Raw genomic sequence first — 57671 nt, 5'->3', positions numbered from 1 at the left:
TTCAATTACCTGACAAAACGCCATCCTGAAGGCATGAACCAGCGCCTGATCGTCGTGCCCAATGTGGGCCACAACGGCAACGGCATCTTCACCTCACCTGAAGGCCAGGCGGTATTGTTCAAGCCACTTTGAGGCCAGGTTCTTCTTACCCGTGGGACCGGCTTCAGCCGGGAAGGCGCCGTTTCTGCCGAGGTTGAGGCATTGGCTGTACTGGCCTCTTCCCGGCTAAAGCCGGTCCCACGGTGATGGTTTCTTCAGAGGCAAAGCAGCCCCAGATTCAATGACCCAACAGCGCCCGCAGTTCGTTGCAATCCTGCGCGTGCCAGTCGGTCAGCTCTGGCCATGGGTTTTCCGGAACATTAACCAGAATGGTCCGGGTCCCGGCGGCGCGGCCGCAGTCCAGGTCAAAACGGTAGTCCCCGACCATGACCATCTGCGAAGGCTCCACCTGCCACGCTTGAGCCAGATGCAGCAAGCCCGCAGGATCAGGTTTGTGGGCGGCTTCATCCCGACCCAAAATATCGTCCAACGCAAAACAATCGGCCAACCCGATGGCCTGGAGCGTGACATGCGCCAGCTCGCGGGCGTTGCGGGTCAGGATGCCCAGGCGATAACCGCGAGCAGCCAGATCACGTACCAACTCCACCGCGCCCGGCGCCGCTTGGGACGCCAGGGCCAGTTCGCGCTCGTGTTCCAGCAGCCAGGCGTGCTTGGCGGCGGCGACATCGGCGGGTAATTGCGCCAGATGCCCGAGAATGTCGTGGTCCTGCGGGATATCCAGCGCACGCTTGATCGCCGGGAAATCATGCACCGCCATGGTCAGGGTGCCGTCCATATCAAACACCCAGTAATGAATACCGCTGAGGTTCATACCCAGTCCTTGCGATGGCGAATCAAACCTTCCTGGCTGACGGAGGCCACCAGCTGCCCGGCGCGGTTGTATACGCTGCCACGGGAAAAGCCACGGGAGTTGCCTGCCCACGGACTGTCCATCGCATAAAGCAGCCAGTCATCGGCACGCAGGTCGCCATGAAACCAGAGGGAATGATCAAGGCTGGCCACTTGCATGTCCTTCTGCCAGACCGTTTTGCCGTGGGGCAGCAGCGACGTGGTCAACAGGTTGAAGTCTGACGCATAGGCCATCAGGTATTTATGCAAGGCCGGAATCTCGGCCAGCGCGCCATCGGCGCGGAACCAGACATACTTCACCGGCTCCGCAGGCTGCGGATTGTAGGGATCAGACGCGGTCACAGGTCGAAATTCGATGGGCTTGGGGCAGAGCATTTTCTCGCGCATCGACTCCGGGATCAAATGCGCACGCAGCTGCATGAGCTCAAGCTCCGACGGCAGATTGTCCGGGCCGACAACGTCAGGCATGGACGTCTGATGTTCAAAGCCCTTTTCGTCGTACTGGAACGACGCGCTGCAGGTAAAGATGGGCTGGCCTTTCTGAATGGCCGTCACCCGTCGAGTGCTGAAGCTGCCGCCATCGCGCACCCGATCCACTTGATAGACCACCGGCAAACCGGCATCACCGGGGCGCAGGAAATAGCCATGCAACGAGTGAACGTGGCGCTCATCCTCCACGGTCTGGCTGGCCGCCGACAGCGATTGCCCCAGGACTTGCCCACCAAACAACTGACGAAAGCCAAGGTCCTGGCTGCGGCCGCGAAACAGGTTTTCCTCAATCGGTTCCAGAGTCAGCAGCTCGACCAGATCATCCAACACTTGGCTCATATATCGTTCCTCACACAAAACCTGATCGCCCGTTCGGCGCGAAAAAATTGAAATGATACAGCGTTTAACGCCGCTCTCTCGGTCAAGCTTGCAGGGTTTTCAGCCATTGTTGGCGATTGATCCGATACAGCACGTGGGGCTTGAGCGGGTGCCCGTCTGGCAATTTCGGGTGTTCGAAGTTATCCGCAGGATCGTTCTGCATGCCGATGGCCTGCATGACTTTCTGCGAAGGCTGATTGCTGACCGATGTGAACGACACAATCTGTTCCAGCCCCAACCGTTCGAACCCGCAACCCAGCGCGGTCCAGGCCGCTTCACTGGCGTAACCGTAACCCCAATGCTCACGGGCCAGCCGCCAGCCGATCTCTACCGCCGGGGAAAATGGCGCCTCGAAGTCCACCACGCCGAGGCCGGTATAACCAATGAACTGACCATCGACCTTGCGCTCCAGCGCCCACAGCCCAAAACCCAGTTCGGCAAAATGCCCACGCAGGCGCCCGATCAGCGCGGCGCTTTCCAGCCGGCTCAGCGTCGCCGGGAAGTAGCGCTGGACCTGAGGGTCGGCGCACATGGCGGCAAACGCCGGCAAATCGTCATCTCGCCACTGACGCATCAACAATCGCGCGCTCTCGAGTTTGAGTATCGGTTCCATCGTTTACTCCTGAACAACCTGTCAGACCCGCCAGTGGATCAGTCATCCCGTGTTGCGCGATTGAGTCGCAAGGCTGGGCGGACCCGGGCAATGCTGGCACTATCGGCCTTCGACCCCACAACGGACGCGAAATGTCCCTGCCGCTCATCTATCACGAGGATTACAGCCCGGCGTTTCCGGCTGACCATCGTTTTCCCATGGACAAGTTCCGCCTGCTGCGCGACCACCTCATCGACAGTGGACTGACCACCGATGCGCAACTGCTGCGCCCGGACCTGTGTCCGACCGAGATTCTGGCACTGGCTCATGACCCTGCCTACATCCGTCGGTACATGGACGGCGATCTGTCCCGGGAAGATCAGCGCCGCCTGGGCTTGCCCTGGAGCGAAGCCCTCGCCCGCCGCACCGTACGCGCGGTCGGGGGCTCGCTGCTCACTGCCGAAAAGGCACTTGAACACGGTCTGGCCTGTCATCTGGCGGGCGGTACCCATCACGCACACTACGACCACCCTGCCGGGTTCTGCATCTTCAACGATCTGGCTGTGATCAGCCATTACCTGCTGCAAAGCGGCCGTGTCAGCAAGGTCCTGATTTTCGATTGCGACGTGCACCAGGGCGACGGCACCGCGCGGATTCTGGCCGACACCGAAGACGCCATCACCGTTTCACTGCATTGCGAAAAGAACTTCCCGGCCCGCAAGGCCCATAGTGATTGGGACATCCCGCTGCCCATGGGCATGGGCGACGAGGATTACCTGAAGGTCGTCGATGACCTGCTCAATTACCTGTTGCCGATCTATCAACCGGACCTGGTGCTGTATGACGCGGGCGTCGATGTTCATCAGGACGACGCCCTCGGCTACCTGAAACTGACCGATGCTGGCGTAGCGGCCCGCGACGAGGCGGTATTGCGCCATTGCCTGGGGCGGGACATCCCGGTCATGGGCGTGATCGGCGGCGGGTACAGCAAGGACCGTGAAGCCTTGGCGCGACGCCACGGGATTTTGCATCACAGTGCCCAGCGGGTTTGGGTTTCAGAGGGGTTGTGAGGTGAAGAAGGACGCTCCAACAGAATCAGGCACCGCAGCGCCAAGGCTGAAGTAGAATGACCGGCTCACTCGCACAGACTCAAAACGCCATGACCCGTCCCGACGCCAAACCCCATCCTTCAGTTGCCATCATCGGCGGCGGCCCCGCCGGGCTGATGGCGGCCGAGGTGTTGAGCCAGGCGGGCATCAAAGTCGATTTGTACGACGCCATGCCGTCGGTGGGCCGCAAGTTTTTGCTGGCCGGTGTGGGCGGCATGAACATCACCCATTCAGAGCCCTACCCGGCGTTTCTGTCCCGCTATGCCGAACGTGCGCCGCACATTGCCCCCCTGCTGCGCAGCTTCGGTGCCGATCAGTTGTGCGAGTGGATTCATGGCCTGGGGATTGAGACGTTCATTGGCAGCTCAGGCCGGGTTTTTCCCTCGGACATGAAAGCGGCGCCCTTGCTGCGGGCGTGGCTCAAACGCTTGCGCGAAGCCGGCGTGGCGATTCACACCCGACACCGTTGGCTGGGCTGGGACGCTGAGGGTCAGTTGCGTATCGCCCACGCTGACGGGGAAACCGCCCTTCAGCCCGATGCCGTGTTGCTGGCGCTGGGCGGTGCCAGTTGGGCACGGCTGGGCTCCGATGGCGCGTGGCTGCCTTGGCTGGAACAGCGAGGAATCGACATTGCCCCGTTACAGCCCGCCAATTGCGGCTTTGAAACCACCGGCTGGAGCGACCTGCTGCGCGGCAAGTTCGCCGGTGCCCCACTGAAAAACATCGCCATGGGCCTGCCCGGCCAGGCGGCGCGCCTGGGTGAGTGCGTGCTCACTGAGACCGGCGTCGAGGGCAGTCTGGTCTATGCCCTGTCGGCGCAGATTCGCGAGTTGATCAATCAGCGCGGGGCGGCAACGGTTTATATCGACCTGCTCCCCGGCAAGACCGTCTCGACCATCGAAAAAGCCCTGGCCAAGCCTCGTGGCTCACGCTCGATGTCCAAGCATCTGCACAGTCAATTGGGGATCGATGGGGTCAAGGCTGCGTTGCTGCGGGAACTGGCGTCAAAAGAGGCATTCAACGATACCGCCACATTGAGCAAGGCGCTCAAAGCGCTGCCGTTGAAGCTGGTCAAGGCGCGCCCGCTGGACGAAGCCATCAGCACCGCAGGCGGCGTGCCCTTTGAAGCGATGGACGAACGCCTGATGCTCAAGCCGTTGCCCGGTGTGTTCTGCGCCGGCGAAATGCTCGACTGGGAAGCCCCCACCGGCGGCTACCTGCTGACCGCCTGTTTTGCCAGCGGTCGTGCGGCGGGGTTGGGGATGGTGGAGTGGTTGCGGCGATAACCTAATGAGCCGCTGGAGCGCCACACGCTCCAACGGGGTCGTCTTAAGGCTTCTTCTTGCGCGGGCCGGTGTTGAATACCGGCACTTTGCGCACCGGCTTGACCGCCACCGGCTCGGGTGCGGTGTCGCCACTGTCGACCCATTTGCCCAGATTGCGTTTGCCGCCACCGGAAACCTTCGGTTTTTTCGGCTTCTTGGGTTTCTTCAGAATCTGGCCGGTGGCGTCGGTGGTGGGCACCCGGTGCTCAGGGGTGAAATCCGGTTCTTCTTCGCGGCGTAACGTCTGGCGCGTCAGGGTTTCAATGGCGGACAGCAGCTCGACTTCGTCTGCGCACACCAGGGAAATCGCTTCGCCGGTCAGGCCCGCACGCCCGGTTCGGCCAATGCGGTGGATGTAATCCTCAGCCACGATGGGCAGATCGAAGTTGACCACCGTGGGCAGGTCGTCGATGTCCAGACCACGGGCCGCAACGTCAGTGGCCACAAGGATCTGCACTTCGCTGGCCTTGAAACGATCCAGCGCACGCTGCCGGGTCGCCTGAGGTTTGTCCCCGTGAATGCCATCGGCGTTGATGCCAAGGCCTTGCAAGCGCTCGACCAGTTGATCGACCCCCACTCGAGTCTTGGCGAACACCAGCACCTGGGACCAACGCAGTTTTTTCAGCAAATGGATAAACAGCTCGGGCTTGCGCTTCTTGTCGACAGTCACGACCCATTGCTTGACCGAACTGGCCGCGACATTGCGCGGGCTGACTTCAATGCTCAGCGGGTCGTCGAGCATCTGCTCAGCCAATTGGCGGATGGCATCGGAGAAGGTGGCCGAGAACAGCAACGTCTGACGGCGTTTAGGCAGTGCGGCATAAATACTGCGCAGTTCTTCCGAGAAGCCCAGATCCAGCATGCGGTCGGCTTCGTCGAGGATCAGGGTTTGCAGTTGCGAAAACTTCAAGGCGTTCTGGCGATGCAGATCCAGCAGACGCCCCGGCGTGGCGACGAGTATGTCCACGCCTTTGCGCAGCTTCATCATCTGCGGGTTGATACTCACGCCACCGTAGACCGCGTAAGTACTCAGCGGCAGGTGTTCAGCGTACTGACGAATGCTCTCGTGAACCTGTTCGGCCAGCTCGCGGGTGGGCACCAGAACCAGGGCGCGGATCGAGTTGGCGGCCACTTTCGGGCCTTCAAGGGTCAATCGTTGCAGCAGAGGCAAGGCAAAACCTGCGGTCTTGCCGGTGCCGGTCTGGGCCGCGGCCATCAAGTCACGCCCGGCCAGAACCGGTGGAATCGCCTGTGCCTGCACAGGTGTCGGCGTCTGGTAACCGAGCGTTTCAAGAGCGCGCAGCAGGGGTTCGATCAGGCCAAGAGTGGCGAATGTCATTGGGGTACCGTAAATAGAGTTCAGCGCAAGACGCGCAGTTTACCCTGTCCGCACCGATCCGGCCTGTTCCGGCTGCGGCTTTCGCCATTGGGGCAGGCCGATCAGTACCACGGCACTGATAATCACCGCCATTGCCAGGCATTCTTCCGGCCCGATGGTTTCCCCGGCAAACAGGATGCCCAGCAATACCGCGACAGCGGGATTGACGTAGGCATAGCTGGTGGCCGCAGCGGGCCGGACATTTTTCAGCAAATACATGTAGGCGCTGAAGGCCACGATAGAGCCGAACACGATCAGGTACGCCAGCGCACCCCAGCCTGCGGCGGTGGGCATAGTGTCCAGATGCTCGCCGCTCAGGGTACTGGCGATCAGCAGCATGACCCCGGCGGTGATCATCTCGGCGCCGCTGGCCATGGGGCCTTCGGGCAACGGCAGATGCTTGCTCCACACCGAACCGAACGCCCAGGCGGCTGCCGCGAAGATCACCAGCGCCGCGCCATAAGGGCTGGCCTGCAGGTTCGAACCCAGGTTCAACAGCCCGATGCCGATCAGCCCCATCATGATCCCCGCCCATTCAAGACGCGTGGTGCGGTTGCCCCAGAACAGGCCAAACAACAGGGTAAACAGCGGCATGGTTGCAATCGCCAGCGCCGCAATGCCCGACGCAACACCCGCATGCTCAGCCAACGTAACCCCGCCATTGCCGCACGCCAGCAGCAAGAAGCCGACGGCGGCCGCCGCTTTCCATTGTGCAAAAGTAGGTGCCGGGGCGCCGCGAAATCGCAGAAAAGCGTACATCAGGCAACCGGCAATCAGAAAACGAATCCCGGCCATCATCAGCGGCGGCCAGGATTCAACGCCGATGCGGATGACCAGATAGGTCGATCCCCACACCAGGTACAACGCGGCAAAGGCACCCATCAGCAACAAAGGAAAGCGACGAGAACGTGGCATGTCAGGCTCGATAATTGATTGTTATGGGCCAGCTATTGTATGAAGGCCAATGCTGGAAAATAAGCAGCGAACCCTTTTTAAACGCCCTGCTTACCTTGGAAAACCCGGTTCTTGCTTTCAAACGCCTTTTTATCGAAAGTGGCGAAAACGGGAGGAGGAGAACGCCATGACGCTGGACAGATACGATCGAATGTTGCTCGATGCCTTGCTGGAAAACGGGAGGGCATCGTTCGCGCAGTTGGCGCGTCTGGTCAACTTGTCCGCCCCGGCGGTGGCCGAGCGGGTTGCCAAACTGGAGGCCAGCGGCGTGATCACCGGCTATCAGGCCAAGGTCGACATGGCCAAGGTCGGGCTGCCGATTCAGTGCGTCATCGAGCTACGCCTGGCCAGCCACGGCAACCAGCAAACCTATGACGAGCTATGGAAAATTCCCGAGCTGATCCACTGTCATCGGGTGACCGGCGACCCGTGCGTGATCATGCAAGCGGCAGAGGCTTCGATGCCCGAACTGGAAAACCTGATCAACCGCGTGGCGCAATTCGGTTTCAGCAAGACGTCGATCATTCTTTCAACCGCCGTGGACAGGCCGCTGCCGTTCAATCACCTGGACACTCACGCCAGACCGGAAAAACCCGCGATCAAAATCCGCGCTGACGCTTAAGGGCTTCGCTGATTTTGGCGGCAGGGACTTTCTGCAATGTGCAGAGCCATTGATGGGAAATCCCGGCAACGCCGTGGGTGTGGCGCAATTCACTGGCCAGGTGCGCGGTGAGGTTGGCCGCCATTTCCGCATCGGCCATGGCCCGGTGAGCCTTGCCGGTGTCGGGTAAACGGGCGTAGCGGGTCAACGTGCCGAGCTTGTGATTCGGCGCACCCGGCATCAGGCGGCGAGCCAACAGCATCGAGCAGGCGAAGCTTTGCTCGCGGTTGCGTTGAATGCGCGACAGCTCGTAATCCCAGAATTTCTGGTCGAACGAGGCGTTATGGGCCACCAGAGGCGTCACGCCGACAAAGTCCGCCACGTCGTTCATGACCCGCTCCGCCGAAGGCGCAGTCCGAATCATGCTGTTGCTGATGCCTGTCAGCGACTCGATGAACGAAGGAATTCGCACGCCCGCGTTCATCAAACTTTGATAGCGCTCGACGATACGGCCCTGCTCCATGATCACCACGGCGATTTCCGTCGCCCGGCAGCCATGGCCAGGGGAAATACCGGTGGTTTCAAAGTCGATGACTGCGATGCGTTCCAACACGTGCCTGAATCCTTTGAAAAATGAACAGCCCGGTGGCGGACTCAGTTGCGTAACAGCAGCGAACCTTCGATCGGCACATAACGCGTGGCAGCGCGGATCAGCGAGTTGGCGGTCAGGCCCGGCACGCCGTAGGCCACCGCCTCGACACCGTGCTTGTTGATGATGTGTTCGAGCAGCAGATCGAAGTCCCCATCACCGGAAGCCAGCACCACCTCATCGACTTGCGAGGCGATGTCCATGATGTCGATGGTGATGCCCACGTCCCAGTCGCCCTTGGCCGAACCGTCGCTACGCTGGATGTACGGCTTGAGCTTTACGACAAACCCCAGGTTGCGCAGGATTTGCTGAAATTGCTGCTGCTTGCTGTCGCCACGGTCGATGGCATAGGCATACGCCTGCACGATCTCCCCGTGCTGACTGATGTCAGCCCACAGGGCGGCGTAACTGAAATGACAGCCATGGGCCTGACGGACGGTGTAATAGAGGTTCTGTACATCGGCGAACACCGCGATCTTTTTCACCGGAAATCCTCATGACGCAACAGACGCGTCAACTGGCGACGCCGACCCGGAAGTGGATCGGCGCCCAGTATGCCAGTTTCACGTCATCCGCAGGACCGGCTTTAGCCGGGAAGGCGTCAATCCTGCAGGTAAAGATCTCAAGCCTCTGCGCCGCCCGCTTCAGGGCTAAACCGCCTCCTGCCGATCTTCGCTCAATCAGACAAACGAATCATCATCGCCAAAGTCATCCCCACCATCGTCATAGCCGTTGTCGTAACCACTGTCGGCAAAGTTGTCCTGATTACCGTTGACGTCGTTATCGCTGACGCGCTGCTCGTCGTTGCCCCAGCCATTGCCGTTGTCGTTATTGCCGTGATCGGCAACCTGGGCCGGTTCTTCCTTGATCACTTCAACCACTTCCTGAGGCTGACTGTTGTGGCCGAACAGGCTGCTGATGCCTTGAGCCAGCATTACGCCACCCGCGACCCCAGCCGCCGTTTTCAGCGCGCCACCGAGGAAGCCGCTGCCCATCGGTGCGGCTGGCGCCTGTTGTTGCGGCGCGGCGTAGTTGCCCTGCTGAGGGTTGCCCTGCTGAGGGTTGCCCTGCTGGGGGTTGCCTTGCTGGGAATAAGACGGCGCGGGGCTGGAAGGGCCATCCCGCCAACCGCCCGAGGAGGACGGGGTGTTGCTGCGCGGCGGTTGTTGCGGCGGCTGAGCACTGCCACCGCCAAACAGGCTCGACAAAAAGCCGCCGCTGCTCGATGCCGGTGCGGCTGAAGACTGAGCCTTGGCCTGCTCCAGTTGCGCCTGAAGCTGCTGGATCTGCTCGTCGCGTTGCTTGACCTGCTGGTTCAACTGATTGACCGCTGCTTCCTGCACCAGAATGGCCTGCGCCATGTAATAAGGCGCGCCTGGCTGCTGGGTCAGATGCTCCTTGATCCTTGCCTCAGCCTCAACATCACGGGGGGCAGAAGCGGTTTCGGCACTTTTCAGTTTGGTGAAAAGCCCGTCGATCAGGGTTTGCTCTTCGCTGTTCATGGCGACCTCGTTAGATTGCCGTTAACTGTCTTCGCCCAATCAAATGAAGAGGCGTACGCAACGTAATGGGGCTGATCCAGAGCGTTTCAATGGCTTAAAAGAAATGTTAAGAAGCCCTGCAGGGCTCTGGCCCGCGCTTGGTTCACTGAGGTGCATGGGCTAAAGTGATGACCTGCTTTCACTTTACGACCGGAACCCATGAACCCGCTGACCGTTCTGCAAGATTCGCTGTATTTCTTCCGGCACAATTTGACGAGTATTCTGATGCTCTGCCTGCCGCTGGTGATCCTTGAAGCGCTGGGCAAACAGGCATTGGGCAATGCCCTGGCGGCAGACGCTTCACCGGCCTACGAAGTGTTGGTCGGGTTGCTGTTCTATCCGTTGTACACCGGCGCCTTGATTCTGTTTCTTGACGCTCGCAGCCGTGGCGAAGAACCGCACACACGCGACTTGCTGGCCATGGCCCTGGGCCTTTGGCCCACCTTTGCCGTCTTGTCGGCATTGAGCACGCTGCTGATCATGTTCGGCCTTTCGATGTTCATCATTCCCGGCGTCTACATCATGGTCAAACTGGCGTTTTCCGAATATCTGCTGGTGCTGCGCGGCCTGTCGCCGCTGGCGGCGATGCGCGAAAGCCTGGTGATGACCCAGGGGCATTTCGTGCGGATCCTGGGCTGCGCGCTGGGTGTCTATTTGCCCCTATCGGTTCTGCAGGGCGTCGGCATGTTCCTGCTTCCGGAGCCACAAATCGCGCCGATTTCACTGGCCATCGACAGCCTCACCAGCTTCCTGCAACTGTTCACCAGCGTGGTGATGTTCCGCCTTTTCATGCTGATCAACGAACCAGGACAACCGGCTTGATCGCCCGCGCCCTCTTCATCATCGCGCTGATCACCAGCCTGCTTGTCGGGTTTGTCTACAGCACCACCTGGCACCCCGCCGCTCGCGAGCAGGCGCCCTTGGCCTGCAACCCCAAGACCCGGGCACCGACGCTGGTGCCGGGTCAGGCGTTGAAGGTCATGACCTGGAACATTCAATACCTGGCGGGCAAACGCTACGTGTTCTGGAACGACATGGAAGATGGCAGCGGCCCGGATGAGCGCCCAACGCCCGAGGATCTGGCCTACAACCTGGATGAAGTTGCCCGGGTTATTCGTGACGAGCAACCGGACATTGTCCTGCTTCAGGAAGTGAGCGACGGCGCGAAGAACACGGATTACGCCGATCAACTGGCCCTGCTTCAGGCACGGGTGACCGATCTGTATCCGTGCAGCGCCCAGGCGTTTGACTGGAAAGCCGACTTTGTCCCACTGCCGCACATTTTCGGCAGTGTCGGCACCAAACTGGTGACGTTGAGCCGTTTTCAACTCGACCGCGCCGAGCGTATCCAGTTGCCTACCCACACTGGCAACATCATCGCCCGGCAGTTCCAGCCCAGGCGCGCGCTGCTGGTGAGTTACCTGCCGTTGCGGGACGGAGGGCATATGGCCGTGATCAACACTCAACTGGACAACGTCAGCCCCGACACAGAACCGCTTCAGATACAGGCGACGAGCCGGCTACTGGATAAATTCGAAAGCAGTGGCACGCCATGGTTGATCGGCGGTGATTTCAGCTTGCTGCCTCTCGGGCAGTACCGGCGGCTGGCGCCCGAACAGCGCTCCCGCTACCAGCCCGACAGCCCGCTGCACCTGCTGTGGGACAAGTACCCGATGATTCCCGACAACGCGGAGGTCAGCGGCATCGATCGTAATCAATGGCTGACCCACTTCCCCAATGACCCACGACTCAGCGGCCCGGACCGGACAGTGGATTACCTGTTCTACAGCCCGCACCTCAAACGCGTCGGTGCCCGTGTTCGTCGGGACGATACGTTGCTGATCTCGGATCATTTACCGGTGATCGGACGGTTTTTATTGCCGGTGGTGCCGTAGAGCGCAGGTCACTTGTGCTGCTACAGACCGTGGCGGCATCAAGGACGCGAAGCGACTTCATCCAGATGATTCAGCAAATCCAGCGGGTCTTCGTAGACCCTCAAAGCCCCGGCTCTTTCCAGCTCGCCAATGTCGTAACCACCGGATAACAAGCCAATACCTGTCGCCTTGCACCGTCTGGCGGCAAGCATGTCCCAGATGGCATCGCCAATGACGAGGCATTCTTCAATGGGCACATCCAGCTTGCGGGCGCCCGTCAGAAACAAATCCGGATCGGGTTTACCGTAACTCACGTCATCCCGGGTGATGAGGTTGATGTCTTTGATCTCCAGCCCCAACGCCTTGAGGTTGATCGTCGCGGTAGACAGGCCGCCGCTGGTGGCGATACACCACTTGAGCTTTTCCTTGTCCAGGGTTTCCAGCAGTTCTACCGCCCCTGGCAGCGCGATAATCTGGCTCTGAAGCTCTTCGTAGACCTCCGCATGCCTGGCGCTCAACCGTTCGGCTTGCGCTTCAGTGATCTGCAGGCCCGTTTCGCGGGACAGTGTTTTAAGCATGAGCCCGCCACTCATGCCGATCTTGCGATGGATGCGCCACATCGCCAGCGGAATTTTCTCTGAGTCGAGGGCTACTTTCCAGGCGGCGACGTTTTGATAGACGCTGTCAGTCAGCGTGCCGTCCAGGTCGAATATGAATGACGTTTGCGGTCGCATAAATCTTGCTCCTTGAATGCGGCATGGAATGGATGCACTGTTTTTTCGAAACCTGACACTGCCGGGCGTTCAGTCTTTCGCTCGGCGGTGTGGGTCAGCGGACAGTCATGCAAGGAAGGCGAAGGCGTTGGAGCGACTGCTCAGGGCTTTCGTGGCTTGATCCGCGCAGTCGGTTCCGCGATGAGTGGATCGTCGGGCCAGTAATGCTTCGGATAACGCCCTTTCAGATCCTTCTTCACCTCGGCGTAGGTACTGCGCCAGAAGTTGGCCAGGTCCTGGGTGACTTGCACCGGGCGGCGCGCGGGTGACAAGAGGTGCAACTTGACGATTTGCCGACCGTTGGCGATACGCGGCGTGTCTGCCAGGCCGAACAGCTCTTGCAGTCGTACCGCAAGAATGGGCGGGTGTTCGCTGTAATCAAGCCGCACCGAGGAGCCGGACGGTACGCTCAGGTGATGCGGCGCCAGCTCATCAAGCCGCTGGGGCAGCGGCCAGGGCAGCAAGTTGTGCAGGATGGACGACAGGTCCAGGTTGCTGAAATGACTGAGCCGCTGCACCTTGCCCAGATACGGCAAGAGCCAGGTTTCCAGAGTCTCCAGCAAGCCTGCGTTGCTCACATCCGGCCAATCGCTGCTGTCCTGACGGGCCAGATCCAGTTGCCGCAGTAAAGCGACCCGCGCCTGCCACTGGCGCAGTTCCGGCGTCCAGGGCAACATTTCCAGCCCCTTGCGACGCACCAGCGCCAGCAAGGCCAGACCTTTGGCTGACTCATCCAGCCCGGTCAGCGGTTCACGACTGAGGATCAGCTCGCCCACCTTGCGCTGGCGTTCGGCGCGAAATACACCTTCGCGCTCGTCCCAGTCAAGTTGATCAAGCGCCACCACCTGTTCCGCCAACACCGTATCGAACAAGGCGGGGTCGAACTCGGCAGCGAGGTAGATGCGCTCTTCACGCTGGCCCTGTCGACTGCCCAGATCAGCCACCACCAGCCAAGGCTCTTTCATCAATGCATCGGGCTCGGCGAACAGCGCCGCCCGACCATTGGCCAGTCGATACTCGGCACCACCGGCCCGACGCTGCTGCGCCACTCGATCCGGATACGCCAACGCCAACAACGCCCCCAGCCAGCGCGGATGATCGGGATCGCTGACCGGCGCAGTCGCTGGGCCACGCAAGTAGCCGCGGTATTGCCGGGCCAGTTGCCTGGCGCGCTGCACCCCGCCCTGCCCGCCTCGCGTCCGCTCGCTACCGGACAGCAGATGCAGGCGACTGTGCAGGTCCGCGCCAGCGCCGCGCAAAATGTCGCGTTCCCCCAACAGCGCCGCAACGTCACACGCCAGCGCGCCAAGGCCCAATGCTTGCCCTCGCAACAGCAAATGGGCGATACGCGGATGCGCGGGCAGCTCGGCCATTGCCTGCCCATGGGGCGTGAGCGCGCGCTCCTCGCCTGCCTTGCAGGTCAAGGCGCCGAGACGACCGAGCAAATCCTGCGCCTGGGCGAACGCGGCCGCCGGAGGTACATCAAGCCAGACCAGTTGCGGGGGTGTGACGCCCCACCGCGCCAGTTGCAGCGCCAACCCGGCAAGGTCAGCCTGAAGAATTTCCGCCGTGCCGTAAGCGGCCAATTGTTCATGCTGAGCTTCGGACCACAGGCGATAACACACACCAGGCTCCAGACGGCCCGCACGACCGGCGCGTTGTGTAGCGCTGGCGCGTGAAATGCGCTGGGTGTCGAGGCGCGTCATGCCGCTGCCAGGATCGAAACGCGGCACCCGCGCCAACCCGGCATCGATCACCACCCGCACGCCATCAATGGTCAGGCTGGTTTCAGCGATGTTGGTCGCCAGCACCACTTTGCGGATGCCGGTGGGCGCCGGTTCAATGGCGGCTCGTTGGGCGTTCAGGTCCAGTTCGCCATGCAGCGGACACAGCAGAATATCGCCACGCGCCCCCAGCGCTTCCGCCAGTTGCTGATTCACCCGACGTATTTCGGCCTGCCCCGGCAGAAATACCAACAGGCTGCCGGTTTCGTCGTTCAACGCATCCAGAACGGTCTGCACCACACGCGGCTCGATGAACTCCCCGGCCTGAAAAGGCCGGCCCCAGCGCATTTGCACGGCAAACATTCGCCCATCGCTGCGCACGACCGGCGCATCGCCCAACAGGCTGGAAAGCCGTTCGCCTTCGAGCGTTGCGGACATCAGCAGAATTTTCAGCGGCTGATCCTCACGAAACAGCTCGCGGCCATTGAGGCTCAGGGCCAGGGCGAGGTCCCCGTCGAGGCTGCGCTCGTGGAACTCATCGAAAATCAGCAGGCCGACGCCTTCCAGCGCAGGGTCGTCCTGCAAGCGGCGGGTCAGGATGCCTTCGGTGACCACCTCGATGCGCGTGGCAGGGCCGACCCGGCTTTCCAGACGAATGCGATAACCCACCGTTTCGCCGACTTTTTCGCCCAGTTCGCTGGCCAGGCGCTCCGCCGCCGCCCGCGCGGCAAGGCGCCGGGGTTCGAGCATGAGAATGGTTTGCCCGGCCAGCCAGGTCTCGTCCAGCAGCGCCAAAGGCACCCGCGTGGTTTTACCGGCCCCCGGCGGCGCTTCGAGCACCGCTTCGTGGCGTGCCGCCAGGGCTTGGCGCAAATCAGGTAAAACAGCATCAATGGGCAAGGAAATCATGGCGGCTCCAGAACAGGCGGCCGATTATACGTGCATTCGCAACCGCAAATTCCCGTTGGAGCGAGGCTTGCCCGCGAATCAGGCGCCTCGCTGGAAAGACAGACCGCCCCTACCGTTTTTTGCCGACAAGCACGCGCCTGAAATGGCTGCGCGATGAAGCAATAGTCATCGCTCTGCGGTCTTTGCCTTGTATAGTTGCCCCCTCACTTCTTGGAGATCGTTATGCGCATTCCTTCCCGTTTTATCGGCGGTGTTCTGGTCGCGACCCTGCTCACCCAAATCACCGCGTGCGGCAGCATTTTTTACCCTGATCGTCGTGGTCAGATTGATGGCAAGATCGATCCGGCCATCGCCGTACTCGACGGCGTTGGCCTGCTGTTCTACCTCATTCCAGGCTTGATCGCCTTTGCCGTGGATTTCGCCACGGGTGCCATTTACTACGCCCCAGGCGAACAGGCGCAGATCGATCCGCAAAAACTGAAACCGGCCATCAACGCTGACGGCAGTGTCGACAACCTCAAGCTGCAAGCCATTCTGGAAACCGAGCTGGGTCGCACCCTGCCACTGAACGACCCCCGCCTGATCCAGCATCGCGGCAGCGTGCAGCAGTTGGCAGCCCTCGGTCTGGTGCCGTCGGCCTGAAGTTGAGCGAAGGAAAAACCATGAGCACCAGCGCCGAACATGCCCGTCTGATGCGACTTGCCACCCGCGCTTCGCTGGCCGTGGCCGCGATACTTATCGTCACCAAAGCGATCGCCTGGTGGTTCAGTGGCTCGGTCAGTCTGCTGGCGGGGCTGACCGACTCATTGCTCGACGGGGCCGCCTCGTTTTTGAACCTGCTGGCCGTGCACTATGCCTTGCGTCCGGCCGATGACGATCACCGTTATGGCCACGGCAAAGCTGAAGCGCTGTCAGGCGTGGCCCAGGCGTTGTTCATCGCAGTCAGTGCATGCCTGATCGCTGTTCAGGCCGTTGAACGCATTCAACATCCACAAGAATTGGGGGCGCCCGGCCTGGGCATTGCCGTGATGTTGCTGTCACTGGCACTGACCGTCGGGCTGTTGATGCTGCAACACAAAGTCGTCAAGGAAACCGGCTCGGCCGCGATTCGCGCCGACTCGCTGCACTATCGCTCGGATTTGTTGCTCAACACGAGCATCCTCGCCGCGCTGGTGCTGGCATGGTTTGGCTGGGCGCAACTGGATGCGTATTTCGGTCTGGGAATTGCGGCGTATATCCTCTGGAGCGCGTTCCAGATTGCCCGGGAAACCGTGGCGGTCTTGATGGACCAGGAATTGCCGCCGGACGTCAGCGCCCACATGCTTGAGCTGGCCTGTGGCGTACCCGGTGTACTGGGCGCGCACGACCTGCGCACGCGCATTTCCGGCAGCCACTGGTTCGTGCAGTTGCATCTGGAGTTGCCGGGGGAGCTGAGTCTGTCAGCAGCGCATACCCTTTCCGATCTGGCCGCCGATGCGATCCACAGCCACTACCCGAAAGCCGAGGTGCTGGTGCACGCCGACCCTCAGGAAGTCGTGCAGCCAGCGACGGTTGAACCTTGAACATCAGTTGATGACGTAGCCCCTGCCCATCAGGCACGCGACCATGGAGCGGCGATACACCTGAATCATCGCCGGGGCAGGTTGATAGCCGGGGTTGGCCGGATCAAAACTGCTTTGATCCACTGACCAGCGATAGCAGTCGTAGCGGTCCTGTTCGATCTGCTCCGGGCTCTGGCCATTGGCCGGATAGGCAACCGGATCGTAAGGACTGCCTTGCCCGATGGGCTGTGCATAACCTGACTGCACAGGCTGCGGCGGCATGGTCACGACGTAGTCTTGCGTGTCGTTCTGGTACAGGTAGTAGGTCCCGGCTGCCAGGAAAAACAGTGTGCTGCCCACCACCACTTCCTGGGAATAGGGAGGCAGACTGCGCACGCGAGCCCCGTAGGGTGGGGTTACCACGACATAGCGCGGGCCGTCCGGACGATACCAATAGCCTTCCGAGTAGAAAAAATCCTGACCGCGATACGGCACACGCGAGTAACCCGGGGGAACGCGGTCGATCACGTAACCCGGTTTATATCGCGGACCGGGGCCCCAACCGTTGCCATGCCCATCAGGGCGGCCTTCCCAACGATCATTCGGCCGGTAATAGCCACCGGCTTGAGGATTGCGGTTATTGCCGTTGTCCTGGTAATAGCCCTGGCGCGGTTGTTGAGTCTGGCGCGACTCGTCGGGACCGCGCTGGATCGGCAGATTGTCCTGGCGCTGCTGCAATTGCTGACGCTCAACCTGACGCTGCTGATTCTGCTGTTCCTGAATCTGGCGCTGCTGGTTTTGCTGTTGCTGGTTCATCAGGCGCTGGTTCTGTTGTTCCTGCTGCCGTTGCTGAACCTGCTGCTGTTGAATCTGCTGCTGTTGCTGGCGCTCTACCTGACGCTGCTGCCCCTGCTGCTGTTGAATCTGCTGCTGTTGCTGACGCTCAACCTGGCGCTGCTGATTCTGTTGCTGCTGGATCTGCTGCTGTGGACGCTGCGGCGGGCGCTGCTGCTCGCCACCGTCATTCTGGTCTCGAGAACCGGGGCCCTGATCTTCAGCCAATGTTTGAGCGCTGATGACCAAGCACAACAGGCTTACACCTGCTACACGCCAGATGCCTGATTTCATTTTTTCCTCACTGGGACCCGGATATACGTAGATAAGACTGCGAGATGGGCGCGTCGTTCGGCGCACTCTATCAGTACGCCATCACTGTCGGACATAATCTGCACACAAGAAAAAGGGGACCTCGCGGTCCCCCTTGGAAGATTCGTCCTGGCTCAGCACTTGTGGCGCTGGCTCACCTCATCCCGTCTTCTGGACAGTATGCAGCCCGGGGGCCTGATCAACCCTGTCGGGCTGGAGGCCGCGGCCGGCCTGATTGGGCGAGCCGCGCTGGACGCTATGTCCGGGCAGTGATTCTGGTTAAAAGAATAGGCCCGAGGCACCGGCAGAGGATTGCTAAAGTTGCTTGATAAAACATGACTTGCGCAATTTTTTACTTGAGATCAATAATTCAGCGCAATTTAACCGGTAAAGGTGATCTTAGTGAGCAAACTTGACAGGTACGACCTGAGTATTTTGGCTGAATTGCAACGTGATGCGCGCATATCCAACCAGGAACTGGCTGAACGCATCGGCCTGTCGCCCTCGCCTTGCTCACGCCGGGTCAAGCAGCTAGAAGATGATGGCTACATCGTCCGGCAAGTCGCCCTGCTGGATCGCAAAAAACTGGGTCTGAACCTGACGGCCTACGTGTTGATCGGCATGGACCGGCATACGCCCGAGCGGTTCGAGAACTTCGAAATGCACATTCGTAATCTGCCGCAAGTGCTTGAGTGCAGCCTGGTCACGGGCATGGATGCCGACTACCAGCTCAAGGTTGTGGTGCCCGACATGGATCACTACCAGAAACTGCTGCTTGGCCACCTCACTCGCATTGAAGGCGTGACCAGCGTCAGGTCGAGTTTCGTACTCAATCAGGTATTGGCCAGTACCGAACTGCCGCTCACTCATCTGCGTAACTGAGCGGCGCGCCATTGGGCCGCATAGGCCGGACTGCCCTGCTCCCGTATAATCGCCGCCCCACTGTTGTTGTGCTGGAGTTAACCGATGGATCCTGCAGTTTTCGAAGAGTGGATGATGACCATCCTGGTCACCATCCTGATCGGGTTTATGGGCTTCATCGTCTGGGACCTGGCCAAGAAATCCAAGGCCGGCAGATTCGGCACCGTCATCCTGTTCTCCGTGCTGGGTCTGGGGGTCATGGCGTTCGTGATCAAGACCGTGGTCATTGCTTATATAGAAAGCTGATCAACGCCCGACCTGCACGCTTGCCCACGCGGCCGTTGATCAGAGAGGCCCCCTGGAAGTGAGGCCGCCTTCAGAACCTCACGCCCTCGTCGACTCAATAAACATCCCTTTTGTACCGACCCTGCTCGATCAGCTCTCCTACCGCTTGCGCGCCGAGGATCTCGATCAATGCCGCGTCGACGCCTGCCGCCATGCCTTCGAGGCTGCCACAGATATAGAGGGCCGCCCCCTGGGAAAGCCAGTTGCGCAGCTCATCCGCCGCTTCACGCAAGCGGTCCTGCACATAGACTTTCTCGGCCTGATCCCTGGAGAACGCCAGGTCCAGACGGGCCAGATCACCGGACGCCAGCCACGCCTGCAATTGCGCGCCGCAATGGAAGTCATACGCCGCATTACGCTCGCCAAACAGCAGCCAGTTACGCGTCTGACCTTGAGCAATACGGGCCTTGAGCAAGCTGCGCAGCCCCGCCAGCCCCGTGCCGTTACCCAGCAGGATGACCGGACGCAAATCGCCTGGCAGATGGAAGCTGCTGTTACGCCGCACCCGAAGGCTGACCGCCTCACCCAACGCCACATGTTCGGTCAGCCAGCCGGAACCCAGGCCAAGACTGCCATCGGGATGCAGTTCCTGGCGCACGATCAGCTCCAGCACGCCGTCCTGGGCAATCGAGGCAATGGAGTATTCACGCATGGCCAGCGGCACCAAGGCATCGATCATGGCCTGCGCATGCAGCCCGACCAGATGCGCCCGGTGTTGCGGCAGTTGACGGCTGGCCAGCGCCACCTCAATGGACTCATCCAGGCCGCCCACCTTGACCGATGTGTCACCCGCGATGCCCAACCCATCGAGAAAATGCCGAATGCCGGCCAGGCTGTTGCGCGGCAGCACTTCCACCAGATCGCCCGCTTCCCAGGTCATCGAAGGCGGCGGGGTCAGGCCCAGCAGAAACACTTTCGATCCGCTGCTGCCAGGGTTCAGGTGCTCGCGCTGGCAGAGCGTCCAGTTGTCATAACTCGGGGCCTGCCACCGCGTCGACGGCGTGCTGCCGGTCAAACGCCCCAACTGTTGCTGCCATTGTTGCAGGGCGGCGGGGTCGGCGCTGTCCACTTCGACAGACTCGAACAGCGTGTTGCCGCCGCGCTCGGCAAGCCAGTCATGCAAGCGTCGGGCGAACCCGCAGAAATGCTGATATTGCCGATCCCCCAGGCCGAGGATGGCGTAATTGAGGTTCCCCAGCGCCATTGGAGCGCCCAACAGCTTGCGCTCGAACCCTCGGGCGCTGTCGGGGGCTTCGCCGTCACCAAAGGTGCTGACCACGAACAGCGCGTTGCGGCTCAGGCTCAAATCCTGCTCGGTCAGATCCGCCAGCCGTTGCACGTTCACCGGCACGCCGGCCGCCTGCATCTGTCCGGCGGTTTGCCAGGCCAGTTGCTCGGCAAAACCACTCTGACTGGCAAACCCGATCAGCCAGGCAGGTGTGTCGCTCGTCGTCTGGCTGGCCGACACACCCCCACGCGCATTACGCACTTCGCGTTTTTTACGGCGGCGATCCAGGTACAGCAGCCACCCGGTAATAAAGAACAACGGCATCATCAGCGCTGCGACGGTCATGATGATGCGCCCCACAAGACCGAAGTAACTGCCCACGTGCAATGCGTAATTGCTGATCAGCAATTGCGCGCCCAGGCTTTTTTCGGCGTAGCGGGAAACTTCGCTGACCTTCCCGGTGGCCGGATCGAGGGTGATCGCGTTCAAGGCGCGGGGGTGCGGCGAGTCTTTGAGCAGATAAAAAATGGTCGCTTGCTGACCTGCAACATTCGGCAGACGAATGTTGTAGCCGGCCAGATCGGGACCGGCAGCGGTCTTGATGCTGTTCCACACCGCCACATAGTCGACAGTCGGCAACGGGCCTTGCGGCGCGCCTTTACCGGGACGTCCGCCACCCCCTTTGCGCTGTTCACCCGCCGGCGCGTCACCCAGCAAGCGGTCCATGCCGTTTTTGACCCAGTCATACGACCAGGTCAGCCCGGTGATCGCGAATAATAGATAGAAGAGCAGGCACCAGGTGCCGAACACTGAGTGCAGGTCCCAGTTGAAACTGCGGCCTTTCTTCGCCCAGTCCAGCGTCAGCCAGACTCGCCAGTTCAGCGGCTTGCGCGGCCAGCGCAGGTAAAGGCCGGATAAACAGAAGAACACCAGAATCAGCGTACAGGCGGCCGTGACTTGTTTGCCGTACTCACCCAGCGCCAGATAGCGATGCAGCTTGAGGACGAAATCGAAGAACGCCGCGCCCGTGGCGTCGGGCTTCAGGTCGCCAGTGTACGGATCGAAATTGCGCATCGGCCCGCGCCGCTCACCCGGTGCGGGGGTGAAATACACTTGCGCGGCTTTGTTGCCCACGGTTTCAACCCGCAGGATTGCCACGACGAGCCCGGTGGCGGACTCAAGCTTGCGCACCAGTTCAACGGGCGGCAACTGCTCGCCACGCGGTTCGACGTACAAGGCATCGGGATTGGTCCACTCGAGGATTTCATCCTCGAAGGAGTAAATCGCCCCGGTGATACCCATCAGGGCCAACACCAGACCGGCCGTGATTCCGAAGAACCAGTGGACTTGAAACAGGACCTTCTTCAACACCCTTGCCACCTCGTGCTCATTCATCCGCTGCGCCGCGCAGTATGCGCCAGACGGAAAACATTCTCATTTGCTGTGTGATTAGGGACTTCGTCGGAACGCCGCCCGCTCGCTCCAACAGATTCAGGGAATCTCTCCCAGGTGTTCCCACACAGCCAAAAGCCCCGCTCACCAGAACGGCCAGCAGGGCTTGGTCTTCACGTTGTTTAAAAGTGGAAGTTGGCGCTCATCAATGCGGTACGGCCAGCGGCCATGTGCGCGTAGTGGGTGGTGAACACCTGATCGTAGTAACGCTTGTCCGTCAGGTTTTGCAGGTTCAGTTGCAGGTCGACATTCTTGGTCAAAGCGTAACTCGCCATGGCGTCGTAACGCCAGTATGAGGGCACTTCGACCGAGTTGGCTTCGTTACCGAAACGCGAATCCACAAAGGTTGCGCCTCCACCGATGGTCAGCTTGGGAACCAGTTCGTAGGTCGACCAGAGGTTGAAGCTGTTACGCGGCGTGTTCGGCATGTGATTGCCGTCGTTGGTGGACGCCGAAGTCTTGACCAGCTCGCTTTCCATGTAGGTGTAGCCGCCGTAGACCTTCCACTTGCTGGTGATCTTGCCGGAGTAGGTGAGCTCAAGACCATTCACGCGAGCCTCCCCGTCCAGCACCTGGAACGTGGCGTTATCAGGATCGGTCATGCGTGCGTTGGTTTTCTCCGTGCGGAACAGCGCGGCGGTCAGCGACAGGTCATCGCCAAAGAAGTCCCACTTGGTGCCCAGCTCGTAATTGCGGTTCTTTTCCGGATCGAGGTTGGCGTTGTTGGCCGCGATGTCCAGGCCACCGTTGCCGCTGGTTTCACCGGACGGGTTGCTGGAGGTCGACCATGCCGCATACACCGTGCCGTTAGGCAGCGGCTTGAAGACCAGACCCACCTGGTAATTCCACAACTGGCTGGTGTTTTCGCGCTTGAAACTGCCCGCCGTAGTGTTGCGGCCTGCGGTGGCGTAGCCGCTGGACTTGACCTCATAGTCGTCGTAGCGCAGGCCCAGGTTCAGGGACCACTGATCATTGAACTTCAGGGTGTCGAACACGTACGCAGCGCTGGTCTTGGTGTCGGTATCGGTGTAGGCCTGACTGTCGGTGATGGTGCCGTTCCACGCGTCTTTCGGCGTCGGGTCGTACAGGCTGGTGCAATCACCGGAGCGGATCAATGCCGCCGAGCAAGCGCTGGGGATGGCGCCGCCCGACGCGTTCAGCACGTTGTAATTGCGGTTGTGCGTGTCCTGATAACTGAACTCGATGCCGGTCACGAGGCTGTGACTGATGAAGCCGGTGTCAAACTTTGCACTCAGGTCGGTCTGGTTAACGAAGCCGCTGGAAGTCGAGTTGCGGCTTTTGGCCGAGCGCGAAACGGTGCCGTTGGCGACGTTGCCACGGCTGTCGTCCGGGTTGGTCACGATGTAGTCCAGCGTCGAACGGGACATACGGAAACTGTTGGACAGGGTCAGGTTGTCGTTCAGGTCGTGTTCGATCCGGAACGTGCCGCTGTCGTTTTTGCTCTTGCGATAGTCACGGTCGGTCAAGCCATAGAAATTGCTTTCGTTGACGTTGGCAGGCTTGTCGACAATGTATTTGCTGCGACCCGCAGTCGAGGTCAACGGAATGCCGTAGTCCGGCATGTCGTCCGTTTCCAGATGGTAGTAATCGAGTTTGACGCGGGTGTCCGTCCCCAGGCCGAAGGCGAAGGATGGCGCCACGCCCCAGCGGCTCACGTCGACGTTATCGCGACCGGCCACGTTCGCGTCGTGTTTCACCAGATTCAGGCGGAACGCCGATGTGTCGGTAAGCTGCTGGTTGAGGTCAGCGGTGTAGCGCTGGGTCTGGTCGGAGCCAAAGGTGTAGCCGCCGTTATAGGCATTGCCCAGATGCGCGCCCTTGGTGATCAGGTTCAGGCTGCCGCCGGTAGAACCTGCACCCGTGAACGCCGAACCCGGTCCCTTGCTGATTTCCACCGATTCAACGTTGAAGATTTCCCGGCTTTGCGCCGCCACGTCACGCATGCCGTCGACAAAGACGTCACTCTCGGCGCTGAAACCGCGAATGATCGGCCGGTCTGCCGCCGGGTTACCGCCCTCGCCTGCGCCAAACGTAATACCGGGTGTGGTGCGCAAGGCGTCAGCCAGGCTGGTGGCGGCGGTGTCGCGAATCACCTGTTGCGGGATGACCGTGACGCTCTTGGGCGTCTCGCGCAGTGGCGCGGTGTACTTTTTGGAGGCCGATTCTTCAGTCTTGTAGCTCGCGTCCTGCTCGCCAGTGATGCTGGTTGCGCCCAGCGAAATGGCGTTCTCATCGCTGCTTTCAGCGGCGTGAGCCAAGTGGCCGGCTGACATGGCAGCAATAGCAACGCCCACTGCCGAAGCGAGCGAACGTGGCTGAACAGCACCGGATTGTAGTGATTGACGCGACATGTTGAATCCTTCCCCAAGGTGTTAAGGCCGCGGAATATAGGGTAAACAGGATTTTGTAGCAATTGAGATACATTGCCATTCGAGAAGAATTTACATTCTTTACATTTTTAATTTACAAAATTTTCATCTTCGTTGACATAGGTCGCCGTTGAGGGTTTTACACAGGCAATAAGAATCACTACCATTCGCCACCTTTTCTCCACACGGTGCTGCGCCATGCTTCTACACATCCCCGGCTTGTTCGACCGTGACGAGGTGGCGCGCATCCGTCAGGCCCTGCAAACCGCAGACTGGGCCGACGGCAAGATCACCGCGGGCTACCAATCGGCCAAGGCCAAGCACAACCTGCAACTGCCCGAAGGCCACCCGCTGGCCCTGGAAATCGCCACGGCCATGCTGGAACGCTTGTGGGTCAATCCACTGTTCATGTCCGCGGCGCTGCCTCACAAGGTGTTCCCGCCGCTGTTCAATTGCTACACCGCCGGGGGCAGTTTTGATTTTCATATCGACAATGCCGTGCGGCAGTCCAGGGGCAGCATTGAGCGCGTGCGCACGGACTTGTCCAGCACAGTGTTCTTCAGTGACCCGGACGAATACGACGGCGGCGAACTGGAAATCCAGGACACCTACGGCGTCCAGCGGGTCAAGCTCCCGGCAGGCGACATGGTGCTGTACCCCGGCACCAGTCTGCACAAGGTCAACGCGGTGACTCGGGGCGCCCGTTACGCTTCATTTTTCTGGACCCAAAGCCTGGTGCGTGAAGACAGCCAGCGCACCCTGCTGTTCGAGATGGACAACGCCATTCAAAAGCTGACTCAGGACGTACCTGACCATCCCTCCCTGATCCAGTTGACCGGCACTTACCACAACCTGCTGCGCCGCTGGGTCGAGGTCTGATTCGTGACCTGGAATCTGCAACGCAAGGAAGTACTCGACGGCGATCAATTGCGCGCCATGCTGGCCGAACATCCGGCCAAAGCGGCTCAGGCGATCATTGGCGCGGCCGCCGACAACCTCGTCGAAGCGCAAGCGTTGCTGGGGCAGATTCTGCTGGACGGCAGAGGCATCGAACGGGACCCGAAACTGGCGCTGACCTGGTTCGACATCGCCGCCCGCAAGGGTCACTTGATGGCGCGCAACATGATGGGCCGTTGTTTTGAACACGGCTGGGGTTGCAGCGCCGATCCCGCCAGAGCCGCCGCCCACTATGAACAGGCCGCCAAAGCCGGTCTGGACTGGAGCCTCTACAATCTGGGCAACCTGCTGGCCACCGGGCGCGGCGTTGCGCAGGACCAGAAGCGCGCCTTGCAGTGCTATCGCCGCGCCGCGCAACTGGGCCATGCCAAATCCATGAACCTGCTGGGGCGTTATCTGGAAGATGGCGTGTTCTGCCAACAAGACCTGCCCGCCGCTTATGACTGGTATCGCCGTTCGGCCGAAGGCGGGGATTTTCGCGGGCAGTTCAGTCATGCCGCCGTCCTGGCTGATCACGGCATGACTGATGAAGCGCTTGTCTGGCTGCAGCTGGCCCTGAAAAACGGCAATCTGAATTTTCTGCGGGTCAGTCGTACCCTGCTGCTGTCCTCGGCTCACCCGCCAATCAAGGCACTGGCCTTGGATTACCATCGGCGGGCGGCAGAACTGGGGGACGAAAGTGACAGCGCACAACTGCGATCAATGGAAATTCAGGTATCAACCCGTCAGCGTTAGCTTATCCAGCGCTTGCGCAAATTACGAAGATAGGCAACCAGGACGTCCGAATGGCGCAGGAAGTCTTCGGCACGCTGAATGACGTTCGGGCTGCCCTCCAGCACATGGTCGAAAAAGTAACTCACGGCAAAAACGATTTTGCTGACTTCGTGCACGTATCCCGCTCGGGAGGTGTGCACTTCCAGAACCCCGCGAAACTCGTCGAGGCAATCCCGGACTCGCTGCGCTTCTGCGCCCGTAGCCGTTTCAAGTCGGGTCTGCAACTCAGCTATCGGCGCGAGGGCATCATCGATGGACGATGTTTCGAGGGACATGAGACTCGTATCCAGCGCGTGGAGGTGGGTCCTGACCAAAGCAACTGCGTCCAGCAACAGATTGGACATTTCTTCCTGATACTGCAGGACAGCCGCACTTTGCTCGGTAGTCCTTTGGGGCTTGGCCAGCGAGAGAATGGCTTGCCTATAAGAAGTCATGTCGAGGGTACTCAGGCTTGTGTCGACTTTGATGATCAACGTCATGACAGCCGTGTCCACGGCGTCCACCTTTTCCAGTATCGCCTGTAACTGCTGTTTCAAGGACGGCCAGTACAGTTCACCCCGAGTGCTGGCGAGCCGGATCATGTCACGCCGGGTTTTCTCAAGCACTTCGATATCCGGCAACGGACACGCATCAGGTAATTTTTCCGGCACAACGCCATTGGCGAGCATCATTGCTCCACCTCCGCGACCGCATGGTTAAAGGCTGTCAGCAAATCCTGGCTGTGTTTCCTGATCTCGGCCCAACACTGGATCATCGCCTTAATCCGGGCGACGAAAACCACCAGATAAACAGCGTCGTCCATATGGCTGAGGCGCCGGGCAGAACCGTCGATATAGGCCAGGATCTGTATCCAGAGGCTTTCCAGATTGGAGGCCCCCGAAGCGGCAGCGCTCATGCGCACACCAAGATCCTGAACATCGGTTTGCAGGCTGAGTAACGCAGCTATCAGTGCATGGCTATAGCGAATCTCTTTCTGCACCTCGCGCTTGCGCGCCAGTAGCGCTTCCAGTTGCACTTGCGGCGAAGCTTCGACGCCCGGAACGAACAAACTCCCGGCAAACAACAGCAGGCTCCACTGCCGCTCAAGGAAATCCTCGAAACTGTCGGCTTGCTGCTGGATCTGGCGATTGAGTTCGTCCAGCTCCTGATTCAATTCGACAAGAGCCCTGTCCTTGCGATGACGCTGCATCAGGGTCAGCGTCAAGCCAACAGCAGGCGCGATGCGGGTTTTCAATTCAGTCTTGAACGAGGTTATTCCGGAGCTGACCTGGGTTGTGGTGCGGCTGCATTCGCGAATGACAATGCGCATGTCTTCCACCAGCGCAAGCAGCGTCGGCGTGCGGCTTTTATCCCGTGAGGTCAATGCCATGCGCGGATAACTCGCCATATCCACCGCATCGACATCACCGACCACGCCTATCGCGCTCTGGAAACCCTCCAGACCTTCGATAAAGGTAATGAGCGTCTGCCCGCTGTTCCCCAACGCGTCGGAAAACACCACCAGGTTCGAGCCAACCGTCTTCATACCCCTCTCGATTTCGGGCCAGCCGTAAGCGTGGCGTTTAACTGACTGGTGCAGGTTCTGCATTTCCGTCGGTTCCAGGCCCGCGACGCCGGCAACTTCATAACCGAGGAATTTCTTCACCTGATCGAGTTCGCAAGGCAACTCCAACGCAGACGCGACATAGCGTTTGATGGCCCTGACATCCGTATCCGTCACGATAAGACCCGGTGCTCGACCTGCTGAAGTGTCGTGGAGGGTGCGGGTATTTATATAGTGCATACTTATTTCGTTGAGTCTTTCAACCGTGAGTTCATCGTGGGGCAGCATCTTATTATCCTTGAATAGAAAGCGTCGCCGAGCGGGCCTGCTCTGGCCGAGCCCGGGCGTCAATGATTATATTTCAGAAACAACCGCAGCTTACTTATCACCCGTTGATGAAGAGCACTATCATCTTACCTACAACTTACTCTTAAACGGGGACCACGAAAATTCAACGCTGCTAAAACTCCGACAAGTGAGTAACTTTCCTACAAAACACGTCACCTTTGTTCGCTAACACTGCCTCGACCGGCGTGTTATTTTTTCATGGAGTTTTCAACAAATCGCCAACTACCTGAACGCCGTGACAGTTGGCCACCCCAATAAAGGACTGTATAAATGCTGAACTTGAAAGACTATAACGAGCAGGCTATCTCACTGGAAGACGGGCTCGAACAGCCTATCGAGAATGTCCTTAAAATCGACGTCGCCGAAGCCATACAAACCTACGTTGAGGTCTCATCGGGGCTCCAAGCCAAAACCACTCGCTCCAGCGGTTTTTTTATTGCCCAGCAAGATATCGGAAAGGTCAAGGAATTCACTCACTATGCTGCCGCACTGCCCATTGACCTGAATCAGGTAAAACAGTATCTGGGCTACGACAGCAGTGGAATACCCGGCCTTGAACCCGTCGATGTGCAGGCATTGCATAAAGAGGCGCAAGGTCTTGCCGATTTCTGGAGCGACATTGAAACCCGGATGAAAAATGTAGCGGCTGACCTGATCGTATTCTCCGTCAACCTGGAAACCACTGGCAAAGAGGTGATTAACATTATAAAAAAACTCGGTGGCTATCAGGATTACAGCACTCAGCTGGGTGATGTCGAAGCTGCACAACTTCCGGACATAAAACTCATCGATAACGATCATAAAAGTATTCCGGGCCTGCTCGCATTGTCGGAAGAACTCCTTGATATTGTTAAAGACTACAAACGGAAAGCGACCGACGTCAAGCAACGCACCGAATACTTCCTGGTGGGCATTACCGAGTTGAAAGATAAGGTTTCCAGCGCCCTCCAGGCCCTGGCCAACCACAACCTTGGCGGGGAACTCGCCGAAAAGATCGAGCAACTCCAACGCCTCAATAAGGAGATTGACGAACTGAGTGGGTCCTATAAAGCCTATAGTAGATACAAATGGGTTGGCGCCTGGTGGGGCCCGGCAGGCCTGGCGATCAGCATGAGTATTTACGGCCCGGAAGCAGCGAAAACCCGGAAAGATCGGGACACCGCCATAGACAAGAAAAAACAACTGGACCATGAGGTTAAAAGGCTCGACCACGTCATAGGTTCGCTTATCGACTTTCAGACCAAATTGCAGCTGCTTGAAGTGCTATCCATGGAGGCCATCAGTGGCGCAAAGAATATCGAAGACATCTGGCTATTGATCAATAGCTACATCATCGCTTCCATGACACAGATGAAAAAAAACACGAATGCGACCACCCTTTTTATATTTGAAAAACGCCTGATTGCCCTAATGGGACACTGGACCAAAATAAGCGAAGAAGCCGGTAAAATTATCGGCCGCACGGCTGACTGATTTTTACACGTACCCCCTGATTCTCAACTTAATCTCTTTATAGCGCGAAATAAAATCATGAACATTCACCCGATCACGACCTCGTTTACCCCTATTGCGCCGGATACCGCCAGCCTTACATCAGGCAAAGTCAATCTGGACAAGCTGTATTCAAAGCTGGACAAGCTGTACCTTCAGCCGTTACAGGAACAAGTCAACACCTTAAAACAGCAGCAAAGGCGCGTCGATAACGGCTTACGCGATCTATTGGTAACCGTCCCCGTAGAGCTTAGTCTGGACGACATCAAAAGATTGATGGCCGAGGTGAGTTCCAATCCTGATGGCAGGGACTTGTATATCGCCGAAATAACCGAGATCGTTGCCGACAGCCTGGACTGCCTGGCCAATAAAGTAACTGAGTTCGGCATTCAACTGGACCTGCTCAAAAACTCGGCGCTGAGCGATGTCAGTGGCTACATCGAAACCAATGAACAACAGCGCCAGATACAACACACTGCATGCCAGGCTCTGGAAGCCGCCGTCGCAGCTATGAACGCGGACAAAGAGGCCATGAATAAAGCCATGCGCGTCACGGAAGACAAGACCCTCTGGGATGAGTGGTTGCCGCTGGTTCGAGGCATCGCTCGCCTGGACCCTAAAAACCCTACCCGATCACTTATGCAAGCCGCTGTTACAGGCGTGACCAACATCCTGCGAATTGCCAGCGAGTCGGTGACTTACTCTAATCTGGTCGAAGCCAGAAAAGTATTACAAAGCCGGATCGACGACCATTACCAACGTATTGCCCACTCTAAAACCCAGATTGAGACGCTGGCCCGCCAACAGTCACAGCTGGATAATTTCCAGGCCCTCGCCCCCCATAAAACCGGTTACCAGGTAGAAGTCGAGAAAGTCTCGACTACGCTGACTTCGTTTCAGAGCATTCATAACCAGATGGCCCAAGGCGACCCACTTGAACGCGCCAGAAGCTACACCGTGCAAGGCGAGGCGCTGTCGCGTTATTTGCAAGACATTCTCAACAAATCCCGCTAACACCCAAGCCAAGCCAATGTTCCACACATAAAAAACCCGCGATCACTCGCGGGTTTTTTATTCAGCCGTGACGCTTAAACGTAAAACGATTTCAGCGGCGGGAAGCCGTTGAATTCAACAGCGCTGTAGCTGGTGGTGTACGCGCCGGTGGACAGCCAGTACAGGCGGTCACCGATGGCCAGGTTCAGCGGCAGGCCGTACTTGTAGTTCTCGTACATGATGTCGGCGCTGTCACAGGTCGGCCCGGCGATGACCACTTCTTCCATCTCGCCTTTTTTCTCGGTCCAGATCGGGAACTTGATAGCCTCGTCCATGGTTTCGATCAGGCCGGAAAACTTGCCCACATCCGTGTACACCCAACGCTCCACGGCGGTACGGGATTTACGGGCAACCAACACCACTTCGCTGACCAGGATGCCAGCGTTGGCGATCAGCGAACGGCCCGGCTCCAGGATGATTTCCGGCAGGTCATCACCAAAGTCTTCCTTCAGGAAGCGGATGATTTCTTCAGCGTAAGTTTCCAGGCTGTTGGTGCGGGTGATGTAGTTGGCCGGGAAGCCACCGCCCATGTTGATCAGCTTGAGTACGATGCCGTCTTCTTCTTTCAGGCGCTCGAAGATCACTTTGACCTTGGCAATCGCGGCGTCCCAGACGCTGATGTCACGCTGTTGCGAACCGACGTGGAACGAGATGCCGTAAGGCACCAGGCCCAGGTCCCGGGCGAGGATCAGCAGGTCCATGGCCATGTCGGTCTGGCAGCCGAATTTACGCGACAAAGGCCAGTCCGCCGTGGTCGAGCCTTCGGTGAGGATGCGCACATAAACTTTCGAACCCGGTGCGGCCTTGGCGATGTTACGCAGGTCGGCTTCTGAGTCGGTGGAAAACAGGCGCACGCCTTTATCGTAGAAGTAGCGGATGTCCTTGGATTTCTTGATGGTGTTGCCGTAGCTGATGCGGTCGGCGCTGACACCGCGTTCCATGACCTTGTCCAGCTCATAGATAGAAGCGATGTCGAAGCTGGAGCCTTTTTCCTTGAGCAGGTCGATGATTTCGACCGCCGGGTTGGCTTTGACCGCGTAGTAGATCTTGGCGAAGTCGAAGCCTGCACGCAGGTCATCGTAAGCCTTGCTGATCATCGCCGTATCGATGACCACGAATGGGGTTTCTTGCGTGTCGGCAAACGCCTTCATTTTGTTGAAGGTGTCGCGCTGGAAATAGTCTTCGACCTGAATCGGCATGCGGAAACTCCTGATGGCAAACTGCATTAATCAATGGGTGCAAGGCCGTGTAACTCATCACACGTCCCACGAACGCCCTCCGTATCCCCACTTTGGTTCGCCTACTTCCCAAGGCCGGTCGCCGAAAGCAAAAAGACCATAGGATGCGTTGAGCACATTCCCTATGGCCTTGCTGTCTCGTCGTCAGTACTTGAGCCGGATGGATCGTTTCCAGCATGGACGTTCGGCGCGAACTTTAGGACCTGAGAGGTTTGAGATCAACAAAAAATGTCGCATTTTTGCCCGTTTTTGCCTGACGGGCGCTCAAGCTCGTTCCTACACCCGTAGTAACGGACCTGTGTGACAGGATGATGTTCATTCTGAAGGTGATTTAGCGACGAGCAGACTGCTACTGCTCGCAGATCTGTAGGACCGGTTTTAACCGGAAGGGCATGGGCTCTGACGACACGACCGCCGCGAATGAACGGCCTTCCCCGGCAAAAGCGGAGTGCCGGTCGGTTCTACACTACATGCTCGTCCGTCAATTCAGTCACTTCTGCGTTGATTGATAAAAGCGGCCGACGGCTGCAAGCCACCAGACAGCAGGCGTATTTCTGCAGCCTTTGTTAGTTTGTGCCAAAGCCTGAATTTTCGGCACCACAGGGCAAATTTTAAACAGAAGTAAAAAAAACGGCGATAAAGATTTTAATTTAAATCGCCACTCAGAACATTAAGTGTCGATATACGCCGCGACCGTTTATCCCCCACTGTCACTTATGACAGGTTTATTTTTCTGCGGCGCCCCTTACCCTCTAACAGTCCCTCCCATAAAGGCTTGCCTTCCAAGAGGAGCAGGACATGACTGGGCGGATATTAAACTCGACGAACCTATTATGTAACTGCCCTTTCATTTATGTATTCAGGAGTTTCACGCAGGAAATAAAGATGAACACCACCACTTTATCAGCAACGCTCACTGCCTGTTTAGGTTTGGTTTTTATATCGCCTCTCTCTATAGCCGATTCCGGAAGCGAAACCGCCGCATTGATGACCCACTACTATAATGATACCCGACCCTATTGCCAAAGCACCTCGGCCCCGGCCTTCATGTGCTCAGGCATTATGTTAAGGGCTACCGTACCGGCCTCCACCTATCACTCGTGGAACCCTAGCCCCCGGAGCGTCTCCAACGGAGGCGTATCATTTTCATACCTAAGAGCCGACGCCTCATTTTCAAAGCTGGCGTATGGGCACAATAACGGCTTCACGTTATTCCCCTACAACTACGCATCGAAAAACGCTATCCAACCTGAAGTACTTTGTGCTTTCCCCATAGATGCCATAACTAACCAACGTATTAATCAGGGCTGCGGAGACAGCCTGCTCACTAACGAAATAGAGGATTACTGCCAAACGCAGGGAATAATCAACGCAGAATCCTGGCGAGACGCATTTGTCGTCGCAAACCAAAACCGATCAAGGCAATGCGCTTTTGATGTTCACGACAATCTCAACACAAAAGGGGCCGCGTCTTTTTTCGAAATGATCCGCGCCACCGGGCTTTCTGAGACGCAGCCTTCTAGTACCCAAAATGAATTGCGGCTGGCGACATGGGAACAGAATCAACCCTTACCGATTCAGTCGTTTTTTTACACTGCAGATGGCCTGGCGGATGCCCAGGCTGATCAAATCGACTGGTTCAACACCAACGGCGCTTACGTCCCAGTCATCGCTCTCACGCTTCCCTCCGAGGCTGCGCAAACTCAATTCACCTATCATCCGGAGGATCAAGCAGTTTGCGAAAACTACATTGATCGCGCAGCGTGGGTTAGACGTCCTGACTCCCACCTCAAACGAGATGTCTGGACCCTGGAAGTCACGCCTACGCAATGTGGAAGGAAAATCCAGGAAAACCAGACCAAAGCTGCCTATGCAGAACTGGAAAAAAAATTTAGCGCAGCACCTGAATGGAATGAAGAAAACGGCGGTGCAATGCAAGGGCAACTGATGTGCCATCTGGTACTTTCCAGAAACAAGCCGACCTGGGATCTGGAGCCGTTCCGACCCAACGCTAGTCCACAAGAGTTTCTGGACGCTGACTGCAACCCAACGTTGGCAGCCAGTGCCAGTGCAGAAGCAACGATCGGGACAGAAACTGCCAAAGCGATGACGGCTTACTACAATGACATCCGATCAAACTGTGGTGCCTCCTCAGCGCCTGCTTTCCTGTGTTCAGGCGTCATCATGCGGGCAACTGTCCCCTCAACCAGTTATCACTCCTGGAACCCAAGCCCCGCCAGCAAAGCCAGCGGTGGAGTATCGTTCTCGTATCTGAGGGCCGACGCAAAGTTTTCAAGATTGGCCTTCGGGCTTAAAAATGGTTTTACCTTCTTTCCTTATAGCGTCGCCCCAGTGGATTCTGTAAAGCCGGAAGTGCTCTGTGCATATCCTTTCGACGCAGGCACTGGCTCGAGAACCAATCAAGGTTGTGGTGATCATTCAAGAACCGAGGAGATTGAAAACTACTGTCATGAGTCAAATATCACAACGGCAGAGAGCTGGCGCGACAACTTCGTTGCGAACAACAACGGCTTTTGGAAACAATGCGCATTCGATGTTCGCGATGCGCGCAACGTTGAAGGCGCAAAAGGTTTTTATGAGAGTCTGAAAGCCAGGAATCTGTTGCCTGATATAGCGGTTAAAGAACACAACGAGCTAAGACTGAAAACATGGTCTGATAATATTCCAGACAAGCTGCCCATCCAGTCTTTTTTCTATTTTGGTGATGGTCTGACTGGAGCCCAAGCAGATCAAATAGACTGGTTTAAAACGACTGGAAAATTTCTGCCCATCATCGAAATCCAACCGCCTGCCCTCCTCTCTGATGAAGTACGGTTTCTTTTCAACGAGAAGGACCAGGCCGTGTGTGCACGTTGTCAGCAGCCGATGTAAATAAAAAGCAACTTAGGGTCGCATGAGGTGTACCTGCGGAAGCCTGTGCTTCATTTCCGCAGGCACGCCTCTGTTCCAAGAAGCAAGCAAGGGCAAACACAGCAAGACCCAGTCAGACAATTGGCGATCACTCACCGAAGTAAAATAGCTTCATGGAATAAAAATAGGACAACTAAAAACATGCCCACTCGTCGCCCACTGTCATTTATGACAGGTTCATTTTTTTCCACCGCCCCTTATTCTGTACTGACTCTACCCGGAGCAAATTCACCCTCCAATTTGAGTAAGGTCTGATCGGACAACCATTAACTTCTGCATAAATGCTGTTACTCCCGGCTGCCCGCTCTCTTATAAACGTCTACATATTCAAGGTAGATCGACATGAAAACGAACACCTCAATAGCCGTATGGGCCATAGGTTTTTGCTCAATTTCAATATCATCATTATGCGCTGCGGGCGTAGGGGCTGACACTTCAGCGGCGATGACCAAGTACTATAACGACGTCCGCCCTTATTGCCAAAGCTCGTCAGCTCCGGCCTTTATGTGTTCTGGCATTTTACTAAGAGCTACCGTTCCCAGTCCCAATTATCACTCCTGGAACCCAAGCCCCGCCAGCGTCGCCAGCGGGGGCGTTTCATTTTCATATCTGCGAGCCGACGCAACATTCTCTAAACTTGCTTATGGGCATAATAACGGATTCACATTGACCCCCTATAATTACGCGCCCGAGGGAACTATTGAACCCGATATACTGTGCTCATTCCCCGTCGACGCCACCACCAACCAACGACTGGACAAGGGGTGTGGCGACAGTACCAATACTGTAGAGCCGGAGAATTACTGCCAGGTACTGGGAATAACAACTGCAGAACTATGGCAAAACGCCTATTTCTCAGCAAATAAAAACAATAATCGGCAATGCGGGTTTGACGTTCGTGACTCTCTGAACACCAAAGGTGCTCAGTCTTTTTACGAGTCTCTGCGCGCCATGTCTCTGATCAAGCCGCTACCAGCGTCGACCCAGAATGAATTACGCCTCGCCACCTGGGCTCAGAATGCCCCGTTGCCCATTCAGTCTTTTTTCTACACCACCGATGGTCTGGCTGATGCCCAGGCAGATCAGGCCGACTGGTTCAGTACCAACGGCACCTATGTGCCGATCATCGCCATCACACTTCCGGCCACTGCGGCATCGACAGCGCAATTTAATTATTTTGAAGGTGATCAGACAGTCTGCGAAACCTATATTCAGAGCGGTTCCTGGGTAAAGCGCCATGACCCCGGTATTAACAAAGAGGCATGGACGCTGGAAGTCACCCCGACCCAATGCGGCAGACAGATCAAGGATAACCAGACTAGCGCGGCATACGCAGAGCTTGTGCAAAAATATGGCAACGCGCCGCAATGGAATGAGGAAAATGGTGGCGGCATGCGCCGGCAGTTGGTATGCCATTACATAATCGCAAGGAATAAACCGACTTGGAATCTGGAGCCTTTTCGGCCAGATGTCACCAATCGAGAGTCGATTGATGCAGGTTGCAATCCCGTCCCATCAGCGAGCGTGAGTGCCAACGACTCCTTTGGAATGGCAACGGCTAATGCGATGTCCATGTACTATGCCGACACCCGCCCGAACTGCGGCTCATCTTCATCGCCAGCATTTATGTGCTCTGGAATCTTGATGAGAGGCACTGAGTCATCGCCTGCTTTTCACGCGTGGAATCCTAGCCCAAGTAGCAAACGATCAGGAGGTGTTTCGTTCTCCTACCTTCGGGCTGACGCCCCCTCTATCGAACTGCTCTGGCCGAACGGCTTCACTTTCTTCCCTTATAACTTCGCACCAGATGGTGCTGTTGAACCCGAAGTGTTGTGTTCATTTCCTATGGATGCTGACACGCTTGGTCGTCTCGATAGCGGGTGCGGGGATATCGCCCATACTCCCCTCATAGAAAAAACATGTCAAGAACACGGGGTTACGACTGCGGAAGGTTGGAAGACCCTTTTGGACAGTGGCATACACTGTGGATTCGACGTCCGCGATGCGCGTGATATTGAAGGCGCCAAGGCATTCTATGAAAGTCTACGTGCCAGGCAGTTGCCTATCGTTGGACCCGACTTTCATTCGCACTGGAACGAGCTGATGCTTGCGACATGGCCGGATAACATCCCTTATCAGCTCCCAATACAGGCATTCTTCTACGTCCCACCTGGCGCCGCGCCGTTGCGCGCAGCGCAAGATGGTTTACTTGGAGCGCAATCAGATCAACAGGACTGGTACAACACCACAGGAAAATTCTTACCCATTATTGCAGTTACGTTACCAACGGCTGCAGAGCCAACAGCGAAATTCGTCTACAACAAAACCGACCAAGTAGTTTTTTGAGCGGCAACTACAGGTACGCAATCTGTTTGTATTGATCAGTCAAAAAAACACGAAGGGCATTTTGTGATCATGCTGATCGTGAGATGGCTATTAACTGTGGAAGTGAGTTAAATACAGCTCAATAACTATGGAAGCGCATTCATTCGCGAACGGTTCGGGAGGAAGAGGCATTGCCTGACGCACCGATTTTCGCGAATGAATTCGCCCCCATAGGTTCTCTGGGATAATAAATCCCGCGATGCCATATAATTTGCGCCCGTGAATGTCCCAAACTCGGATACCCCGCCATTGATTCCTGAGGGACTTTCCGAGGATCACGTTTCAGCGTCTAGCGCCAGCAGTCATGCGCGGCTGACTGGGTGATGGCACAGGAATAACCAATCAAACCGTCCCTCCCCAAGGATAGTCTGTAGGCGTCATAACCCTCTGCGCCCTCGGTATTCCTACCTAGGTTCGCCCGCTTCCCATGGCCGGTCGCCGAAAGCAAAAAGACCATAGGATGCGGTCAACACATTCTCTATGGCCTTGTCTACTGGTACTTCTGACAGCTGATATGCGCCGATGGGGAGCCGTCGACGAGCGAGACCAGAGATAAAGAAAGCCCCGACGCCATTGCAGCGCCGGACTTGATGCAACGCAGTTAAGCCTGCGCTTCAGCCGCAACATCTGCCGGCGAAACAATACTCGTCTTGCCACCCCGTGAACGCCCGGAACTCAAGTACTCGGCAATGGATTCCTGAGTCACTTCCCCAAGGAACACATTCTCGGCGTCCAGCACCGGCAGCCATGAGCGGTTGAACTCGTACATGCGCGACAGCAGGATGCGCAGGTTTTCGTCGTAGGCCGCCGTGCCGTTGAAGGTGCGCAGAAATTGCAGGCAGGTGCCGGTCTGACGGTGCAGATCGCGGCGACGCACGTAACCCATGGCCTTGTTTTCGCCATCGGTCACGACGATGTAGCGACGGTCGTTTTCGTCCATGACGTCCAGCGCGTCAGCGACCGGGGTTTCCGGGCTGACCGAGGGTGCGTTGTCGGCGGCGTCTTCGGCCTTGACCAGCAACAGGCGCTTGAGGGTGCTGTCCTGGCCGACGAAGCTGGAAACGAATTCGTCTGCCGGATGCGCCAGCAAGGTGTCCGGATGATCAATCTGCACCAGCTTGCCAGCGCGGAAGATAGCGATCTTGTCGCCCAGCTTGATGGCCTCATCGATGTCGTGGCTGACCATGATCACGGTCTTGTTCAGCGCGCGCTGCATTTCGAAGAATTCGTTCTGGATCATCTCGCGGTTGATCGGGTCAACCGCACCAAACGGTTCGTCCATCAGCAACAACGGCGCATCAGCGGCCAGGGCGCGGATCACGCCGATCCGCTGTTGCTGACCGCCGGACAGTTCCCGGGGATAGCGATTGAGGTATTGCTTGGGTTCCAGCTTGATCATGCTCATCAGTTCGCGGGCGCGGTCGTGGCACTTCTGCTTGTCCCAGCCCAGCAGGCGCGGAACGATGGTGATGTTTTCCTCGATGGTCATGTTCGGAAACAGACCGATCTGCTGGATCACATAACCAATGTTGCGACGCAGGGTTACTTCGTCCAGGCCGGTGGTGTCTTCGCCGTTGATCAACACCTTGCCGGAAGTCGGCATGATCAGGCGGTTGATCATTTTCAGGGTTGTGGACTTGCCGCAGCCCGACGGCCCCAGAAAGACACAGATCTCACCCTCGTTGACGGTCAGGCTTACCGAATCGACGGCTTTGACTTCTTTGCCGTTGCTTTGAAAAATCTTGGTCAGGTTTTGAAGTTCGATCATTTGAGCAATCCTTTTGGAGTCAGCGTGCGTTGCAGCCATTGCAGAAGCAGGTCGGCGAAGATGGCCAGAAGACTGACCAGCACGGCGCCGACGATCAGCATCGACATATCGCTGCGGCTGATTGAAGCAAGAATAAGTACACCCAGACCGCCCGCGCCGATGGTGGCGGCGATGGTCATGACGCCGATGTTCATCACCACGGCCGTGCGCACGCCCGCGAGGATTACCGGTACCGCGATGGGCAGTTCGACCATGCGCAGACGCTGGCCGAAGGTCATGCCGATGCCTTTGGCGGCTTCGCGAATCCCCGGTTCAACGCCGGTCAGCGCCAGATAGGTGTTACGCATGATCGGCAACAGTGAATAAAGGAACACGGCCGTAATGGCTGGCATCGGGCCAAGGCCCTGACCGAACTTTGAATAGAACGGCAGCAGCAACCCGAACAGGGCAATCGACGGCACGGTCAACAACACCGTGGCGCTGGCTTGCAATGGCCCGGCGAGCGAAGGGAAGCGCGTCATCAAGACACCCAACGGAACGCCGACCACAATGGCCAGCGTCACCGCAATGCCGACCAGCGTGATGTGCTGCCAGGTCAGGTGCAGGATCAGCGGCCAGTCCAGATGGGAGAAGGTATTCAAGAAATTCATGTCTTCTCCTTGTCAGTTCAGTGGGTGCTGGCGCAGGAATTCCGCGGCAACAACAGAAGGGCTTTCGTGGCCGACATCGATGCGGGCATTGAGGTCGATCATCGTCTGGTTATCCAGCAGATCCGCCAACGGTTTGAGCAGCGTTTCAATTTCCGGATGCGCACTCAGGTATTCCTGACGAATCACCGGCGCGGCGGTGTAGTCGGGGAAATAATGCTTGTCGTCCTGCAAGACTTTGAGCTTGAAGGCATTCAAACGGCCGTCGGTGGTGTAGACCAGGCCAGCGAAGACTTGTCCGTTACGCAACGCGGTGTAAACGAGGCCGGCGTCCATCTGCCGGGTGTTTTCACGACCGAGATTCATGTCGTAATGCTTGACCATGCCAATCAGACCGTCGGAACGGTTGGCGAACTCGGTGTCCAGCGCTACGACATGATTCTCTTTGGCTTCGTCCTTGAGCACCTTGGTCAGGTCGGTCATGGTGTTGACCTGCGGATACCGGTCGGCGATTTTCTGCGGCAAAGCCAGGGCGAAGGTATTGTTGAATTTCGACGGAAAAAGCCAGACCAGGCCTTTCTTCGCATCGAGTTCTTTCACCCTTGCGTAGGTTTGTTCGCTGTCGAGCTTTTCATCGACGTGGTTGTACGCCACCAGCGAAACACCGGTGTACTCCCACAGCAGGTCAAGCTGACCGCTTTCCTGAGCACTGCGCGCCAGGTTACTGCCCAGGCCGCCGTTGATCTGCACGTCATAGTTTTTGGTACGCAGGTATTGCGCGGTCAGTTCAGCGAGCATGGTCTGCTCGGTAAACACCCTGGCGCCGATGCGCAGCACGGGTTTATCCGCCGCTTGGGCCAATGCCGGGAACAGCAGGGCCAAGCCTAGAAACAAGCATAATTTTTTCATTGGGTTTCCTTTCGCTCAGCGAGTCAGGCCGCGTTCCAGCCACATACGGCTGGAGAATGTCACCAGGCCATCGAGCAGCAGCGCGAGCAACGCGGTACACGCTGCGCCCAGCAGCAATTGCGGCTGATTGTTCAAGGCGATGCCCGGGAAAATCAGGCTGCCGAGGCTGTTGGCACCGATCAGGAACGCCAGTGGCGCGGTCCCGACGTTGATCGCCAGCGCCACACGCACACCACCGACAATGATCGGCACGGCATTGGGCAATTCGACACGCATCAGCACCTGGCTGGGTGTCATGCCAATGCCGACAGCGGCTTCCTTGAGTGAACCTTGAACGTTTTTCAGGCCTTCATAGGTGTTGCGCACGATAGGCAACAACGAGGCGAGGAACAAAGCGAAGATGGCCGGTCCGCTGCCAATCCCGAGGATACCCAGGGCAATGGCCAGAACCGCGAGAGGAGGAATGGTGTTGCCAATGTTGAAGATCTGCATGAAACGTTCAGCGCGGCCAACCATGCTGGGTCGGCTAAGGGCAATGCCCGCCGGAATCCCGACCACAAGGGCCGCTAACATTGAAACCAGAACCAGAATCAGGTGAGCTTGCAAGTAAAACAGCAGGTCACCCTGGTATTGCTTGATGGTACTTATGCCGATCCAGTGGATCAGCAGGGCCAGGAGTGCGATCACAACCGCACCTCCAATCAGCCCCTTGCCATAGCGATTAGCCACAGGCGGACTCCTTATTTCAGTCGGCGAACGCGTTGCCGATGGTCGACCATTGCTGGTCACCAGGAATAACGTTCGCGAAGAGCAGCGGGTGGGTCGCCGTTGAGGGTGAACCTCGGCGAAAACACAAGCCATTAGCGCAGCTTCGTCAAGCTAACTCGTTGATTTTGCAGACCATGACGATGGCTGTATCAAGGCAGTGGACGTCTCCACGGTCTGAAAGGTTCCCACGCGAGACATTATTAAGCCACCGCGAATCGACTGAACGGTTCGGTTATTGCCCCGATTCAGGCTATAATCTGCGCCCTTTTTTGACCCACCTGCCAGGCGATTTCCCATGACCCAACAGGCCGCCGAAGTCGCGAAACGCCGCACTTTCGCCATTATTTCTCACCCGGATGCGGGTAAAACCACCATCACGGAAAAACTGCTGTTGATGGGCAAGGCCATTTCCGTCGCCGGCACGGTGAAGTCTCGCAAGTCCGATCGCCACGCGACATCCGACTGGATGGAGATGGAAAAGCAACGCGGCATCTCCATCACCACGTCGGTCATGCAGTTCCCGTATCGCGATCACATGATCAACCTGCTCGACACCCCGGGTCACGAAGACTTCTCGGAAGATACCTACCGTACCCTGACGGCCGTCGACTCGGCCTTGATGGTGCTCGACGGTGGTAAAGGCGTTGAGCCACGGACCATCGCCCTTATGGACGTCTGCCGTCTGCGGGACACGCCCATCGTCAGCTTCATCAACAAGCTGGACCGGGACATTCGCGACCCGATTGAGCTGCTGGACGAGATCGAAGCGGTCCTGAAGATCAAGGCCGCACCGATCACCTGGCCCATCGGTTGCTACCGGGATTTCAAGGGTGTCTATCACCTGGCTGACGACTACATCATTGTCTACACCGCCGGGCACGGCCATGAGCGCACCGACGTCAAAATCATCGAGAAGCTCGACTCGGACGAAGCCCGCGCGCATCTGGGCGACGAGTACGACCGTTTCGTCGAACAGCTTGAGTTGGTTCAGGGCGCTTGCCATGAATTCAATCAGGAAGAGTTCATCAACGGTCAACTGACCCCGGTGTTCTTCGGTACGGCGCTGGGCAACTTCGGTGTTGATCACGTCCTCGACGCTGTCGTGAACTGGGCACCGATGCCGTTGGCGCGAGTCGCCAACGAGCGCACTGTTGAGCCGACCGAAGAAAAATTCACCGGTTTCGTGTTCAAGATCCAGGCGAACATGGACCCCAAGCACCGCGACCGGATTGCCTTTATGCGCATCTGCTCAGGCCGCTACGACAAGGGCATGAAAATGCGCCATGTGCGTCTGGGCAAGGAAGTACGAATCGGCGACGCGCTGACGTTCTTCTCGTCCGAGCGTGAAATGCTCGAAGAAGCCTACGCAGGCGACATCATCGGTTTGCACAACCACGGCACGATCCAGATCGGCGACACCTTCACCGAAGGCGAAAACCTCGGTTTCACCGGTATCCCGCACTTCGCCCCGGAATTGTTCCGTCGCGTGCGCCTGAAAGACCCGCTCAAGTCCAAGCAATTGCGTCAGGGCCTGCAACAACTGGCCGAGGAAGGCGCCACTCAGGTGTTTTTCCCGCTGCGCAGCAACGACATCATTCTCGGCGCCGTCGGTGTGCTGCAGTTCGATGTGGTGGCCAGCCGCCTGAAGGAAGAATACAAGGTCGAGTGCGCCTACGAGCCGATCACCGTCTGGTCAGCCCGCTGGATCGAATGCACAGACAAGAAGAAACTCGAAGAGTTTGAAGTCAAGGCCGTGGAAAACCTTGCGCTGGACGGCGGCGGTCACCTGACCTATCTGGCGCCTACCCGCGTGAACCTGGCCTTGATGGAAGAACGCTGGCCGGACGTGAAATTCCGCGCCACGCGGGAGCATCATTGATCAGCTAAACGCCGCCACATTCTGTAGGAGCGAGCTTGCTCGCGATTGGGTGGATCAGTCGAAACCACTTTGACTGACACTACGCAATCGCGAGCAATGTGGATCGCCACCCCGGTAGCTCCTACAGGTCATGCAGCACACCCGGACACTGCGCAGTTCACACCGTGGGACCGGCTTTAGCCGGGAAGGCAGCCTTCCTGACGCCACTGATGCGCCGACTGTACCGGCCCTTTCCAGGCTAAAGCCTGTCCCACAGATCCAGACCATCGAGAAATCGGCATACCCGACGCCGGCCCCAAGTGATCGTCTATACGATCACTTCACCACCATCCCTACCCCCCTGCCCCGTGGATCGGACGCTGTTTCCAGCTTGGTGCCATCAATTTTGATTGCCTGCACATTGCCCATTTCCCAGCCCTGATCCTCAAGGGTGTAGCCCATGGCCTTGAGGTCATCTGCAGGCTTGCCGGTCAGCGGTGCGTAGGCGTCGTAATAGATGGTGTCTTTAGGCAGCAACTGGTGATGCACCCGTTGGGCGCCGACGGCTTCTTTCAACGGCAGCTTGTAGTCATAGATGTTATTGAGCACCTGAAAGATCGAGGTGAAAATCCGCGAGCCGCCCGGCGTACCCAGCACCAGCGTGACTTCACCGTCGCGCGTTACCAGACTCGGACTCATGGAAGACAGCATGCGCTTGCCCGGTTCGATGGCATTGGCGCTGCCACCGACAACGCCAAAGGCATTGGCCACACCCGGTTTGGAGCTGAAGTCATCCATTTCATCGTTGAGCAGGAAGCCCGCGCCTTTCACCACAACGCCGCTGCCGTAATCCCAGTTCAAGGTGTACGTGTTGCTGACCGCATTACCTTGTTTGTCGACGATGGAGAAGTGCGTGGTCTGATGCGGTTCAAGGCCCGGTTTGATGTTTTCAGTGGGGGAAATGGCGGTCGGGTTGATCTCATGGGCGCGCTTGGCCAGGTACGCTTCGTCGATCAGTTCATTGACCGGCACCTTGGAGAATTCCGGGTCGCCTAGATAATCGGCCCGGTCGGCAAACACACGCTTTTCGATTTCCGCCAACAAGTGGATGTAGCGGGCAGAGTTGAGTTCGACGCCCTTGAAGTCGGCGGCCCGCTGCTCCTTGATGCCAATCAGTTGTGCCAGTGCGACGCCACCGGAACTGGGCAGCGGCGCGGTGTACAGCGTGTTGCCGCGCCAGTTGACGTGCAGCGGTTTACGCCACACGGCTTTGTAGTCCGCCAGATCCTGTTTGCTGATCAACCCGTCGTCGCGCTGCATCTGCGCCACCAGCAAATCAGCGGTTTCACCCTCATAAAATTCCTTTGCCCCTTTGTCGGCAATGCGTTCAAGGGTTTTCGCCAATTCCGGCTGGCGCAAGGTTTCGCCGACTTTCATGCTGCCGAAATAGTCATTGAAATTGGTCGTGCCATTGAACAACTGCAAGGCTTCCTGGCGATACATGTACTGCTTTTCAGCCACCTTGAAACCGTTCTGCGCGTAGCCAATGGCGGGGGTCAGCAACTCGGACCATGGCAATTTGCCGAATTTCCGGTGCGCCTCCCACAAGCCCATCACCGTACCCGGCACGCCCACTGCCCGGGCGCCGACCAGGCTCATGTTCTCGATGACTTCACCCTTCTCGTTCAAGTACATATTGCGCGATGCGGCTTTGGGAGCCGTTTCCCGATAATCCAGAAAGTACGGTTTGCCGTCCATGAACAGGGTCATGAAGCCCCCGCCGCCAATGTTGCCGGCCTCGGGATACGTCACCGCCAGGGTGAAGGCCGTGGCAACGGCGGCGTCCACGGCATTGCCGCCTTTCTTGAGAATCTGTGCCGCGACCTCGGCGCCATATTGGTCGGGCGATGCCACCGCGCCGCCTTCCAGCGTGACAGCGAATGCTGCGGATGAACTGACAATCGCGACGGACAGGGCCAGTGTCTTGAACAGGACGACTCGCATAGCATTTCCTTAATGTTTGCCAAACGGACCGCACTGATTAATGACCAGGAAACGTATAAACGCAAACGGCCACCCGAAGGTGGCCGCTTTCCGGCAATTAAACGTCGCAGCTTGAATCAAACAAACTCGTCGCGAGCACGAATAAATCTACACCGTCACAACCGCGCAGGCACTTCCCGCCACTGCCCTTGATCCAGCCCCTCCAGGGTCCAGTCGCCAATCCTGACCCGAACCAGTCGCAGCGTCGGCAAACCGACGGCCGCTGTCATGCGGCGTACCTGGCGGTTGCGGCCTTCTTTGATCACCAGTTCCAGCCAACGGGTTGGCACGCTCTTACGAAAGCGCACGGGCGGGTTGCGTGGCCAGAGGTCAGGCTCGTCCAGTTGACGGGCCTGGGCGGGCAAGGTCGGGCCGTCGTTGAGCTGTACGCCGTCGCGCAACAGCTGTAATTGCGCGTCCGTTGGCTCCCCTTCGACTTGCACCCAATAGGTCTTCGCCAGTTTGTGCTTCGGGTCGGCAATCCGTGCCTGCAACTGCCCGTCATTGGTCAACAGCAACAACCCTTCGCTGTCGCGATCCAATCGTCCGGCAGGATAAATACCGGGGATGGCGATGTAATCCTTAAGCGTCGCCCGCCCTTCTGCGTCGCTGAACTGCGTCAGCACATCGAATGGCTTGTTGAACAGGATCAGTTTCGGTTCGGCAGGCGGTGCTTTGGCGATGCGACGGCCAGCACTGGCCTTTGCGGGCGCTGGACGACGAGAAACGGGGCGTTGGATGCGGGACATGGCGGTTCAGGATTCGGAAAACAGAAAGGGCCACTTTAATGGCCCTTTCGTTAAATACCTAACCCATCAACGGAACGGCGGCTCGTCGAAGCTGCGCAGTTTGCGCGAGTGCAGCGAGTTCAGTTCGGTACGCAGCAGGTCCAGCGCTGCGATGCCGATCTTCAAGTGCTGGCTCACCGCTCGCTCGTAGAACGCATTGGCCGAACCTGGCAGCTTGATTTCGCTGTGCAGCGGTTTGTCGGATACGCACAGCAATGTGCCGTAAGGCACCCGCAAACGGTAACCCTGAGCTGCGATGGTGCCGCTTTCCATGTCCACGGCAACCGCTCGGGACAGGTTGATCAGCGGACGCTCCTGTGCCCAGCGCAATTCCCAGTTACGGTCGTCGTAGGTCAGGACGGTGCCGGTGCGCAGGCGCTTCTTCAGGTCGTCGCCACGCTCACCGGTGATTTGCGCAGCCGACTCCTGCAACGCCAGCTGCACTTCAGCCAGCGCCGGGATCGGGATATGCGGCGGCAACACGCGATCCAGAATCCCGTCGCGACGCATGTAAGCGTGCGCCAGCACGTAGTCGCCGATGGTCTGGGATTGGCGCAGACCTCCGCAGTGGCCGATCATCAGCCAGCAATGCGGGCGCAGCACGGCAAGGTGGTCGGTGATGTTCTTGGCGTTGGACGGGCCGACGCCGATGTTCACCAGCGTGACGCCGTGGCCGTCTTCGGCGATCAGGTGATAAGCCGGCATCTGGTAACGGTGCCAGACCACACTGGCGACGATGGCCTGTGCTTCGCCGTGATCCATGGTCTTTTCGACGATCACGTTACCCGGCAGGACCATGCGCACAAAGCGCGGGTCTTCGCGAAGTTTTTCCAGGCCGTGAACGATGAACTGGTCAACGTAGCGATGATAGTTGGTCAGCAGAATCCACGGTTGAACGTGGCGCCAGTCGCTGCCGGTGTAATGCACCAAGCGACGCAACGAGAAGTCCACCCGCGCAGCGTCGAACAACGCCAGAGGCAGCGGATCGGTATTGGCCCAGTCGTAGAGACCATCGGCGATACCGTCGGTGGCGGCAGACAAGTCAGTGCTGGGGAAAACCCGCGCCAGCGCCGCAGCCGTCACACCGGAACCGGCCAGCTCGTCGCCCTGCTCGACCACGTACGGGTAAGGAATATTCTGCTCGCTGACGCCCACCTCCACCGTGATGGTGAAGTCGTTCATCAGCGGAACGAGCTGCTCCAGCAGGTATTTTCGGAACGCTGCGGGGTGGGTCACGGTGACGCTGTAAGTGCCCGGCAACTGGACTTTGGCGTAAGCCCGGGTAGTCAGTGGCACTTCGCCCTGACACAAGTAAGTCAGGCGCAGCTCCGGGTAACGGAACAGCGCACGCTGCTCGGCATCAGGTTCAACACGGTCTTTCAAATAACGCTTGAGGGCCTGGCTCAGCGCATCGGTTGCGATCCTGTGCAGTTCAGCAAGCCGATCTACGGCTTGTTCGGCAGTTTCAACGACAATAAACGCTTGAGTCACGATTCGTATCCTTCTGATCTTGCAGGCCTCCATCTTGCCTGCATCGTCGAGGGAAGGCACTAGTGGCCGTCATCTGAAACTCAGGGACACCTGTAGAACTCCTGTTGCACAGTCCTGGAGTCGCGTGCCTATCCGGCAGTTCACTCCGTGGGCCCGGCTTTAGCCGGGAGGGGCCGGAATGATCGCCGGAAATCAACCTGATCCTCGCAGTGCACTCTCGCCAACAAGAGGACGCCTACACCTGCGGCGACGACCGGGCCACCAGCGCCTCGACATCCACGCCTCGGGGCAGCGCGCCATACACGCCACTGCGCGACGCCAGACGGCTGGCGATGAAACCGTCGCTGACCGCACTGTTCCCCGCCTCAAGCAACAATTTGGCCTGCAACGCCAGGGCGATGTCTTCGGTCAACTGCCGGGCGCGGTACTGGATATCGTGGGTGTCGCCGAATGCAGCCTTGAGCCGGCCAATGTGCATGGCCAGGTCCTGATCGCCATGCCCGTCTCCCAGCTCCGTGAACAAGGCGTCCAGCAGGCCCGGCTCCTTGGACAACGCGCGCAGCACATCGAGGCATTGCACGTTGCCGGAGCCTTCCCACGTCGAGTTGACCGGCGCTTCGCGATACAGGCGCGGCAGGATGCTGTCTTCGACATACCCCGCGCCGCCCATGCATTCGGCCGCTTCATTGATCATGGCCGGGGCACGCTTGCAGATCCAGTATTTGCCCACCGCCGTGACCAACCGGGCGAAGCGTGCTTCGTGAAGGTCCTGCACGTTATCCAGGGCTCGGCCCATGCGCAGGGTCAGCGCCAACGCGGCTTCGCTTTCCAGCGCAAGGTCGGCCAGAACGTTCTGCATCAAGGGCTGCTCGCTCAATACCCGGCCGCCCACGCTGCGGTGCGCGCAATGATGACTGGCCTGGGTCAATGCCTGACGCATCAAGGCGCTGGACCCCACCATACAGTCGAAACGGGTCATGGCGACCATTTCGATGATGGTCGGCACACCGCGGCCTTCCTCGCCGATCATCCAGGCAAACGCGCCGCGAAACTCGACCTCACTGGATGCATTGGACCAGTTGCCCAGCTTGTTCTTCAGGCGTTGTATGTAGAACTCGTTGCGCGTGTCATCCGGCCGATGACGGGGCAGCAGGAAGCAGGTCAGGCCCTTGTCGGTCTGGGCCAGGGTCAGGAACGCATCGCACATGGGTGCCGAGCAAAACCATTTGTGCCCCACCAGTTCATACGCCTGCCCCGGCCCGGCGGCGCCGACCGGATAAGCCCGAGTCGTGTTGGAACGCACGTCCGTGCCGCCCTGTTTTTCGGTCATCGCCATGCCGATGGTCACGCCAGCTTTATGGGCCATGCCGACGTTGCGGGGGTCGTACTGGGTAGCAAGCACCTTGGGCAACCAGCGCTCTGCAAGATCCGGCTGTAAACGCAAGGCGGGTACGCTGGCGAAGGTCATGGTCAACGGGCAACCGCTGCCCGCCTCGGCCTGACTGTGCAGATAGCTCATGGCCGCCCGCGCCACATGGGCGCCCGGCTGAGGGTGAGTCCAGGGCAATGACGGGATACCGTGCTCCACCGCCGTGCGCATCAGTTGATGGTAGGCCGGATGGAATTCCACCAGATCGATGCGATGCCCATAGCGATCATGGCTGACAAATACCGGTTTGTTCTGATTGGCGAGAAAACCTGCCTCCATCAATGGCCCGCCCGCCAGCGCCCCGTAGGCATCCATCCGCGCCTGGGCCCAGCCCGCCCCGAACCGCTCGGACCATTCCTGCAAGGGCAAGTCGATGCGATAAAGGTTACTGCCGTCCAGCGAAGGCGGCTGATTGGTCACTTCGTGGGTTTCGGCGAACTGATGCAGGTTCATGACGGGGCTCCTGTCTGCGGGCGCATGGCGACACGTCCATAACCGCAGTGAAGCACGCAGTCGCCCCGTTAAAAAGTGCCGTACATGACTAAATGTCGGCGCTTTTGCCCTGAAAAAAGGGCGCTACGGGGTTTCCCCGAGTTCCGGCCAACGGGGCTCTGCCTTCCGGGAAGGTATCCCCAGCGGCACGCTCAATGTGAAGCAACTGCCGCGCCCTGGCTCGGAGCGATGGCTCAGCCTGCCGCCCTGAAGCTCGATCAACTGCGAGCAAATGGCCAGACCAATGCCCAGCCCGCCATGTTCGCGTGTCATTGAGCCATCGACCTGGAAAAAACGCTGATACGGCACCGCGTCGTTCAATTGCCCGAAGCCAATACCGCTGTCAATGACCTCAATCGAAACCTGTACGGTGCCAGTACCCGACCTTTCGCCAGCGACTCGTAACTGGACGAAACCGGCCTTGGTGAACTTGACCGCATTATCCAGCAGACACTCCAGGCACTGGCGCAACTTGATGGGGTCGCCTTGTACGCAGTCCGGCAATGACTCGTCCAGATCAAAACCAAACGTCAAACCCTTGCTTTGCGCCAAACGGGCAAAGGGTTCAGCCACGGATTGCAACAGGCGCCGCACATCGAAAACCTCGTCAGCGACGCTCAACCGGCCTGCGCGTAATTCGGTGAGGGTCAGAATGCCGTTGATCATGCTCATCATGTTCTGCGCGGAACAGGCTGCCGTCTGGTGATAGGACTCAAGCTCGGCATCCATTTTCACGGTCTGCATCAACTCCAGTGAGCCAATGACCCCGTTCATGGGCGTGCGAAGCTCATGGGTCAGCGTGGCGAGAAACTGGTCTTTCAGACGGTTGCTGGCAGCCAGTTGCTCATTCAGCCGCTCCAGCTTTTCACCGGTCTGCGACAGAACACGAGACTGTTCATCGCGGCTGTGGTTGATGCGTGCCGCCAGGGCCATCGAGAGCAGGGCTACCTCAAGCGCAGAACCGATCTGGTTGGCATGCATCGTAAAAAAGGTATTGGGCAGATAGCCCATCAACATGCAGGCGTGCACCGCGCTGCCTATCAGGAACGCTGACCAGGCAATGACGAAATAACGCGCCACGTAAATACCCTTCGATATAGCCATGAACCCGGCCACGAAGATCATCAGTGTGCATCCCAGCACCAAGACATTGGCAAGACGCAAAGCCAGGCTGTAATCAGGATTCAAGGCCAGGACCGAGACCAGTCCGGCAAACCCCATCAACACCACCAGCGTGCGATCCAGCCAGGACGCGATGGCTGCGGTTTGCAGAAATGAGCGGGAGAACTGGCAGGCGAACAGCATCGAAGCGCCAATCAGGAACGGCGGCGCTGCGTTGGCCCACCACGTGTTATCAGGCCAGAAAAACTCGACACCGGTGCCATGAACCGCCAGTTGATAAAACCCGAACGGGGCGATGTAAAGGATGTAATACAGGTAGCTGGCGTCCCGCACACCGATGTAGATGCACAGGTTGTAAACGAACATGACCAGCAGCACGCCATACAACAACCCGAGAAAATACAGGCGTGCGGGCTGTTCTTCTAGATAAGCGCGACCGGACCAGAGGTTCAAGGGCACCTGAATCGACCCCAGAGTGGCCACTCTAAGGTAGACCGTCCTGCTTTGCCCGGCCGCCATCGCGAGTTCAAACAGGTAATTGTTCTGCTTAAGCTGACGACTGGAAAACGGCAACTTGTCGCCCGTGCGCGCCGCCAGTTGTGCACCGCCGGTGTCATCGCTGACGTACAGTTCAACCTTGTCCAGCGGTGGGAAAGGCACCTCCAGCAGCCAGTCACGATGAACACCCGGATCATGCGGGCGGTATTGCAGCGTCACCTTCAGCCAGAAAGCAGAGCGCGAATAACCGGCATTCAAGGTCTCGGCATTCAGCGGTCTGAACCGGGACGCCATGGCAGCCGAACTGACGCTTTCGATAGTCGCCTGACCGCTGATGTCTTCAAATACCTGCGTCGCGCGGCCGAGCGCAAGGGTACGGGTGTTTTCGTCGAACTCGACAGCGTCGACCAACAGAGGCAGCAAGGCGACCAGCATCAACAGCACATAACGCATACAGCCCCGGCAACAAGTCAGATCGTGCCAAAACCCCTTCCAGTGGAGCCTCGGTACTCGCGGATTCGAATGAAGTGAAAACGTCCGGATCGTCCTTGAAGCCCTTGTTCAAAAGTGACTCTGTTTTCAGGCAGCCTGCTCAATCGGCAGCGACGAAGGGTCACGCACCCCGCGTTTTCTGATCCACCTGCTGACAGCATAGCTGGCAATGGCTATTAGACACTAACGGTTTAAAACTCAGCGAAGGCTCTATTCCGGCACTTTCAGCTTGAACACGAGCAATAGGCTCGATCATTTTCGAGAAAGTAGCCGTCAACTGGGCCTTTTGATTGTAGGAAAATTCCAAGGTCTGCAAGGGCTCTGGAAAACGTTTAGTGGTAAGCTCGCGCTCCATGAATATCTATAGCTCCCGCCCCGTTGTCCTCTGTCTCTCCGGCCACGACCCAAGTGGCGGCGCCGGTTTGCAGGCAGATATCGAAGCCCTGCTTGCCCAGGGCTGTCATGCCGCAACAGCAGTGACCGCACTGACTGTCCAGGACACCGTCAACGTCAGCGACTTCCGCGTGCTGGATCGCGAGTGGGTAATGGCCCAGGCCAATGCCGTGCTCAATGACTCCACCGTTGCGGCCGTCAAGCTGGGCATGCTCGGCTCGCTGGAAATGGTTGAAACGGTCGTAGCGCTGCTTCAGGCACATCCGCACTTGCCGCTGGTCTGCGACCCGGTGCTCCGCGCGGGGGGCGGTGGTCGTCTGGGCAAGGATGAAGTCGGGTACGCCATGCGCGAACGGCTGCTGCCTTTGGCCACCATTGCGACGCCCAATCTGCCGGAAGCCCGCATTCTCGCGGAGCTGCCCGACGGCACGGCAGATGAGTGCGCCGCCAGGCTGTTGCCGTATTGCGAGCACCTGTTGATCACCGGCGGTCATGGCGACGAGCAAGAAGTCCACAACCGTCTATACATGCGTAACGGCCAGACTCATACCTTCACGTGTCAGCGTTTGCCTGGCAGTTATCACGGTTCCGGCTGCACGCTTGCCAGTGCTCTGGCCGGCCGTCTGGCCCAGGGTCAGGAGCTGGTCAGCGCGGTGAAATCAGCGCTGGACTACACGTGGCGCACCTTGCGTGATGCCGAGCAGTTGGGCAAAGGTCAATTTGTTCCTCGCCGCCTGCCGCTGGACTTTTGCTCGTAACGCCACGCTATGAGGCTCCATTGATGAAACTACGTGGCCTGTATGCCATCACCGACAGCCAGCTGTTGGCCGGTAGGTTCCTGTCTTACGTCGAAGCCGCCCTCGAGGGCGGCGTCACCTTGTTGCAGTACCGCGACAAAGGCACTGATGAATCCCGCCGTCTGCGCGAAGCCGATACCCTGCTCAAGCTGTGCGAGCGGTACAAAACCCAGCTGATCATCAATGACGACGCTGAACTGGCGTCGCGCCTTGGCGTCGGTGTCCATCTGGGCCAGACCGATGGCTCGCTGACGCTGGCCCGCACGATTCTGGGCCGCAAGGCCATTGTCGGTGCCACCTGTCACGGCAGCCTCGAACTGGCCGAACAGGCCAAGGCTGAAGGTGTCAGCTATGTGGCATTTGGGCGCTTTTTTACTTCCACGACCAAACCGGACGCTCCGGCCATCGCGCTGGACATTCTGGATCAGGCCCGCGCTCGCTTTCACTTGCCGATTGCGGTGATTGGCGGCGTCACGCTGGAAAACGCGCCACAACTGGTTGAGCACGGGGCCGATCTGTTAGCCGTGGTACACGGCTTGTTCGGTGCCGACAGCGCCCAGGAAGTCACCCGCCGTGCCCGAGCGTTCAATGCCTTGCTGAAAAAAAACTGACACCGGCCCTGAATCCTATTCGTTTAAACGTAGAGACCTGATCATGTCCCGTTCTGAAACATTATTCGCCAATGCACAAGTCCATATTCCCGGCGGCGTGAACTCGCCGGTCCGCGCGTTCAAAAGCGTGGGCGGTACACCTTTGTTCTTCAAGCACGCGGCGGGTGCTTACGTGACGGACGAAGACGACAAGCGCTATGTGGATTACGTGGGCTCCTGGGGCCCGATGATTCTGGGTCACAGCCATCCGGAAGTGCTTGATGCAGTGCGCAACCAACTGCAACACGGCCTGTCATACGGCGCGCCGACCGCCATGGAAACCGAAATGGCGGACCTGGTCTGCTCCATCGTGCCCTCCATGGAGATGGTGCGCATGGTCAGCTCCGGCACCGAAGCGACCATGAGCGCCATTCGCCTGGCCCGTGGTTATACCGGCCGCGACAGCATTCTCAAGTTCGAAGGCTGCTACCACGGCCACTCCGACAGTCTGCTGGTTAAAGCGGGTTCCGGCGCGTTGACGTTGGGCGTCCCGAGTTCGCCAGGCGTACCGGCGGCATTTGCCAAACACACGCTGACCGTGCCGTTCAACGACCTTGAGGCCGTTAAAGAGCTGCTGGCCGAAGTAGGCCAGGAAGTGGCGTGCATTATCGTCGAGCCGGTTGCCGGCAACATGAACTGCGTACCGCCTGCTCCGGGTTACCTGCAGGGCTTGCGTGACGTGTGCGACGAACATGGCGTGGTGCTGATCTTTGACGAAGTCATGACGGGCTTCCGCGTCGCCCTTGGCGGTGCCCAGGCTTACTACAACGTGACGCCTGACCTGAGCACCTTCGGCAAGATCATCGGCGGCGGCATGCCAGTGGGCTGTTTCGGTGGCAAGCGCGAAATCATGTCCCACATCGCCCCGCTGGGCCCGGTCTATCAAGCGGGCACCTTGTCCGGCAACCCGCTGGCGATGGCGGCCGGCTTGACCACACTGCGCCTGATCAGCCGTCCCGGCTTTCACGACGAACTGAGCGACTTCACCCGTCGCCTGCTCGAAGGTCTGCAGCAACGGGCCGATGCAGCGGGCATCCCGTTCGTGACCACCCAGGCCGGCGGCATGTTTGGCCTGTATTTCAGCGATGCCAAAGAGATCGTCACCTTCCAGGATGTGATGACCAGCGACGCCGATCGCTTCAAGCAGTTCTTCCACCTGATGCTCGAAGGCGGCGTGTACCTGGCGCCCAGTGCATTCGAAGCGGGCTTCACCTCCATCGCCCATGGCGACGAAGAGCTGAAACTGACGCTGGATGCGGCCGAGAAAGCGTTTGCGGCATTGAAATAAGCGGCTATGCGGTATTGGCAGGGGCAAACTTGTTCGCGAATCGGCGTGCCACCACACCGTCTCACCAGCAAGTTGGCCCCCGTTGACGATATAACCCACTGCAAACACAGCCTTTTCAAGCCCGTGCAGCAGAAAAACAGTAAAGACTTTGTAAGGTTGGCCTCGCTTATTTCATAATGCGCAGCCAGCACGTTTAGCTGGACGGGTACGCCCGCACCTTTTTCAGAGGTAAGTCGATTCCCATGAACCGCACCGGCCGCACCCTTGCATTGGGCTGCCTGTTGCTTATTCATCCCCTGCTGGCGGACGCAGGCGGCAACTCGTTGTTAATCCCAGCGGTGGGTCGTTGCACCCTCAATACCCAGCCAGACAACCTGCCAGCAGCGCTTTCGGCCTGCCAGCAGGCCGCGCAATCCGGGGATGCACAGGCACAATACGAGTTGGGGGAGTTCTACCACGACGGCAAACACGCGCCTCGTGACCTGCCTCAAGCACTCAACTATTTCGAGCAAGCGTCATTGCAGGGACACCCGCAGGCGCAATATCAGTTGGGGCTGATGTTCGCCAAGGGCGAGGGTGTGCAAGCCAATAACGTTCAGGCGTACATCGTGCTCAAAATGGCCGCGGTCAACGGCTCTGAAGACGCTCTGGACGCCGCCGATGAAGTATCGGAACGCATGCAGCGTGACGAACTCGAACTCGCAACCCAGGTCCTGGGCCAGATCTTCCGCAAATACCTGCTGGAACTGCAAACAGCCGAAGGCCGCACGCCGTTTGCGCCGTTGCCTTAGGGACCCTTTGCTTTTAGCCAAAATGTGACCGTGATGAGTTGCCAGGCATGCAATGGCAACAATTGTCGTAGGCCTTTTCCTAAAGACCTTTTAGCGTATTGAGCGCCCCTTCTTCATAAGCCACTCTGCCGCCCTTATTCAGGGATCCGGTTGTGCCTCGTTGCGCGCGCCCATCTGACCCTGGTTTTCAGAGAGCGCGCCCGCCCAAGGCAAGGAGCCTGCAATGACTCATCCCTTCCAGACCCCACGGGGCCACATGGCCAACCTGATCGCGTGCTCCAAAAGCGCGGATGCGCCCGATGCCGGCGGGATGTGCCCGTTGATGAGCCAGACCCTGCAACTGCTGCCGGTGCGCTATGGCCGGGTGGAGGAGCTGGACCCATCCATCGAGCTGCCCATGCCTTATCAACTGCAGTCGCTGCCCTTGGGGTTTCGGCTGCTGCGTGATGGTTTTTTGTACATTATCGACAGCTCCACCGGCTGGCTGCATGAGTACAGAACCCGGGACGGCTCCGTTGTGGCCTTGCTCTTCAAGGGCGACGAGGTCAGTGACAATCAGCGCAGCCGCGTTCTCGAGGTCGATCCGCCGCTGGTGTTTTCCCGCAAGGGCTTCCTGCATGTCGCGTATTCAGAAGTCCAGTGGACGGCCTTCAAATGCGCCCAGGTCCTGAAGGTCGCCGCCGAGCGTGAGTATTTCATGCAGCGCATCAGCTTCGAGGGCATCGACCATGGCCAGGGGCGGGACCTGATCGAAGCGTCCAGCATGGCCGTGTGGCTGGCCGAAAGCAGCGGCGCCTGGGCGGACAGACCCGGCGATGCGCCCGCGTCAGACGCCTACACCTGGGAACACACCCCGTTGTATCGCAAAACCATCATCGAGGAGTTCACCAGCCAGGTCACGGCGGCGCACAAACGTGACTTTCTGTTCCTGGCCGTGCGCGATGACGTGGGGGTGATGCGTGACCTGGCCCATCATCAGGATCAGGTGGTGGGCCAGATTCAGGCGTGGGCCGAAACCGAGGATGTCGAACGCGACTACCTGCTGGGCTGTTACATCGAGTCGATCACGCAAATCAAGGATGCCGACCTGGAGGAGCGGGCCAGGAAGGACCGCACCCTCAAACCGCTGCTCGAGGACCTCGAGAGCCTGCCCGAGCCCGAGCGCACCCAGACGCGCAAGACCCTGCGCGCGATCATGAGCGAGGACAACCGCGAGATCGCCAAAGCCTACTTCAATGACCCCGACCTGCCCGCTGACCTGCAGGCCCGGCTTGACGCCGTCAAACCCGGGCGGCTGAGCATGGATGACGGCATAGAGGCCCGGGCGCAGACCATTCAGCAGTATCACCTTGAGCAGAAATTCGTCAGCACCCCGCCGGACTTCATCGCCCGCCATCGCAAGCCGCTGTGGATGATCTATCGCCACATGGATACGCGCACCCGGGATTTGCTGTACGGCGCCCGATTCGGCCAACGGGGCATCAACGAACTGATTGATCGCCCGGCCATGGACGCCTTTCTGCAACAACAGCGCGAGGTGCTGCAACCGTTGAATGCGCTGCTGGACAGGATTACCCGGGACCGCGTCGACCTGTTGATTCAACACAAGCTGCACCGCGCCCTCTGGTATTACGACATCGAGGACAGCGCGCAGGTCGACCACGCGCTGATCACCGAATACGCCTGCCTGAAAGATATTTGCCGCAGTGACTATGCCATCGAGAAGGTGCTGGACTGGCTCAATACCCATCCTGTCATGACCCGGCCGATGTTCTACGCCGCGCCCCTGAGCGCGCAAACCGAACTGGGCGTGCAATTTGCCTACTTCACCAATGCGGGCTGGCTGCTGATCAAGGAGTCACCGCTGTGGCTCGAACGCCTCAGGCAATGGGGCGAGGGGCTGGTGCTCAATACCGAAAAACTGCCTGCGGCCACCCAGGTCAACGCCGCTGCGGCCTTGGGCACGCTGGCGCCCGCGTTGCACATGGGTATCCAGCAAGCGCTGCAGGAATTTTTGCAGAGCCTGGACAAGGGCCAGTTGCCGGAGATCGAGGCATTGTTCCGGCGCATGCCCAAGGCCGTCGGCACGATGATTCTGGACGCGGCCCGCGTGGAGGGCGTGACCTTTCAGGTGGGCAATGCCGATGACCTCCGGCACGTAAGCCAAACGGTGCAAGAAGTGCTGAGCGTGCGCCGGCAACTGACGTCACTGAAACACACCGCGCAGCAAAGAAAGGCTCATGACGCCTTCTGGCACCTGAACCCTCAGGCGAAATCATTCAAGGACGCGCAGCACACCTTGCAACAGCGCCTGCAGGAACTCGAACCCCAACTCGCCCGCTTCATGAGCCCGGTGGCAGCCCTGCCGGAGGAGGCGATGCACCTTCAGGCCGCCTCGTCAGGCAAGCCGGGCCTGACGCTGGTCTTCCCGCCGCACAAACACGAAGCAGTGCGTTCCGTGCTGGATAACTACCGACTGGGGGTGAAGAAAGCGCCGAAGGTCGGACTGCTGGGGGATGGGGCGGGGTTATTGGTGTTTGTGGCGCAGGTGGTGAATTT

General features: G+C 58.5%; 47 protein-coding genes (1 of these 47 running past the window's edge). 22 read left to right on the top strand and 25 right to left on the bottom strand.

The genetic code is table 11. The features are described from left to right. A protein-coding gene (locus ACP7B0_RS20600) for an alpha/beta hydrolase (RefSeq protein WP_426143491.1) crosses the window boundary here: on the top strand, window positions 1-132 show its end. It extends 855 nt beyond the left edge of the window; only the last 132 of its 987 coding nucleotides appear in the window; its start codon lies beyond the left edge, outside the window; its stop codon occupies window positions 130-132. Between the two features lie 145 nt (window positions 133-277). Here the strand turns inward: ACP7B0_RS20600 and ACP7B0_RS20595 are convergent, their stop codons facing one another. The 3 genes from ACP7B0_RS20595 to ACP7B0_RS20585 form a co-directional block, all read right to left on the bottom strand. Then, window positions 278-871, bottom strand: coding sequence for an HAD family hydrolase (locus ACP7B0_RS20595; RefSeq protein ID WP_426143490.1), 594 nt, complete (start codon window positions 869-871; stop codon window positions 278-280). Beyond that, window positions 868-1737 carry an acyl-CoA thioesterase II gene (gene tesB / locus ACP7B0_RS20590; protein ID WP_426143488.1) on the bottom strand — a complete coding sequence of 290 codons (870 nt, stop codon included), beginning with the start codon at window positions 1735-1737 and terminating at the stop codon, window positions 868-870. Before tesB ends, ACP7B0_RS20595 begins: the two co-directional genes overlap by 4 nt. A gap of 82 nt (window positions 1738-1819) precedes the next feature. Next, window positions 1820-2389 (bottom strand): GNAT family N-acetyltransferase, encoded by a 570-nt coding sequence (locus ACP7B0_RS20585; protein ID WP_426143487.1) that lies wholly within the window; start codon window positions 2387-2389, stop codon window positions 1820-1822. 131 nt (window positions 2390-2520) lie between these two features. Between ACP7B0_RS20585 and ACP7B0_RS20580 the strand changes: the two genes are divergently transcribed. Together ACP7B0_RS20580 and ACP7B0_RS20575 are read left to right on the top strand one after the other, a co-directional pair. Continuing rightward, window positions 2521-3438 carry a histone deacetylase family protein gene (locus ACP7B0_RS20580; protein ID WP_426143485.1) on the top strand — a complete coding sequence of 306 codons (918 nt, stop codon included), beginning with the start codon at window positions 2521-2523 and terminating at the stop codon, window positions 3436-3438. A gap of 89 nt (window positions 3439-3527) precedes the next feature. After that, the gene (locus ACP7B0_RS20575) at window positions 3528-4763 is read left to right on the top strand and encodes a TIGR03862 family flavoprotein (RefSeq protein WP_426143558.1); all 1236 of its coding nucleotides are present in this window, start codon (window positions 3528-3530) and stop codon (window positions 4761-4763) included. Between the two features lie 43 nt (window positions 4764-4806). Here the strand turns inward: ACP7B0_RS20575 and ACP7B0_RS20570 are convergent, their stop codons facing one another. Next, the gene (locus ACP7B0_RS20570) at window positions 4807-6141 is read right to left on the bottom strand and encodes a DEAD/DEAH box helicase (protein ID WP_426143484.1); all 1335 of its coding nucleotides are present in this window, start codon (window positions 6139-6141) and stop codon (window positions 4807-4809) included. 39 nt (window positions 6142-6180) lie between these two features. After that, window positions 6181-7095, bottom strand: coding sequence for a drug/metabolite exporter YedA (gene yedA, locus ACP7B0_RS20565; RefSeq protein ID WP_426143483.1), 915 nt, complete (start codon window positions 7093-7095; stop codon window positions 6181-6183). 166 nt (window positions 7096-7261) lie between these two features. Between yedA and ACP7B0_RS20560 the strand changes: the two genes are divergently transcribed. Continuing rightward, window positions 7262-7756, top strand: a complete 495-nt coding sequence (locus tag ACP7B0_RS20560; RefSeq protein ID WP_426143482.1) for an Lrp/AsnC family transcriptional regulator — start codon at window positions 7262-7264, stop codon at window positions 7754-7756. Here ACP7B0_RS20560 and ACP7B0_RS20555 read toward each other — a convergent pair. From ACP7B0_RS20555 to ACP7B0_RS20545, 3 genes are all read right to left on the bottom strand, one after another. After that, window positions 7734-8345, bottom strand: coding sequence for a 3'-5' exonuclease (locus ACP7B0_RS20555; RefSeq protein ID WP_426143557.1), 612 nt, complete (start codon window positions 8343-8345; stop codon window positions 7734-7736). The genes ACP7B0_RS20560 and ACP7B0_RS20555 overlap by 23 nt on opposite strands. 44 nt (window positions 8346-8389) lie before the next feature. Continuing rightward, the gene (locus tag ACP7B0_RS20550) at window positions 8390-8869 is read right to left on the bottom strand and encodes an NYN domain-containing protein (protein WP_426143481.1); all 480 of its coding nucleotides are present in this window, start codon (window positions 8867-8869) and stop codon (window positions 8390-8392) included. Window positions 8870-9064: 195 nt separating this feature from the next. Beyond that, window positions 9065-9886, bottom strand: coding sequence for a DUF2076 domain-containing protein (locus ACP7B0_RS20545; RefSeq protein ID WP_426143480.1), 822 nt, complete (start codon window positions 9884-9886; stop codon window positions 9065-9067). A gap of 198 nt (window positions 9887-10084) precedes the next feature. Here ACP7B0_RS20545 and ACP7B0_RS20540 point away from each other — a divergent pair, with 198 nt between their 5' ends. Both ACP7B0_RS20540 and ACP7B0_RS20535 read left to right on the top strand, forming a co-directional pair. Further along, on the top strand, window positions 10085-10747 hold the full coding sequence (locus tag ACP7B0_RS20540) for a YciC family protein (RefSeq protein ID WP_426143479.1): 663 nt from the start codon (window positions 10085-10087) through the stop codon (window positions 10745-10747). Then, window positions 10747-11820, top strand: a complete 1074-nt coding sequence (locus tag ACP7B0_RS20535) for an endonuclease/exonuclease/phosphatase family protein (RefSeq protein WP_426143556.1) — start codon at window positions 10747-10749, stop codon at window positions 11818-11820. The genes ACP7B0_RS20540 and ACP7B0_RS20535 overlap by 1 nt, the downstream gene beginning before the upstream one ends. A 38-nt stretch (window positions 11821-11858) precedes the next feature. On the opposite strand, the gene ACP7B0_RS20530 is transcribed toward ACP7B0_RS20535, so the two are convergent. Beyond that, window positions 11859-12533 (bottom strand): HAD family hydrolase, encoded by a 675-nt coding sequence (locus ACP7B0_RS20530; RefSeq protein ID WP_426143478.1) that lies wholly within the window; start codon window positions 12531-12533, stop codon window positions 11859-11861. Window positions 12534-12673: 140 nt separating this feature from the next. Continuing rightward, the gene (hrpB, locus tag ACP7B0_RS20525; protein ID WP_426143477.1) at window positions 12674-15205 is read right to left on the bottom strand and encodes an ATP-dependent helicase HrpB; all 2532 of its coding nucleotides are present in this window, start codon (window positions 15203-15205) and stop codon (window positions 12674-12676) included. Between the two features lie 222 nt (window positions 15206-15427). Between hrpB and ACP7B0_RS20520 the strand changes: the two genes are divergently transcribed. Beyond that, complete coding sequence (locus ACP7B0_RS20520) at window positions 15428-15847, top strand: polyribonucleotide nucleotidyltransferase (protein ID WP_426143476.1); 420 nt, start codon at window positions 15428-15430, stop codon at window positions 15845-15847. 20 nt (window positions 15848-15867) lie between these two features. Continuing rightward, on the top strand, window positions 15868-16767 hold the full coding sequence (locus tag ACP7B0_RS20515) for a cation diffusion facilitator family transporter (RefSeq protein WP_426143475.1): 900 nt from the start codon (window positions 15868-15870) through the stop codon (window positions 16765-16767). Window positions 16768-16770: 3 nt separating this feature from the next. Here the strand turns inward: ACP7B0_RS20515 and ACP7B0_RS20510 are convergent, their stop codons facing one another. Beyond that, window positions 16771-17874 (bottom strand): DUF6515 family protein, encoded by a 1104-nt coding sequence (locus ACP7B0_RS20510; protein WP_426143473.1) that lies wholly within the window; start codon window positions 17872-17874, stop codon window positions 16771-16773. 420 nt (window positions 17875-18294) lie between these two features. On the opposite strand from ACP7B0_RS20510, the gene ACP7B0_RS20505 reads away from it, so the two are divergent. Both ACP7B0_RS20505 and ACP7B0_RS20500 read left to right on the top strand, forming a co-directional pair. Next, window positions 18295-18774 carry an Lrp/AsnC family transcriptional regulator gene (locus ACP7B0_RS20505; protein ID WP_426143472.1) on the top strand — a complete coding sequence of 160 codons (480 nt, stop codon included), beginning with the start codon at window positions 18295-18297 and terminating at the stop codon, window positions 18772-18774. 84 nt (window positions 18775-18858) lie between these two features. After that, window positions 18859-19059, top strand: a complete 201-nt coding sequence (locus ACP7B0_RS20500) for a DUF2788 domain-containing protein (protein ID WP_426143471.1) — start codon at window positions 18859-18861, stop codon at window positions 19057-19059. 94 nt (window positions 19060-19153) lie between these two features. On the opposite strand, the gene ACP7B0_RS20495 is transcribed toward ACP7B0_RS20500, so the two are convergent. Beyond that, window positions 19154-21694 carry a PepSY domain-containing protein gene (locus ACP7B0_RS20495; RefSeq protein WP_426143555.1) on the bottom strand — a complete coding sequence of 847 codons (2541 nt, stop codon included), beginning with the start codon at window positions 21692-21694 and terminating at the stop codon, window positions 19154-19156. A gap of 206 nt (window positions 21695-21900) precedes the next feature. Further along, entirely contained in the window at window positions 21901-24150 is a 2250-nt protein-coding gene (locus ACP7B0_RS20490; RefSeq protein WP_426143470.1) for a TonB-dependent receptor, read from the bottom strand. Window positions 24151-24366: 216 nt separating this feature from the next. Between ACP7B0_RS20490 and ACP7B0_RS20485 the strand changes: the two genes are divergently transcribed. Further along, entirely contained in the window at window positions 24367-25047 is a 681-nt protein-coding gene (locus tag ACP7B0_RS20485; RefSeq protein WP_426143469.1) for a Fe2+-dependent dioxygenase, read from the top strand. A gap of 3 nt (window positions 25048-25050) precedes the next feature. After that, window positions 25051-25860, top strand: coding sequence for a tetratricopeptide repeat protein (locus ACP7B0_RS20480; protein WP_426143467.1), 810 nt, complete (start codon window positions 25051-25053; stop codon window positions 25858-25860). Here ACP7B0_RS20480 and ACP7B0_RS20475 read toward each other — a convergent pair. Both ACP7B0_RS20475 and ACP7B0_RS20470 read right to left on the bottom strand, forming a co-directional pair. Further along, the gene (locus ACP7B0_RS20475; protein ID WP_426143466.1) at window positions 25857-26570 is read right to left on the bottom strand and encodes a hypothetical protein; all 714 of its coding nucleotides are present in this window, start codon (window positions 26568-26570) and stop codon (window positions 25857-25859) included. The two genes, ACP7B0_RS20480 and ACP7B0_RS20475, sit on opposite strands and share 4 nt — an antisense overlap. Next, window positions 26567-27730 (bottom strand): alpha-xenorhabdolysin family binary toxin subunit A, encoded by a 1164-nt coding sequence (locus tag ACP7B0_RS20470; protein WP_426143464.1) that lies wholly within the window; start codon window positions 27728-27730, stop codon window positions 26567-26569. The genes ACP7B0_RS20475 and ACP7B0_RS20470 overlap by 4 nt, the downstream gene beginning before the upstream one ends. A 330-nt stretch (window positions 27731-28060) precedes the next feature. Between ACP7B0_RS20470 and ACP7B0_RS20465 the strand changes: the two genes are divergently transcribed. Together ACP7B0_RS20465 and ACP7B0_RS20460 are read left to right on the top strand one after the other, a co-directional pair. After that, window positions 28061-29263, top strand: coding sequence for an alpha-xenorhabdolysin family binary toxin subunit A (locus ACP7B0_RS20465; RefSeq protein ID WP_426143463.1), 1203 nt, complete (start codon window positions 28061-28063; stop codon window positions 29261-29263). 57 nt (window positions 29264-29320) lie between these two features. Next, entirely contained in the window at window positions 29321-30295 is a 975-nt protein-coding gene (locus tag ACP7B0_RS20460) for an alpha-xenorhabdolysin family binary toxin subunit B (RefSeq protein WP_426143462.1), read from the top strand. Window positions 30296-30369: 74 nt separating this feature from the next. On the opposite strand, the gene ACP7B0_RS20455 is transcribed toward ACP7B0_RS20460, so the two are convergent. Next, window positions 30370-31533, bottom strand: coding sequence for a type III PLP-dependent enzyme (locus ACP7B0_RS20455; RefSeq protein ID WP_426143461.1), 1164 nt, complete (start codon window positions 31531-31533; stop codon window positions 30370-30372). Window positions 31534-32457: 924 nt separating this feature from the next. Here ACP7B0_RS20455 and ACP7B0_RS20450 point away from each other — a divergent pair. Then, window positions 32458-34464 (top strand): DUF2599 domain-containing protein, encoded by a 2007-nt coding sequence (locus ACP7B0_RS20450; RefSeq protein ID WP_426143460.1) that lies wholly within the window; start codon window positions 32458-32460, stop codon window positions 34462-34464. A 381-nt stretch (window positions 34465-34845) separates the two neighbouring features. Then, window positions 34846-36849, top strand: coding sequence for a DUF2599 domain-containing protein (locus tag ACP7B0_RS20445; protein ID WP_426143459.1), 2004 nt, complete (start codon window positions 34846-34848; stop codon window positions 36847-36849). Between the two features lie 640 nt (window positions 36850-37489). On the opposite strand, the gene ACP7B0_RS20440 is transcribed toward ACP7B0_RS20445, so the two are convergent. Genes ACP7B0_RS20440 through ACP7B0_RS20425 form a run of 4 tightly spaced genes read right to left on the bottom strand, consistent with a single transcriptional unit; the run spans window position 37490 to window position 40941 of the window. Continuing rightward, the gene (locus ACP7B0_RS20440) at window positions 37490-38656 is read right to left on the bottom strand and encodes a betaine/proline/choline family ABC transporter ATP-binding protein (RefSeq protein WP_426143457.1); all 1167 of its coding nucleotides are present in this window, start codon (window positions 38654-38656) and stop codon (window positions 37490-37492) included. Next, on the bottom strand, window positions 38653-39306 hold the full coding sequence (locus ACP7B0_RS20435) for an ABC transporter permease (RefSeq protein WP_426143456.1): 654 nt from the start codon (window positions 39304-39306) through the stop codon (window positions 38653-38655). Before ACP7B0_RS20435 ends, ACP7B0_RS20440 begins: the two co-directional genes overlap by 4 nt. Before the next feature lie 12 nt (window positions 39307-39318). After that, window positions 39319-40212, bottom strand: a complete 894-nt coding sequence (locus ACP7B0_RS20430; protein WP_426143455.1) for a glycine betaine ABC transporter substrate-binding protein — start codon at window positions 40210-40212, stop codon at window positions 39319-39321. A 15-nt stretch (window positions 40213-40227) separates the two neighbouring features. After that, the gene (locus ACP7B0_RS20425) at window positions 40228-40941 is read right to left on the bottom strand and encodes an ABC transporter permease (protein ID WP_426143454.1); all 714 of its coding nucleotides are present in this window, start codon (window positions 40939-40941) and stop codon (window positions 40228-40230) included. Window positions 40942-41275: 334 nt separating this feature from the next. On the opposite strand from ACP7B0_RS20425, the gene ACP7B0_RS20420 reads away from it, so the two are divergent. Continuing rightward, window positions 41276-42859, top strand: coding sequence for a peptide chain release factor 3 (locus ACP7B0_RS20420; RefSeq protein ID WP_426143453.1), 1584 nt, complete (start codon window positions 41276-41278; stop codon window positions 42857-42859). 315 nt (window positions 42860-43174) lie between these two features. Here the strand turns inward: ACP7B0_RS20420 and ggt are convergent, their stop codons facing one another. The 5 genes from ggt to ACP7B0_RS20395 all read right to left on the bottom strand — a co-directional run bounded on the left by ggt (window position 43175) and on the right by ACP7B0_RS20395 (window position 51154). After that, on the bottom strand, window positions 43175-44842 hold the full coding sequence (gene ggt, locus ACP7B0_RS20415; RefSeq protein ID WP_426143452.1) for a gamma-glutamyltransferase: 1668 nt from the start codon (window positions 44840-44842) through the stop codon (window positions 43175-43177). 155 nt (window positions 44843-44997) lie between these two features. Beyond that, on the bottom strand, window positions 44998-45564 hold the full coding sequence (locus ACP7B0_RS20410) for a pseudouridine synthase (protein ID WP_426143553.1): 567 nt from the start codon (window positions 45562-45564) through the stop codon (window positions 44998-45000). Between the two features lie 132 nt (window positions 45565-45696). Beyond that, on the bottom strand, window positions 45697-47193 hold the full coding sequence (gene amn / locus ACP7B0_RS20405) for an AMP nucleosidase (RefSeq protein WP_426143552.1): 1497 nt from the start codon (window positions 47191-47193) through the stop codon (window positions 45697-45699). 202 nt (window positions 47194-47395) lie between these two features. Further along, window positions 47396-49042, bottom strand: a complete 1647-nt coding sequence (locus ACP7B0_RS20400; protein WP_426143451.1) for an acyl-CoA dehydrogenase family protein — start codon at window positions 49040-49042, stop codon at window positions 47396-47398. A gap of 123 nt (window positions 49043-49165) precedes the next feature. Next, the gene (locus ACP7B0_RS20395) at window positions 49166-51154 is read right to left on the bottom strand and encodes a sensor histidine kinase (protein ID WP_426143450.1); all 1989 of its coding nucleotides are present in this window, start codon (window positions 51152-51154) and stop codon (window positions 49166-49168) included. A gap of 392 nt (window positions 51155-51546) precedes the next feature. Here ACP7B0_RS20395 and ACP7B0_RS20390 point away from each other — a divergent pair, with 392 nt between their 5' ends. From ACP7B0_RS20390 to ACP7B0_RS20370, 5 genes are all read left to right on the top strand, one after another. Continuing rightward, window positions 51547-52344 (top strand): hydroxymethylpyrimidine/phosphomethylpyrimidine kinase, encoded by a 798-nt coding sequence (locus ACP7B0_RS20390; protein WP_426143449.1) that lies wholly within the window; start codon window positions 51547-51549, stop codon window positions 52342-52344. Window positions 52345-52367: 23 nt separating this feature from the next. Beyond that, window positions 52368-52994 (top strand): thiamine phosphate synthase, encoded by a 627-nt coding sequence (thiE, locus tag ACP7B0_RS20385; protein WP_426143448.1) that lies wholly within the window; start codon window positions 52368-52370, stop codon window positions 52992-52994. 43 nt (window positions 52995-53037) lie between these two features. Beyond that, window positions 53038-54321 (top strand): glutamate-1-semialdehyde 2,1-aminomutase, encoded by a 1284-nt coding sequence (gene hemL / locus ACP7B0_RS20380; RefSeq protein WP_426143446.1) that lies wholly within the window; start codon window positions 53038-53040, stop codon window positions 54319-54321. Between the two features lie 242 nt (window positions 54322-54563). Next, window positions 54564-55112 carry a tetratricopeptide repeat protein gene (locus tag ACP7B0_RS20375; RefSeq protein WP_426143444.1) on the top strand — a complete coding sequence of 183 codons (549 nt, stop codon included), beginning with the start codon at window positions 54564-54566 and terminating at the stop codon, window positions 55110-55112. A gap of 223 nt (window positions 55113-55335) precedes the next feature. Continuing rightward, on the top strand, window positions 55336-57671 hold a 2336-nt coding region (locus tag ACP7B0_RS20370), incomplete at its 3' end, for a toxin VasX (RefSeq protein WP_426143443.1).

It is taken from the genome of Pseudomonas sp. DWP3-1-2 (assembly GCF_049896285.1).
Lineage (GTDB): Bacteria > Pseudomonadota > Gammaproteobacteria > Pseudomonadales > Pseudomonadaceae > Aquipseudomonas.
Note: the sequence above shows the minus strand (reverse complement) of the source record. Positions and strands in the feature narration are given on the sequence as shown.

Bases quoted from the DNA above. Each gene is read 5' to 3' on its own strand.
- ACP7B0_RS20440 (WP_426143457.1), bottom strand. From the start codon at position 38,656: ATGATCGAACTTCAAAACCTGACCAAGATTTTTCAAAGCAACGGCAAA.
- ACP7B0_RS20560 (WP_426143482.1), top strand. From the start codon at position 7,262: ATGACGCTGGACAGATACGATCGAATGTTGCTCGATGCCTTGCTGGAA.
- ACP7B0_RS20470 (WP_426143464.1), bottom strand. From the start codon at position 27,730: ATGCTGCCCCACGATGAACTCACGGTTGAAAGACTCAACGAAATAAGT.
- amn (WP_426143552.1), bottom strand. From the start codon at position 47,193: ATGGAGGCCTGCAAGATCAGAAGGATACGAATCGTGACTCAAGCGTTT.
- ACP7B0_RS20390 (WP_426143449.1), top strand. From the start codon at position 51,547: ATGAATATCTATAGCTCCCGCCCCGTTGTCCTCTGTCTCTCCGGCCAC.
- ACP7B0_RS20395 (WP_426143450.1), bottom strand. From the start codon at position 51,154: ATGCGTTATGTGCTGTTGATGCTGGTCGCCTTGCTGCCTCTGTTGGTC.
- ACP7B0_RS20475 (WP_426143466.1), bottom strand. From the start codon at position 26,570: ATGATGCTCGCCAATGGCGTTGTGCCGGAAAAATTACCTGATGCGTGT.
- hrpB (WP_426143477.1), bottom strand. From the start codon at position 15,205: ATGATTTCCTTGCCCATTGATGCTGTTTTACCTGATTTGCGCCAAGCC.
- tesB (WP_426143488.1), bottom strand. From the start codon at position 1,737: ATGAGCCAAGTGTTGGATGATCTGGTCGAGCTGCTGACTCTGGAACCG.
- ACP7B0_RS20570 (WP_426143484.1), bottom strand. From the start codon at position 6,141: ATGACATTCGCCACTCTTGGCCTGATCGAACCCCTGCTGCGCGCTCTT.
- ACP7B0_RS20455 (WP_426143461.1), bottom strand. From the start codon at position 31,533: ATGCCGATTCAGGTCGAAGACTATTTCCAGCGCGACACCTTCAACAAA.
- hemL (WP_426143446.1), top strand. From the start codon at position 53,038: ATGTCCCGTTCTGAAACATTATTCGCCAATGCACAAGTCCATATTCCC.
- ACP7B0_RS20435 (WP_426143456.1), bottom strand. From the start codon at position 39,306: ATGAATTTCTTGAATACCTTCTCCCATCTGGACTGGCCGCTGATCCTG.
- thiE (WP_426143448.1), top strand. From the start codon at position 52,368: ATGAAACTACGTGGCCTGTATGCCATCACCGACAGCCAGCTGTTGGCC.
- ACP7B0_RS20420 (WP_426143453.1), top strand. From the start codon at position 41,276: ATGACCCAACAGGCCGCCGAAGTCGCGAAACGCCGCACTTTCGCCATT.
- ACP7B0_RS20450 (WP_426143460.1), top strand. From the start codon at position 32,458: ATGAACACCACCACTTTATCAGCAACGCTCACTGCCTGTTTAGGTTTG.
- ACP7B0_RS20595 (WP_426143490.1), bottom strand. From the start codon at position 871: ATGAACCTCAGCGGTATTCATTACTGGGTGTTTGATATGGACGGCACC.
- ACP7B0_RS20430 (WP_426143455.1), bottom strand. From the start codon at position 40,212: ATGAAAAAATTATGCTTGTTTCTAGGCTTGGCCCTGCTGTTCCCGGCA.
- yedA (WP_426143483.1), bottom strand. From the start codon at position 7,095: ATGCCACGTTCTCGTCGCTTTCCTTTGTTGCTGATGGGTGCCTTTGCC.
- ACP7B0_RS20580 (WP_426143485.1), top strand. From the start codon at position 2,521: ATGTCCCTGCCGCTCATCTATCACGAGGATTACAGCCCGGCGTTTCCG.
- ACP7B0_RS20520 (WP_426143476.1), top strand. From the start codon at position 15,428: ATGCGCATTCCTTCCCGTTTTATCGGCGGTGTTCTGGTCGCGACCCTG.
- ACP7B0_RS20530 (WP_426143478.1), bottom strand. From the start codon at position 12,533: ATGCGACCGCAAACGTCATTCATATTCGACCTGGACGGCACGCTGACT.
- ACP7B0_RS20400 (WP_426143451.1), bottom strand. From the start codon at position 49,042: ATGAACCTGCATCAGTTCGCCGAAACCCACGAAGTGACCAATCAGCCG.
- ACP7B0_RS20515 (WP_426143475.1), top strand. From the start codon at position 15,868: ATGAGCACCAGCGCCGAACATGCCCGTCTGATGCGACTTGCCACCCGC.
- ACP7B0_RS20500 (WP_426143471.1), top strand. From the start codon at position 18,859: ATGGATCCTGCAGTTTTCGAAGAGTGGATGATGACCATCCTGGTCACC.
- ACP7B0_RS20545 (WP_426143480.1), bottom strand. From the start codon at position 9,886: ATGAACAGCGAAGAGCAAACCCTGATCGACGGGCTTTTCACCAAACTG.
- ACP7B0_RS20575 (WP_426143558.1), top strand. From the start codon at position 3,528: ATGACCCGTCCCGACGCCAAACCCCATCCTTCAGTTGCCATCATCGGC.
- ggt (WP_426143452.1), bottom strand. From the start codon at position 44,842: ATGCGAGTCGTCCTGTTCAAGACACTGGCCCTGTCCGTCGCGATTGTC.
- ACP7B0_RS20445 (WP_426143459.1), top strand. From the start codon at position 34,846: ATGAAAACGAACACCTCAATAGCCGTATGGGCCATAGGTTTTTGCTCA.
- ACP7B0_RS20465 (WP_426143463.1), top strand. From the start codon at position 28,061: ATGCTGAACTTGAAAGACTATAACGAGCAGGCTATCTCACTGGAAGAC.
- ACP7B0_RS20540 (WP_426143479.1), top strand. From the start codon at position 10,085: ATGAACCCGCTGACCGTTCTGCAAGATTCGCTGTATTTCTTCCGGCAC.
- ACP7B0_RS20510 (WP_426143473.1), bottom strand. From the start codon at position 17,874: ATGAAATCAGGCATCTGGCGTGTAGCAGGTGTAAGCCTGTTGTGCTTG.
- ACP7B0_RS20490 (WP_426143470.1), bottom strand. From the start codon at position 24,150: ATGTCGCGTCAATCACTACAATCCGGTGCTGTTCAGCCACGTTCGCTC.
- ACP7B0_RS20460 (WP_426143462.1), top strand. From the start codon at position 29,321: ATGAACATTCACCCGATCACGACCTCGTTTACCCCTATTGCGCCGGAT.
- ACP7B0_RS20375 (WP_426143444.1), top strand. From the start codon at position 54,564: ATGAACCGCACCGGCCGCACCCTTGCATTGGGCTGCCTGTTGCTTATT.
- ACP7B0_RS20485 (WP_426143469.1), top strand. From the start codon at position 24,367: ATGCTTCTACACATCCCCGGCTTGTTCGACCGTGACGAGGTGGCGCGC.
- ACP7B0_RS20585 (WP_426143487.1), bottom strand. From the start codon at position 2,389: ATGGAACCGATACTCAAACTCGAGAGCGCGCGATTGTTGATGCGTCAG.